At 37.1% G+C, this 57,671-nt stretch carries 58 protein-coding genes; 33 read left to right on the top strand and 25 right to left on the bottom strand.

Going from position 1 to position 57,671, the window contains the following annotated elements:
- The first annotated feature begins 136 nt into the window (after positions 1–136).
- Both nadE and AC4D4B_RS15095 read left to right on the top strand, forming a co-directional pair.
- The gene (nadE, locus tag AC4D4B_RS15100; RefSeq protein WP_491000416.1) at positions 137–955 is read left to right on the top strand and encodes an NAD(+) synthase; all 819 of its coding nucleotides are present in this window, start codon (positions 137–139) and stop codon (positions 953–955) included.
- A 329-nt stretch (positions 956–1,284) separates the two neighbouring features.
- Entirely contained in the window at positions 1,285–4,044 is a 2,760-nt protein-coding gene (locus AC4D4B_RS15095) for a GTPase domain-containing protein (protein ID WP_491000415.1), read from the top strand.
- A 56-nt stretch (positions 4,045–4,100) separates the two neighbouring features.
- Here the strand turns inward: AC4D4B_RS15095 and AC4D4B_RS15090 are convergent, their stop codons facing one another.
- Positions 4,101–5,174, bottom strand: coding sequence for an AI-2E family transporter (locus AC4D4B_RS15090; RefSeq protein ID WP_490996897.1), 1,074 nt, complete (start codon positions 5,172–5,174; stop codon positions 4,101–4,103).
- A gap of 156 nt (positions 5,175–5,330) precedes the next feature.
- Complete coding sequence (locus AC4D4B_RS15085) at positions 5,331–6,218, bottom strand: STAS domain-containing protein (protein WP_491000414.1); 888 nt, start codon at positions 6,216–6,218, stop codon at positions 5,331–5,333.
- Positions 6,219–6,465: 247 nt separating this feature from the next.
- Here AC4D4B_RS15085 and AC4D4B_RS15080 point away from each other — a divergent pair, with 247 nt between their 5' ends.
- The 3 genes from AC4D4B_RS15080 (at position 6,466) to AC4D4B_RS15070 (ending at position 8,731) form a co-directional block, all read left to right on the top strand.
- On the top strand, positions 6,466–7,284 hold the full coding sequence (locus AC4D4B_RS15080; protein WP_491000413.1) for a basic amino acid ABC transporter substrate-binding protein: 819 nt from the start codon (positions 6,466–6,468) through the stop codon (positions 7,282–7,284).
- Positions 7,285–7,355: 71 nt separating this feature from the next.
- Complete coding sequence (locus tag AC4D4B_RS15075) at positions 7,356–8,012, top strand: amino acid ABC transporter permease (protein WP_066108002.1); 657 nt, start codon at positions 7,356–7,358, stop codon at positions 8,010–8,012.
- The gene (locus tag AC4D4B_RS15070) at positions 8,009–8,731 is read left to right on the top strand and encodes an amino acid ABC transporter ATP-binding protein (RefSeq protein ID WP_490996894.1); all 723 of its coding nucleotides are present in this window, start codon (positions 8,009–8,011) and stop codon (positions 8,729–8,731) included. Before AC4D4B_RS15075 ends, AC4D4B_RS15070 begins: the two co-directional genes overlap by 4 nt.
- Before the next feature lie 34 nt (positions 8,732–8,765).
- Here the strand turns inward: AC4D4B_RS15070 and AC4D4B_RS15065 are convergent, their stop codons facing one another.
- Both AC4D4B_RS15065 and AC4D4B_RS15060 read right to left on the bottom strand, forming a co-directional pair.
- A complete protein-coding gene (locus AC4D4B_RS15065) occupies positions 8,766–8,933 on the bottom strand; it encodes a hypothetical protein (protein ID WP_175354307.1) in 168 nt (55 codons plus the stop codon).
- A 63-nt stretch (positions 8,934–8,996) separates the two neighbouring features.
- Positions 8,997–9,230 carry a hypothetical protein gene (locus tag AC4D4B_RS15060; RefSeq protein ID WP_490996893.1) on the bottom strand — a complete coding sequence of 78 codons (234 nt, stop codon included), beginning with the start codon at positions 9,228–9,230 and terminating at the stop codon, positions 8,997–8,999.
- Between the two features lie 279 nt (positions 9,231–9,509).
- On the opposite strand from AC4D4B_RS15060, the gene cls reads away from it, so the two are divergent.
- From cls to AC4D4B_RS15045, 3 genes are all read left to right on the top strand, one after another.
- Positions 9,510–10,964 carry a cardiolipin synthase gene (gene cls, locus AC4D4B_RS15055; RefSeq protein ID WP_066107992.1) on the top strand — a complete coding sequence of 485 codons (1,455 nt, stop codon included), beginning with the start codon at positions 9,510–9,512 and terminating at the stop codon, positions 10,962–10,964.
- A gap of 159 nt (positions 10,965–11,123) precedes the next feature.
- On the top strand, positions 11,124–13,886 hold the full coding sequence (locus AC4D4B_RS15050; RefSeq protein ID WP_490996892.1) for an ATP-binding protein: 2,763 nt from the start codon (positions 11,124–11,126) through the stop codon (positions 13,884–13,886).
- A gap of 21 nt (positions 13,887–13,907) precedes the next feature.
- Positions 13,908–14,750 (top strand): CheR family methyltransferase, encoded by an 843-nt coding sequence (locus tag AC4D4B_RS15045; RefSeq protein WP_257469175.1) that lies wholly within the window; start codon positions 13,908–13,910, stop codon positions 14,748–14,750.
- Positions 14,751–14,855: 105 nt separating this feature from the next.
- On the opposite strand, the gene AC4D4B_RS15040 is transcribed toward AC4D4B_RS15045, so the two are convergent.
- Both AC4D4B_RS15040 and AC4D4B_RS15035 read right to left on the bottom strand, forming a co-directional pair.
- A complete protein-coding gene (locus AC4D4B_RS15040) occupies positions 14,856–15,527 on the bottom strand; it encodes a DUF2642 domain-containing protein (RefSeq protein ID WP_490996891.1) in 672 nt (223 codons plus the stop codon).
- A gap of 361 nt (positions 15,528–15,888) precedes the next feature.
- The gene (locus tag AC4D4B_RS15035; RefSeq protein WP_491000412.1) at positions 15,889–17,244 is read right to left on the bottom strand and encodes an arsenic transporter; all 1,356 of its coding nucleotides are present in this window, start codon (positions 17,242–17,244) and stop codon (positions 15,889–15,891) included.
- A 483-nt stretch (positions 17,245–17,727) separates the two neighbouring features.
- Here AC4D4B_RS15035 and AC4D4B_RS15030 point away from each other — a divergent pair, with 483 nt between their 5' ends.
- Entirely contained in the window at positions 17,728–18,165 is a 438-nt protein-coding gene (locus tag AC4D4B_RS15030) for a GNAT family N-acetyltransferase (protein WP_490996889.1), read from the top strand.
- A 240-nt stretch (positions 18,166–18,405) separates the two neighbouring features.
- Positions 18,406–18,831 (top strand): MaoC family dehydratase, encoded by a 426-nt coding sequence (locus tag AC4D4B_RS15025; RefSeq protein WP_491000411.1) that lies wholly within the window; start codon positions 18,406–18,408, stop codon positions 18,829–18,831.
- A gap of 275 nt (positions 18,832–19,106) precedes the next feature.
- Here the strand turns inward: AC4D4B_RS15025 and AC4D4B_RS15020 are convergent, their stop codons facing one another.
- Both AC4D4B_RS15020 and AC4D4B_RS15015 read right to left on the bottom strand, forming a co-directional pair.
- Complete coding sequence (locus AC4D4B_RS15020) at positions 19,107–20,249, bottom strand: SpoIIE family protein phosphatase (RefSeq protein ID WP_490996887.1); 1,143 nt, start codon at positions 20,247–20,249, stop codon at positions 19,107–19,109.
- A 201-nt stretch (positions 20,250–20,450) separates the two neighbouring features.
- Positions 20,451–20,798 (bottom strand): DUF4064 domain-containing protein, encoded by a 348-nt coding sequence (locus AC4D4B_RS15015; RefSeq protein ID WP_491000410.1) that lies wholly within the window; start codon positions 20,796–20,798, stop codon positions 20,451–20,453.
- 184 nt (positions 20,799–20,982) lie between these two features.
- Between AC4D4B_RS15015 and AC4D4B_RS15010 the strand changes: the two genes are divergently transcribed.
- Genes AC4D4B_RS15010 through AC4D4B_RS15000 form a run of 3 tightly spaced genes read left to right on the top strand, consistent with a single transcriptional unit; the run spans position 20,983 to position 22,080 of the window.
- A complete protein-coding gene (locus tag AC4D4B_RS15010; RefSeq protein WP_066107980.1) occupies positions 20,983–21,231 on the top strand; it encodes a spore coat associated protein CotJA in 249 nt (82 codons plus the stop codon).
- The gene (locus AC4D4B_RS15005; RefSeq protein ID WP_491000409.1) at positions 21,228–21,491 is read left to right on the top strand and encodes a spore coat protein CotJB; all 264 of its coding nucleotides are present in this window, start codon (positions 21,228–21,230) and stop codon (positions 21,489–21,491) included. Before AC4D4B_RS15010 ends, AC4D4B_RS15005 begins: the two co-directional genes overlap by 4 nt.
- Before the next feature lie 19 nt (positions 21,492–21,510).
- Positions 21,511–22,080 carry a manganese catalase family protein gene (locus tag AC4D4B_RS15000; protein ID WP_066107973.1) on the top strand — a complete coding sequence of 190 codons (570 nt, stop codon included), beginning with the start codon at positions 21,511–21,513 and terminating at the stop codon, positions 22,078–22,080.
- A 449-nt stretch (positions 22,081–22,529) separates the two neighbouring features.
- On the opposite strand, the gene qoxD is transcribed toward AC4D4B_RS15000, so the two are convergent.
- The 5 genes from qoxD to AC4D4B_RS14975 all read right to left on the bottom strand — a co-directional run bounded on the left by qoxD (position 22,530) and on the right by AC4D4B_RS14975 (position 26,738).
- Entirely contained in the window at positions 22,530–22,817 is a 288-nt protein-coding gene (gene qoxD, locus AC4D4B_RS14995) for a cytochrome aa3 quinol oxidase subunit IV (protein WP_066108542.1), read from the bottom strand.
- A 4-nt stretch (positions 22,818–22,821) separates the two neighbouring features.
- Positions 22,822–23,418, bottom strand: a complete 597-nt coding sequence (qoxC, locus tag AC4D4B_RS14990) for a cytochrome aa3 quinol oxidase subunit III (protein ID WP_490996884.1) — start codon at positions 23,416–23,418, stop codon at positions 22,822–22,824.
- Entirely contained in the window at positions 23,415–25,358 is a 1,944-nt protein-coding gene (gene qoxB, locus AC4D4B_RS14985; RefSeq protein ID WP_490996883.1) for a cytochrome aa3 quinol oxidase subunit I, read from the bottom strand. Before qoxB ends, qoxC begins: the two co-directional genes overlap by 4 nt.
- Positions 25,359–25,379: 21 nt before the next feature.
- Positions 25,380–26,273 carry a cytochrome aa3 quinol oxidase subunit II gene (gene qoxA, locus AC4D4B_RS14980; RefSeq protein ID WP_490996882.1) on the bottom strand — a complete coding sequence of 298 codons (894 nt, stop codon included), beginning with the start codon at positions 26,271–26,273 and terminating at the stop codon, positions 25,380–25,382.
- Between the two features lie 321 nt (positions 26,274–26,594).
- A complete protein-coding gene (locus tag AC4D4B_RS14975; RefSeq protein WP_066107964.1) occupies positions 26,595–26,738 on the bottom strand; it encodes a BA3454 family stress response protein in 144 nt (47 codons plus the stop codon).
- Between the two features lie 258 nt (positions 26,739–26,996).
- Between AC4D4B_RS14975 and AC4D4B_RS14970 the strand changes: the two genes are divergently transcribed.
- Positions 26,997–27,671 carry an HAD family hydrolase gene (locus tag AC4D4B_RS14970; protein ID WP_491000408.1) on the top strand — a complete coding sequence of 225 codons (675 nt, stop codon included), beginning with the start codon at positions 26,997–26,999 and terminating at the stop codon, positions 27,669–27,671.
- Between the two features lie 92 nt (positions 27,672–27,763).
- Here AC4D4B_RS14970 and AC4D4B_RS14965 read toward each other — a convergent pair whose 3' ends face one another.
- A complete protein-coding gene (locus tag AC4D4B_RS14965) occupies positions 27,764–28,126 on the bottom strand; it encodes a VOC family protein (protein WP_491000407.1) in 363 nt (120 codons plus the stop codon).
- Positions 28,127–28,336: 210 nt separating this feature from the next.
- Positions 28,337–28,654 (bottom strand): DUF948 domain-containing protein, encoded by a 318-nt coding sequence (locus AC4D4B_RS14960; protein WP_490996880.1) that lies wholly within the window; start codon positions 28,652–28,654, stop codon positions 28,337–28,339.
- A 141-nt stretch (positions 28,655–28,795) separates the two neighbouring features.
- On the opposite strand from AC4D4B_RS14960, the gene AC4D4B_RS14955 reads away from it, so the two are divergent.
- The 4 genes from AC4D4B_RS14955 (at position 28,796) to AC4D4B_RS14940 (ending at position 32,410) form a co-directional block, all read left to right on the top strand.
- The gene (locus AC4D4B_RS14955; RefSeq protein WP_490996879.1) at positions 28,796–29,365 is read left to right on the top strand and encodes a general stress protein; all 570 of its coding nucleotides are present in this window, start codon (positions 28,796–28,798) and stop codon (positions 29,363–29,365) included.
- A gap of 561 nt (positions 29,366–29,926) precedes the next feature.
- Complete coding sequence (locus AC4D4B_RS14950) at positions 29,927–30,325, top strand: ferritin-like domain-containing protein (RefSeq protein ID WP_490996923.1); 399 nt, start codon at positions 29,927–29,929, stop codon at positions 30,323–30,325.
- 105 nt (positions 30,326–30,430) lie between these two features.
- Complete coding sequence (locus tag AC4D4B_RS14945) at positions 30,431–31,570, top strand: zinc-dependent alcohol dehydrogenase (protein ID WP_490996878.1); 1,140 nt, start codon at positions 30,431–30,433, stop codon at positions 31,568–31,570.
- A gap of 93 nt (positions 31,571–31,663) precedes the next feature.
- On the top strand, positions 31,664–32,410 hold the full coding sequence (locus tag AC4D4B_RS14940; protein WP_490996877.1) for a metallophosphoesterase family protein: 747 nt from the start codon (positions 31,664–31,666) through the stop codon (positions 32,408–32,410).
- A gap of 196 nt (positions 32,411–32,606) precedes the next feature.
- Here the strand turns inward: AC4D4B_RS14940 and AC4D4B_RS14935 are convergent, their stop codons facing one another.
- Positions 32,607–34,160 carry an ABC-F family ATP-binding cassette domain-containing protein gene (locus tag AC4D4B_RS14935; protein ID WP_139892669.1) on the bottom strand — a complete coding sequence of 518 codons (1,554 nt, stop codon included), beginning with the start codon at positions 34,158–34,160 and terminating at the stop codon, positions 32,607–32,609.
- A gap of 228 nt (positions 34,161–34,388) precedes the next feature.
- Between AC4D4B_RS14935 and AC4D4B_RS14930 the strand changes: the two genes are divergently transcribed.
- A complete protein-coding gene (locus AC4D4B_RS14930) occupies positions 34,389–34,895 on the top strand; it encodes a hypothetical protein (protein ID WP_490996875.1) in 507 nt (168 codons plus the stop codon).
- A gap of 83 nt (positions 34,896–34,978) precedes the next feature.
- On the opposite strand, the gene AC4D4B_RS14925 is transcribed toward AC4D4B_RS14930, so the two are convergent.
- Together AC4D4B_RS14925 and AC4D4B_RS14920 are read right to left on the bottom strand one after the other, a co-directional pair.
- Positions 34,979–35,164 carry a YfhD family protein gene (locus AC4D4B_RS14925; RefSeq protein WP_066107938.1) on the bottom strand — a complete coding sequence of 62 codons (186 nt, stop codon included), beginning with the start codon at positions 35,162–35,164 and terminating at the stop codon, positions 34,979–34,981.
- 86 nt (positions 35,165–35,250) lie between these two features.
- Positions 35,251–35,379 carry a YfhE family protein gene (locus tag AC4D4B_RS14920; RefSeq protein ID WP_066107935.1) on the bottom strand — a complete coding sequence of 43 codons (129 nt, stop codon included), beginning with the start codon at positions 35,377–35,379 and terminating at the stop codon, positions 35,251–35,253.
- 131 nt (positions 35,380–35,510) lie between these two features.
- Between AC4D4B_RS14920 and recX the strand changes: the two genes are divergently transcribed.
- Complete coding sequence (gene recX / locus AC4D4B_RS14915; protein ID WP_491000406.1) at positions 35,511–36,344, top strand: recombination regulator RecX; 834 nt, start codon at positions 35,511–35,513, stop codon at positions 36,342–36,344.
- Positions 36,345–36,357: 13 nt separating this feature from the next.
- Complete coding sequence (locus tag AC4D4B_RS14910) at positions 36,358–36,675, top strand: YfhH family protein (RefSeq protein ID WP_491000405.1); 318 nt, start codon at positions 36,358–36,360, stop codon at positions 36,673–36,675.
- Between the two features lie 44 nt (positions 36,676–36,719).
- Here AC4D4B_RS14910 and AC4D4B_RS14905 read toward each other — a convergent pair whose 3' ends face one another.
- Positions 36,720–36,881 (bottom strand): small, acid-soluble spore protein K, encoded by a 162-nt coding sequence (locus AC4D4B_RS14905; protein WP_302621346.1) that lies wholly within the window; start codon positions 36,879–36,881, stop codon positions 36,720–36,722.
- Between the two features lie 84 nt (positions 36,882–36,965).
- Entirely contained in the window at positions 36,966–37,946 is a 981-nt protein-coding gene (locus AC4D4B_RS14900; protein WP_490996872.1) for a metal-dependent hydrolase, read from the bottom strand.
- A gap of 185 nt (positions 37,947–38,131) precedes the next feature.
- On the opposite strand from AC4D4B_RS14900, the gene mutY reads away from it, so the two are divergent.
- Complete coding sequence (gene mutY / locus AC4D4B_RS14895) at positions 38,132–39,211, top strand: A/G-specific adenine glycosylase (protein ID WP_491000404.1); 1,080 nt, start codon at positions 38,132–38,134, stop codon at positions 39,209–39,211.
- Positions 39,212–39,281: 70 nt separating this feature from the next.
- Here the strand turns inward: mutY and AC4D4B_RS14890 are convergent, their stop codons facing one another.
- Positions 39,282–39,506, bottom strand: coding sequence for a hypothetical protein (locus tag AC4D4B_RS14890; protein WP_490996870.1), 225 nt, complete (start codon positions 39,504–39,506; stop codon positions 39,282–39,284).
- Positions 39,507–39,643: 137 nt separating this feature from the next.
- Between AC4D4B_RS14890 and AC4D4B_RS14885 the strand changes: the two genes are divergently transcribed.
- The 4 genes from AC4D4B_RS14885 (at position 39,644) to AC4D4B_RS14870 (ending at position 42,935) form a co-directional block, all read left to right on the top strand.
- On the top strand, positions 39,644–39,838 hold the full coding sequence (locus AC4D4B_RS14885; RefSeq protein WP_490996922.1) for a gamma-type small acid-soluble spore protein: 195 nt from the start codon (positions 39,644–39,646) through the stop codon (positions 39,836–39,838).
- 151 nt (positions 39,839–39,989) lie between these two features.
- Positions 39,990–40,244, top strand: a complete 255-nt coding sequence (locus tag AC4D4B_RS14880) for a YgaB family protein (RefSeq protein WP_066107909.1) — start codon at positions 39,990–39,992, stop codon at positions 40,242–40,244.
- Positions 40,245–40,599: 355 nt separating this feature from the next.
- Complete coding sequence (gene ntdP / locus AC4D4B_RS14875; RefSeq protein WP_490996869.1) at positions 40,600–41,130, top strand: nucleoside tri-diphosphate phosphatase; 531 nt, start codon at positions 40,600–40,602, stop codon at positions 41,128–41,130.
- Between the two features lie 56 nt (positions 41,131–41,186).
- The gene (locus AC4D4B_RS14870) at positions 41,187–42,935 is read left to right on the top strand and encodes an ABC transporter ATP-binding protein (RefSeq protein WP_491000403.1); all 1,749 of its coding nucleotides are present in this window, start codon (positions 41,187–41,189) and stop codon (positions 42,933–42,935) included.
- Positions 42,936–43,266: 331 nt separating this feature from the next.
- Here the strand turns inward: AC4D4B_RS14870 and AC4D4B_RS14865 are convergent, their stop codons facing one another.
- The 3 genes from AC4D4B_RS14865 to AC4D4B_RS14855 all read right to left on the bottom strand — a co-directional run bounded on the left by AC4D4B_RS14865 (position 43,267) and on the right by AC4D4B_RS14855 (position 50,861).
- Positions 43,267–44,349 carry an FUSC family protein gene (locus tag AC4D4B_RS14865; RefSeq protein ID WP_490996867.1) on the bottom strand — a complete coding sequence of 361 codons (1,083 nt, stop codon included), beginning with the start codon at positions 44,347–44,349 and terminating at the stop codon, positions 43,267–43,269.
- A 413-nt stretch (positions 44,350–44,762) separates the two neighbouring features.
- Entirely contained in the window at positions 44,763–49,241 is a 4,479-nt protein-coding gene (locus tag AC4D4B_RS14860) for a glutamate synthase-related protein (protein WP_491000402.1), read from the bottom strand.
- Positions 49,242–49,568: 327 nt separating this feature from the next.
- On the bottom strand, positions 49,569–50,861 hold the full coding sequence (locus tag AC4D4B_RS14855; protein ID WP_490996865.1) for a glutamate-1-semialdehyde 2,1-aminomutase: 1,293 nt from the start codon (positions 50,859–50,861) through the stop codon (positions 49,569–49,571).
- A gap of 164 nt (positions 50,862–51,025) precedes the next feature.
- Here AC4D4B_RS14855 and AC4D4B_RS14850 point away from each other — a divergent pair, with 164 nt between their 5' ends.
- The 6 genes from AC4D4B_RS14850 (at position 51,026) to perR (ending at position 55,866) form a co-directional block, all read left to right on the top strand.
- Positions 51,026–51,448, top strand: a complete 423-nt coding sequence (locus AC4D4B_RS14850; protein ID WP_490996864.1) for an ion channel — start codon at positions 51,026–51,028, stop codon at positions 51,446–51,448.
- Between the two features lie 61 nt (positions 51,449–51,509).
- Entirely contained in the window at positions 51,510–51,980 is a 471-nt protein-coding gene (gene bcp, locus AC4D4B_RS14845; RefSeq protein ID WP_490996863.1) for a thioredoxin-dependent thiol peroxidase, read from the top strand.
- Positions 51,981–52,099: 119 nt separating this feature from the next.
- Complete coding sequence (locus AC4D4B_RS14840) at positions 52,100–53,209, top strand: aminopeptidase (RefSeq protein ID WP_490996862.1); 1,110 nt, start codon at positions 52,100–52,102, stop codon at positions 53,207–53,209.
- Between the two features lie 576 nt (positions 53,210–53,785).
- A complete protein-coding gene (locus AC4D4B_RS14835; protein ID WP_491000401.1) occupies positions 53,786–54,742 on the top strand; it encodes a D-2-hydroxyacid dehydrogenase in 957 nt (318 codons plus the stop codon).
- Between the two features lies 1 nt (position 54,743).
- On the top strand, positions 54,744–55,295 hold the full coding sequence (locus AC4D4B_RS14830; protein WP_490996860.1) for a cob(I)yrinic acid a,c-diamide adenosyltransferase: 552 nt from the start codon (positions 54,744–54,746) through the stop codon (positions 55,293–55,295).
- Positions 55,296–55,422: 127 nt separating this feature from the next.
- On the top strand, positions 55,423–55,866 hold the full coding sequence (gene perR / locus AC4D4B_RS14825; RefSeq protein WP_066107879.1) for a peroxide-responsive transcriptional repressor PerR: 444 nt from the start codon (positions 55,423–55,425) through the stop codon (positions 55,864–55,866).
- A 57-nt stretch (positions 55,867–55,923) separates the two neighbouring features.
- Here the strand turns inward: perR and AC4D4B_RS14820 are convergent, their stop codons facing one another.
- The gene (locus AC4D4B_RS14820; RefSeq protein WP_066107876.1) at positions 55,924–56,280 is read right to left on the bottom strand and encodes a YgzB family protein; all 357 of its coding nucleotides are present in this window, start codon (positions 56,278–56,280) and stop codon (positions 55,924–55,926) included.
- 141 nt (positions 56,281–56,421) lie between these two features.
- Between AC4D4B_RS14820 and AC4D4B_RS14815 the strand changes: the two genes are divergently transcribed.
- A complete protein-coding gene (locus AC4D4B_RS14815; protein ID WP_490996859.1) occupies positions 56,422–57,303 on the top strand; it encodes a nucleotidyltransferase-like protein in 882 nt (293 codons plus the stop codon).
- The last annotated feature ends 368 nt before the right edge of the window (positions 57,304–57,671 follow it).

The following is a 57,671-nucleotide window of genomic DNA, read 5'->3' as shown; positions in this document are numbered from 1 at the left end:
ATAAAAAAACAATACTCTAAATTAAATGACCTATTTAAAAATTTATATATAAGAGTAAAATATATTTAATGATAAAAGGTTAGAAAGAGAACATTTAAGGAAAATAATAGTATAGGTGTTTGAAGGAGGAATGGGAATGAGCTTACAATCAGTTATTATTGAAGCATTACATGTTAAACCGGAAATAAACCCTAAAGAAGAAATCAAAGACAGAGTTGGGTTCCTAAAAAGTTACTTAAAGAAGAGCGGAGCAAAAGGATTTGTTCTAGGAATCAGTGGCGGTCAGGATTCTACATTGGCAGGACGTCTGGCTCAGATGGCTGTGGAAGAACTGCGTGAGGAAGGGTTTGCAGCTAAATTTATTGCTGTCAGACTTCCATATGGAGTACAGCAAGATGAAGAGGATGCTCAGCGTGCTCTGCAATTTATTAAACCAGATGAAAATATTACTTTTAATGTAAAGTCTACTGTCGATGTCATTACGGATCAATACAAAGAAGCAACTAATGAAACATTAACCGATTTTAATAAAGGGAATGTGAAAGCAAGGCTTCGTATGATTGCACAATATGCTATTGGTGGACAAAATGGACTTTTGGTAATAGGAACAGACCATGCTGCTGAGGCAGTGACAGGTTTTTATACAAAATATGGAGACGGCGGAGCTGATGTTCTTCCATTATCGGGATTGTCTAAGCGCCAGGGCAGAGAATTGCTGAAAGAATTGGGAGCTGAGGAAAGACTATATATGAAAGAGCCGACTGCCGATTTGCTGGATAATAAACCGCAGCAAGCTGATGAAACAGAACTTGGCTTAAAATATGATACGATTGACGATTATTTGGAAGGTCGGAAAGTCGATGCTGAAGCTGCATTGAAAATTGAAAAGCAATATTTAAAAACAGAACACAAACGTCAAATGCCTGCATCCATTCATGATAATTGGTGGAAATAACTAACCAAAAAGTAAGCCTGTGATTTTCATAATCATGGGCTTATTCTATTGTAAGGAGAAAATGAATCGTGATTAAGATAACGATATACTGGTATAATTAATTGAAGGAAAATAAAAAACACGAATTGTTTTAGTTAATTATCTGAGGGTATAGGATATAATCTAGTATTATATTTATTTCAAATATGACAAATGTTCCATTTTGCTATCATATTGTATTGAAGATGAAACTTTACCGAAACCATTTTGCAATCAAATTTTATTACACTATATAAGTTATAATGTATTCTATTGAACAAATTTGTGTGAGAGAACCAGGGAGGGGTCGTATGATGAATAATGAAAATAACTTGATTGAAAAGTCCTTATATAAAACCTTATTAACAAACGATAATGCGGCGAATCCGTTGCTTATAATAAGTGAAGAATTTTTGGCAGAACAACAAAAGGAATTGCCTGAGCTATCAACGCTTAGATTTGCTCAGGGAGAGCTTTATTTCCATTATAAAGACTATGAGACTTCCATTTTTAAATGGGAAAAGGTTAGCAATGATCTGGCGCCTTGGGCTATAAAGAATATGGCGGATGCTTACTTTGCAATGGCTATGTATAAAAACGCTGAAGAGCTTTATAAATCTATTGAATCAGACTCGATTATATTGAATACCGAAGTTGGGTTACAGTTATTTGCTCTATATACGAAATTGGATAAAACTGAACTGGCTGATAAAACGATTAAAAAGGTAGTTAAGTTGAATCCAGATGATTCTCAAGTGACAGAAATAGCACGTTCATTCTTTGAAGAGCAACGTGATTGGAATAGTGCAGTTGAACTTGCAGTAAATGAATCCATCCGTACGGAGTCATTGCTTTGGTATGATGTTCTGCAGTCCTATATTGATCAAGGTGTAACGAAAAATATGGAACCTGGCTATTTTTATCAGGTCTTACATAAGCTCTATTCCATTGACAGTGGTCAATTTGAACAACTTGCAGTATCTCTTTGGAACAGCTATAAGGGCGAACCGGCATATTTGCAATGGGTTCAGGGGTTTAATGATTTACTGCAGGATCTTGAACTTGTTCATCCCGAACCATGGTCAGATTTATCCTTCTTATTTAAAGAGGGTTACTTCGAATTAATTAATGGACATAAATTATTAAAAACATTAAAAGGCTTATTACCAAGTTTATTACGTAACTGGCTCCGCATTACAGATAGGAAGCATGCTCTTTTAGCTTCTTCTGCTATATTGGCATGGAATGATAATTTTCCTGGTATGATAGGCCAAGTTGATATTGATCATGCAGAGAGAGTGTTAATGCAGGCTGAAAATAACCGGAATGGCTTGGAGGATAGCGTTCGATTATTTGAGGAACTTGATCAATGGGCAAACCAAAATAATTTATCTGTAAGCGAAAGACAAAAATGGATTATTGATGAGTTATTAGATATAAATGTACAACATATTATGATTGCCGGAACTAGCGGTAGCGGTAAATCTGCCTTAATTCATTCTATCTTAGGAGAAGAGTTATTTGATAAACCAACTTCATCGGCTATCATGTTTAAAAATGCCGAAGAAGAAAGCATAATGGAAGTGACAGACTCTTCAATTAATCCACTAAATCTAGAGGAGCTTGAAGAGAAAGTTTCAAACAGAAACTTTGTTGATAACAAGCCAAGTATCATCGAATACCAGCTTCCGAGCCAATTTTTGGCCGACAATCAAATAGCAATCATCGATACTCCGGGATTCAGCATTGCAAATAATAAAATCCAGGAAGTACGCCGTTATTTGAATATGGCAGATGGTCTTTTACTTGTATTAGATGTAAATGATCCATTTACAAACAAAGAACGCGAAATTGTAATGGCCCTTCATGAACAAGCACCTGATCTGCCAATTCATTTCTTATTAAATAAAATGGATCTTGTTCACAATGATCAGGAGGCTATTCGTATAGTGGATGAAGCATGGTCCAGAATCAGTCCTTACCTGCCGAATGCAACAATCTTTGCTCATTCTGCTCATTATAGAAGCAACAGGCAGCTTTCAGATTTTGCTGAATTTATTAAAATGAATCTAACAAGTAAATATAAGGAAAGCGCACGTACTGCTAAGCTGCTTCACTTTGTACGTGAGACTATATCAAGCTTGCTCGACCAACGATTGGAAAGGGAAGAAAGCTTGATTGAATCCATTCAATGGAATGAGGACCTTTTAGCAAAACTAAATGGTGCGAAGAATCAGATGGAGGATTTGGAGAAAGAAAAAGCCGTATTGTTGCGTAAGACGTTTAAACAAAGGAAGGAAGCCATTCGCCTTGATGTGGAGGCAGCTGTACCTAAAATTCTTCGTGCCAGCAAAGATTTAATTACAGAGGACAGTGATTTCCGCAAGATTCATATAGATTTAAATGAGAAAATGAATGTACGGATACAGGAATACCTGGAGAATACCATTTTGCCTAAGTATTTTTATTCCTTAAAGGATTGGATTACCGAAGCGGAAGTAGAGTTAAAAGAGAGCCAGGCGTATTTAAAAGAAATGGCTGAAGGCTTCAATGCTATTTATCAGGAAGAACGAATGAAAATGGAATGTGATTTCAGAGTGCTGGATGATTGGCGCAGGGATGCAAACCGAATGACGAGCGGTGTACAAATGGAGACCATTAATATACTGCTTCGCCACACACCGCAACAATTATTATTGAAGAGTGCAGGCATGCTATTTGGCTCGATTGCGAATAAAAGTGTTATGTACAATAAATATACAACCTTGATTGAAACACAGGATTATACTGAGGTCGCTCAATTGATTGCAGATAAATTCCTGCTGCAATTTGATATGTTTGAAAAATCGATTACTCGAGATGTTTCAATGTTCTTTGCAGATCCGACAGAAGTAATGAATGGTGCAATGGCAGATACGACTGAGAAAATTGCTGAACATAATGGCGTGCTTGAGAAGATGCGTTCTCAGCCAGAATTGTATCGCGACCCATTAAAGCTATACGAATTGCGATTACGACAATACGAATGGATTTTGATTGGTCAAAAAGAAGTTCAAACTATTTCAAGGTAAAAAAAGGTGATTTTAGGATGGTGGTTAAGCCATTCTAAAATCACCTTTTTATATGTTTAAGAGCTTTCAGATGTTCGCAGTTTATAGAATTTGATGAAATTTTTGAGAACAACCTTTACTACTGAATAAGTAGGTATAGCTATGAGAATTCCTATAAAACCGTATAAAGAACCTGCTACAAGCAGCAATAATATAACCGTCAGCGGGTGGATGTCCAGGCGTTTTCCCATTACCTGAGGTGTAACGAGATGGCCCTCAAGCTGTTGGACAATAACTAATAGGATCAGAACTTTAAAGGCTGTAAATGGGCTGATTAATAGACCTGATATAATCGCAGGGATGGTTCCAAGGAACGGTCCAAGGAAAGGTACAACAGTCAGTAGAGTTGCAAAAATAGCTAAGATTAATGCGTTCTCAAGTCCAATAATTAGATATCCAATATACATCAGGATGCCATCGACAATTGCAACGGTAAATTGCCCGACGATATAAGTGGATAAGGTTTTATCAACATCCCTTAATATTCTGTTGCCCTCGTCCTCTACATTAGCAGGGATATGTTTTAATAAAAACGGTTTAAGTTTATGACCATCCTTAAGAAAATAAAAAACAATAAAGGGAACAATTAAAAGTACAGTAACTATGCTTGTAACCGTTGAAAAAATGGTTACAGCGTGATCAGATAATACTTTAGGAACACTTTCCGCATATTCTTTCCCGTATTGAGTGAGCTTGTCTACGGACAAATAAGTTGAAGCGGCATTCTCATTTATAATTTCCTTTGACTCGGATGTGATTGCTTCTAATCTTTCCGGTATTTTATCGATGAGTTCTTCGCTCTGAGAAACAATGACGGGCCCCAGGAAATGAAAAGCAGCGTAACCCATTCCGCCGATTAATGCATAGATGAGAAGTATACTGATCGTAATCGGCATATACTTACTCAAAAAATGAACGACCGGCCTCAATATATAATATAGGAGCCCAGCTATTAAAATCGGAAAAAAGATAGTTATAATCAGTTTTTGAAAAGGCCATATAAAGTAATCAATCTTCCCTAATAAATAGATAATGATTAGTATTAAAATAGTGCCGGTTGCATACTTATAAAAAGGTTTATTAAACCACATAGAGCACCCCCAAATGTTTAATCAACGTCTTCACATCTATACCCATAATTGGTTTACTTATACTCCAATGTAGAGTAAATAGATGGCGCCATATATCCTGAGAATACAAATAGCGATTATCATTAATAAATAAAGTGATAATCGCTGTTTAGTATTCTAATATATTAATTTCGTGTTCGAAAATGACGATTTACTGCTTTTAATTATAATTCCTAATTTATTAAATGCCTGAGCTACGCTGCTTTCTGTTTGGATACTTGAAAAATCGATTCCAAGCTGGATACTCGTTTGTGCCACCTCGGCACGGATGCCTGTCATGATTACCTCTACGCCAATTAATTTCAGTGCCTCTATCATTTGAAAAAGGCGGTGGGCGACTAAAGTATCAACGATAAATACACCAGATAAATCAATAATTAATGTGGAAATTTGATTGTCTGCACTTTGCTGAAGGGTACTTTCGTTTATAGCTCTGGCTCTGGTGGAATCAATATCACCCACTATCGGCAGTAATCCGATATTTTCAGTCAATTTAATCACAGGAGAACTTAACTCATTGATTAGGTTGGATTGTGAGTGGATTCGCTTTATCAATATGTTTGTATAGTTTTCTGTATAGCTATGTGTAAGTTGATCTATTGTAGAATTAAACTTTTCCTCCCAGAAAAAAATATCTTTAAAGGCAATATCCAAGCTGGTAATATCGATAAATTTTTGGGTGTACTTCCATATAACTCTTCTTAAAAGCCCGGCAGCATTAATAGAATTACTTAGAGGTGTACCGGATTCAAGGCGTACCTCTGCAATAGATAATGTGCGTTCTTTTATTATATAATCTCTCTCTTCTTCTGATTGAAACAAGCTGTTTGCTATTAAAAACAAATATTCTTTAAACTGCTTCTTTAATGCATTAATTGTATGGATAGATCCGTTAAGAGAATAATCTGCTTCAGTACTCTTCGGCATTAGTGAATACCAATCTTCAATTATTTCATCTGAATGAGTAATCAAATAATCATATAAGGCTTTTGATTTAGTTTCCATAATGACCTCTTTTCTTTACCATTCTATATTCAATATTTTGCGTGTATTATGAGAAAAACACAATTAATTAATTACTATTTTTAGAAGAAAAACATGGTTTATTTTAAAGGAATTTGTAGTTTTGACTTTTAGTGTAATAAAATACAAAAAAATCAAAATTAAATTGCGTATTCTTGTAAGCAACCTTATAATGTTATTCATAGACTTTTCTGAATATTTAAAATAGAAAACAAGAGGGGGCGTCATTTTGAAAAAGAAATCATTATTTATGTTTATTATGATAGCTATTATTACTGTCATTGCAGCTTGCGGTTCGAAAGAGGAAGAGAGTGCCGGCGGTGAAGGCGGTACAGATAAGACGTTGAGAGTCGTGACTGATGCGGCATATTCACCATTTGAATTCCAGAAGGAAGGTAAATTGGTTGGTTTTGACGTTGATATTGTGAATGCTGTGGCGAAGGAAGCCGGTTTTAAAGTGAATATTGAACATGTAGGATGGGATCCATTATTTGTCGAGATTAAAAACAAAAGGGCAGCGTTTGGGATGTCAGCGATCTCAATAAATGATGAACGGAAAAAAACATATGATTTCTCTGTTCCATATTTTTTATCAACCAATAAAATTCTTGTCCCGGAAGGCAGCGATATTAAATCTGCACAGGATTTAAAAGGGAAGAAAATTGCTGTTCAGGCTGGTACGACAGGTCAATTTGCGGTTGAAAAGGTAGTAGGCAAAAATAATAAAGACATCAAGAAGTTTGAAACAACTGTACTGGCGATTATGGATATGAAAAAAGGTGGTGCAAAAGCTGTTGTAGCTGATAATGGAGTTGTCGAGGAATACGCAAAAAATAATCCTAAGGATAAGTTTGTAGTAGTTAAAGACCCAAATGCATTTGACAATGAATACTATGGCTTAATGTTTCCGAAGGACAGTAAAGATAGAGCTACCGTGGATAAAGCTTTAAAAGCAATTATAGAAAATGGAACATATACTGAAATCTATAAAAAATGGTTTGGGATTGATCCAGATCTTGAAACGTTAAAAGCTCAGCAATCGAAATAATAAAGGTGTGAGAGAATTGCGTATCACAGGTGATGCTGTGCTGCGCAATCTTTGTCTAAGGGGGAACAGATGTGGACTTCAGGTGGGATATTATTGAAATTTATGCTCCATTGTTAATGAAAGGAACACTTTATACAATTGGACTCTCAATAGCTGGTATTTTAATAGGTTCGATTCTTGGGTTATTAATCGGTCTTGGTAGATTGACCAAAAGGAAATGGTTATCTATTCCCCTAAATTGCTATATTGCTTTTTTTCGTGGGACTCCAATATTTGTCCAACTCCTATTAGTTCACTTTGGTGTTGTACCAGCATTGACAGGAGAGACAAATGCCATACTCGCAACTATTCTTGCCCTCTCATTAAATTCAGCTGCATACATAGCTGAGATATTTCGAGGAGGCATTCAGTCGATTGATTCGGGACAAATGGAGGGAGCCAGGTCGCTTGGGATGTCTCATGGACAGGCTATGAGGTACGTTATTTTACCACAAGCATTTAAGCGCATTATTCCGCCTCTGGGTAATGAGTTTATTGTATTGATTAAGGAGTCATCTATAGCCGCTGTTATCGCAGCTCCAGAATTAACGTATTGGGGTAGAGCTATGGCGACTGAATATTATCGGGTGTGGGAGCCTTATTTAACATCCGCTGTGATTTATCTCATCCTTACGCTTTCTCTTAGCTTGTTATTAAATCGATTGGAAAGAAGGATGGAGACAAAATGATAGATGTTAGGAATTTGAAAAAAAACTTTGGATCCAATGAGGTATTAAAAGATATATCTATTAGGATTGAACCTCAGGAAGTTGTAGTAGTGATAGGTCCCTCTGGTTCAGGGAAATCCACCTTTCTTCGTTGTTTAAATTTACTGGAGCAAATAACGGACGGACATGTCATTATAAATGGAGTAGATCTTGCCGATAAAAAAATTGATATTAATAAGGTACGAACCAAAACAGGAATGGTATTTCAACATTTCAATTTGTTTCCTCATAAAACGGTACTGGAAAATCTAATGCTGGCACCTACCAAGGTGAAAAAGGTTCCTGATGAAGAAGCAAAAAAACATTGTTTGGAGCTCCTTCGAAAGGTAGGTCTATTAGATAAGGAAAATGCTTATCCAGATTCATTGTCAGGTGGTCAGAAACAAAGGGTCGCCATTGCACGTGCATTGGCAATGGAGCCGGAAATCATGTTATTCGATGAACCCACTTCAGCACTTGATCCGGAAATGGTTGGAGAGGTCCTTGAGGTTATGAAAGAGCTTGCGCGCGAAGGAATGACAATGGTGGTTGTTACACACGAAATGGGATTTGCGCGTGAGGTGGGAGATCGGGTTGTTTTTATGGATGATGGATATATCGTTGAAGAAAATGAACCGACCAGTTTATTTGAAAATCCGCAGCACAATCGAACAAAGCTGTTTTTGAGTAAAGTTTTATAATGAAAAAGGGACTGCAATAGCAGTCCCTGAGTCGTTATACACCTGTACGTTTGCGTTGGTTGTTTGGTTTCTTTGTCAGTTGGCTTTGCAATTCTTTTGTTTTTTTGACAGGTCCGTTTACATGGCTGCCGGCTTGATTTGATTGTTGCTTAGAAGCAAGTTTTTGTTTAATCGCTTCTTGAAGACTTACTTTTTTAGACATATTATAATGAACTCCTTAAATGGATTTCCTTTATAATATCCCCAATAAGCCATAACATCAAGATTAGAACTCATCCAACTTTCTACCCTTGGTTAATTTTTCGAATTCCTGCATCGATTCTGGTATTTCATCTTTATTACTTACATGATAAGGGTTTTGACTTTGGTTAAATCCGGGCTGCAAGCTGCCGGTGACAACTCCCATTTTAGTAGCTTTAGAATCATTTATGATGGATTCCTGTCTGCCATCTGGATTTGGTTCTGGGTTAACGTGGATTTGATCACTGTTTCTGGGCAATAGGAACATTCCCTTCTTTTTGTGTATTCATTCTATAAGTTCCCTAAACTTCTTTTATTCATACAATTTTATGGAGTAGTCAAGGTTGTTATTTAATGCCATTAACTGAATAATAACCTCAGATTATTGGCATATTATTGGATAAATACAGAAGCGAAAGGCAACCTTCAAAATTAGGTTGCCTTTTGATAATTGATATAGTTCAGTAGGTTTTTTAATACTTTATCGTTATAATATTTATATTAGGTTAGATAATGTTTCGGTTGGAGTTGTAGATGAATGGGAATAACTGATAGCTATGTATGGCAATTTTTAATAGCAATCAATTTGATATTTGCTATTACTATAACCTTTTTAGAAAGGCGTAATGTCAGCGCTTCATGGGCGTGGTTAATGGTTTTGAGCTTTTTTCCAATTGGAGGCTTTATTCTGTATATTGTTCTAGGGCAGAATTTAAGTAAAAGGAAAATATTCACATGGGATAAACGGGGCTATGATTACTTAGAGCAGCGTATCGCTGAACAAAAAGAGCACATGAAAAATATGGAAGAACCATTTAATACTTCTATTACACAGAGGTATAAGGATTTAATTTTAATGAATATGAAAACAGACCATGCTGTATATACCAATGATAATGAAGTTGAAATTTTCACAGATGGCAAGGAAAAATTCAATGCCTTATTTCAGGATATTGCTAGTGCTAAAAAACATATTCATGTTTTATATTACATTATCCAAAACGATACATATGGAAACAGGCTTCTGGATGCGTTGATTGAAAAGGCTAAAGAAGGTGTAGAGATACGGCTGATTTATGACGACGCCGGTTCCAGGAGAATCTCTAAAAAGCGAATAAAGAAATTAAGAGAAGCTGGCGGAAATGCAGAAGCGTTTTTTCCTGGGAAATTACCGCTTATTAATCTCAGAATCAACTTCCGAAACCATCGGAAGCTTGTCATCATTGACAGGAAAGTAGGATATCTTGGTGGATTCAATGTAGGTGAAGAGTATTTAGGACTTGATCCGAAGTTTGGTTATTGGAGAGATACCCATTTACGGATCATCGGAGACGCTGTGAATGATTTACAGTCTCGTTTTATGCTCGATTGGGCTCAGGCTTCAGGAGATAAAATGGAATGGACGGAAGATTACTTTAAATATAGCAAGCAACACAACGAAAAAGGGGTTGGGCTTCAAATTGTTACCTCTGGGCCTGATTCTGAGAGGGAACAAATTAAAAAAAGCTATATACGTATGATTTTGGATGCAAAAGAGTATATATATCTGCAGACGCCTTATTTTATACCGGATGACAGTTTGTTGGACGCCATCAGGATTGCATCCATGTCAGGGGTGGACGTCAGAGTAATGATACCAAATAAACCAGATCATTTATTTGTTTATTGGGCCACTTATTCATACGTTGGAGAATTATTAAAGGCTGGTGCAAAGGTGTTTTTATATGAGAATGGGTTCTTGCATGCGAAAACTATGGTGATAGATGATCGATTGGCAACTGTTGGAACAGCCAATATAGATGTACGCAGTTTTCGATTGAATTTTGAAGTGAATGCCATTATATATCATGCAGACACAGCTGTTCGCCTAAGGGATACATTTGCAGATGATTTAAAACAGAGCCATGAACTTACATCAGAAATTTATAATAATCGTTCCCTTTTAATTCGGTTTAAAGAGTCTTTATCCAGATTATTGTCTCCAGTTTTATGAATAGAAGTAAATATGTACTGTTTTTAAAGACACTAGGGCGAGTTAGTGTCTTTTTGTTATGGTAATGCAGTATAATATTGGTATGTTTTTTAAAACATTCTAATCATACTCCTTATTAATAGATAGTAGAGAGTTTGGAACAGGGGGAGGGGTACACACATGACATTTAAGCAAAAAAATTTAGTGGGTTTTGGCTCAATACTAGTGATTATAATTATATTGATGGTCATAATTGACGGTAGATTGAGCAGCTCTAGAGAAGATTTACTTGAAATAGTGGATGATCGCTACCAAAAGGTTAGTTATATTAATGATATTCAAAGAAATTTTGCAGAATCGGAGCGTACTCTTAATTTATTGGGACAGGATTCGCGTACTCCAAGTAAAGAAGAATTGAGCGCAGCCTCTGAAACAATAGATCAAAATCATATATATATCGAAGACCGTTTTAGAAAATTAGAAAGCATTGCTAATACGGAAAAAGGCGAGGCCTTGTTGGCGGAGTTCCGTGCATCATATGAGAACTATACAAAGCTAGAAACACAATTAATCACTGATATGCAAAAAGGGGTATCAAACTATGATGTCGTAAGGGCAGAAAAAGATAAAGCAAGTGATAATGTACTTGCTGTCATTGCAAATTTCGTTGATTTTCAAGAAAACCTTATGGATGACGCACTGGTGCGTGCCGACGGTAAATATGAACAAATGCAGACGATTATTATCAGTTCTCTAATTGTTACAATTGTTCTAACGTTATTTTTGGCTTATTGGGTAATCATGACCTCTTCACGGGAATTAAATAGAATTACAAAGGTGATCACTAATGTCGACCTAAGTGATACCACGACTATGCCGAGGATTGAAGTAAAAGTAGAGGATGAAATTGGCCGAATTGCATCTGCTTTTAATAGGATGTCAGCTTCATTGGAGACATTTAGTAGAAACGAAAAAGAATATACTCGGGAAATTGAGAATCAAAGCTGGGTGCAAACACAAGTTGCGGAAGTTGCGGAGATGTATCAGGGTATCTTTAAAGTTGGACAGCTTGCAGATGAATTCATTAATAAAATTACTCCAATCATGGGAGCAGAACTGGGTGCTTTTTATTTAAAAAGTGAAACTGAGGATGACCATTTTTATAAGGCTGCCTCTTATGGTGACGGAGGACGTGATGGATTTAGTTTTGGAGAAGGCGTAATCGGCCAGGCGGTTGCTAATAAAGAAGTTGTATTACTTGATGATGTTCCGGGAGATTATAAACTTATTACAACAGGGCTTGGAGAAATTAAACCGAAATCTATTGTCATTGCTCCAGTATTATACGAGAATAAAGTTATTGCTGTTTTGGAATTTGCAAGTATTAAAGGCTTTACTGATTTAGAATTAAAAACGATTAATCATATGCTTGATAATCTTGGTATGGCTATTAAGAGTGTACTGAGCCGGATGGAAGTGGAACAATTACTAAATGAATCACAGGCGATGACAGAAGAATTACAGGTTCAGGCAGAAGAATTACAAACACAATCTGAAGAACTTCAGATGCAATCAGAAGAATTACGTATGATTAATGAACAATTAGAAGAACGCAATCAGGAAGCAGAGCAGAAATCGAAGGAACTTGAGATTTCTAAAGAGGAGCTTGAGGTTAAAAATGAACAGCTCCTTCAAAGTTCAAAATACAAATCTGAGTTTCTTGCGAATATGTCTCATGAATTGAGAACGCCTCTGAATAGTATTTTAATATTATCTGAAATGCTGGCCGATAAAGAGCCTGGTGAATATACAGAGGATGAAAGAGAATTTGCAAAAGTGATCCATACATCAGGTAATGATTTAATGGCACTCATTAATGATATTTTGGATTTATCTAAAATTGAGGCTGGTAAGCTGGAAGTCTTCTTTAATGAAACCAATGTTTGTGAAGTTATTGAGAGCTTAGAACGAGTCTTTTCTCCTCAGGCAGAACAAAAAGGTCTGGAACTGGTTATTGGAAAAGAAGATGACCTGCCTTCCATTTTTTATACGGATGAACAAAGAATGCAACAAATACTAAAGAATTTATTATCCAACGCTGTGAAGTTTACGGAAAAAGGTTCGGTTACTATGAAGATGGAAAAAGTGAGAAATACTCGAGAGAAAGAACTTCTTGATGGTATTACGGAAACCGACTTCTGGATGAAAATTGTTGTAACCGATACAGGTCCTGGTATTGCAGATGATAAACAACAAATTATTTTTGAGGCCTTCCAGCAAGCAGATGGAGCAACAGCCCGTAAGTATGGCGGAACTGGATTAGGATTATCGATTTGCCGAGAATTTACAAAGTTACTTGGCGGATATGTAACTCTAGAAAGTGAAGAGGGCAAGGGAAGTACATTTACTGTGTACTTGCCGAATCTGCCGGATGGAATGACTAATAAGAACAGTAAAGTGAACGATGACATTATTCATTTGCCAATTGCCAATGATGTTATGGAGCAAATTGCTGTTCAAAAAGAAGTAATAGATCCTGAGGAAGAAGAATTATTAATTTTGGATGTCTTTAATGGGAAAAAGGTATTAATCACGGATGATGACCATCGTAATATATTTGCTCTACAAAAAGCCCTGGAAAGTAAAGGTGTTCAAATCATTGTTGCCCAAAATGGAATCGAATGTCTTGAAATCATTAAGGAGCAAGATGATTTAGATATGATTCTTATGGACATTATGATGCCTGAACTCGATGGTTATGATACGATGAGACATATACGTGCAAATCCTGAATTTACATCGATTCCTATCATTGCATTAACAGCTAAAGCAATGAAGGGAGATCGAGAAAAATGTTTGGAAGCTGGTGCAACAGACTATATCAGCAAACCAATCAATTTAGAACAGCTATATTCAGTGATGTCTGTTTGGTTAACGAAATAGGAAGAAGGGAGCTGCTTAGTGTTGGGGTATCCATCATCTATAGAAGAACGCGAGAATTTAGAAATTGATTTATTGCTAGAGGCAATCTACCGGATGACAGGGTACGATTTCCGTGGTTATATGCGTTCATCAATTGCTCGCCGCATAAAAAATCGACTTAATAAGGATCACCTGACAACTGTTTCCGAGCTTCTAGTACGAGTGATTCATGAAGAAGGGTATGTAAATAATCTTCTGAGTGACTTTTCGATTAATGTTACAGACATGTTTAGAGATCCAGATTTCTTTTATGCTTTTCGGAAGAAGATTGTTCCTAGATTGAAGGACCTCCCAGAAATACGGATATGGCATGCGGGATGTTCGACCGGTGAGGAAGTATATTCGATGGCAATCCTGTTGGAAGAAGAGGGATTGGCTGATAAAACAAAGATTTATGCGACGGATATGAATGAAAAAGTTATTGAAAAAGCTCGCCAAGGGGCATTTCCCTTAAAAAGAATGCAATCTTACACGAAGAATTATTTGCAGGCTGGTGGATTGGATGCTTTTTCTAAATATTATAAGACCGATATGCAATATGCGTATTTTCGCCCATCCTTATCAAGAAATATAGTTTTTGCCCAGCATAATTTAGTGACGGATGGATCATTTAATGAATTTCATGTGATTATTTGTAGAAATGTTATCATATACTTCACATTGGAATTGCAAGCAAAAGTATTCCAACTATTTGATGAAAGTCTAAGTCCTGGCGGCTTTTTGGGGCTTGGTAACAAAGAATCCCTAAAGATCATGGAGTTGGCTGATACGTATATGGAACTAGATATTAATCAGCGGCTTTATAGGAAAAAATTATATTCATAATAGGATTTATAAAAGGAAAAGGAGATCTTCAAACTGTTCTGACACAGGTTTTTTAGTGTCAGTTAGGGTTTAAGGTCTCCTTTTTATTTATAGTTAAGAGAGAGATTAAGAAAAATGGATTGATTTTATATGGTCTAGATTTAGGTATACCGCATCACCATTAGCCACTAATAATTCCAGTATGCCTTGATTGATATTTGATAATAATCCTATTTTTAAAGGATTGCCGCCACCGTCAAAAACGATTAGTTTGCCTACTTCCCTTTTTAATTGATCCCCGAGAGAACGGAGTAAAGGTAGATTAGAAGGATTAACAGGTAATTTCTCCGAGCTGAGGTTGAATGGTGTGATATTTTGATGATATGGTGACAGCCATTTTAAATGAGATAGAGATATGAACATTTGTTTGAAAACAGGAGAATAAAAGACAAAGTAATCATTCAATACATTCGTAATATATCCATGAAATGTTAAATTCCCAGTAACATAAATTTCAACAAAAGTGCCTTTTGCATAGGTCAACGTTTTACGATAAGAAATAGACTCCATATCATCCACAATAGATGAGTTTGTTGGTTGGGTAACATGCTCTTTAGGTTCTTTGTTTTTATTGAAGCTATGAATATGCAAAAGCGGGATATAGAAATATTGTTCCCCGTTGAACAAGACAATAATATCAGGCCCTATATCAGTTAATATTCCATTAAATAACGTATTACCCGACAAATGAACAGTGACCTGTTCCCCAATTAAATCCTGAATGGAAGCCAAAATCATTCCCCCCTTAATATAAAAAGCTGAGACGACTGTTCAGGCCCGACAAGCATAAGACGAATACTCGGAGGGAGACGCCCTTCCCTCCCGCAGAGTATTTGCTTATGACTCGAGGGACTAGGAGTCGAAGCTAGATTGGATAAAAAGCTGAAACGGCTTGCCCAGAAGCGAGGAGCATAAGACAGAAGGTGCGTAGGGGATGGTCCTCCCCCGCAGTAGCTTTGCTTATGTCCTGAGCTTCTAGCCGTTGAAGCTAGATTGAGTAAAAAAGCCGAAACTAATGAACAAAGACTAAGAACGCCACATCGTGTGGCAACATCTTTGTGACCAACCTCCTGTTGGCCTCCTGAGCAAGCTATTTTAATCAAATAAAAACCAATTGTATCCAATAATAGAGAAGAAGTAACGTTACAACTGTAGTAATTGGAATAACTAATAAGGAGAAGCTTAGATATTTTTTCCAACTGATTTCAATTTTGTTTTGTCTTAAAATATGCATCCAAATAAGGGAAGCGAGAGTTCCGATTGGCAGTAGAAGTGAGCCGATGTCACTCCCAATTATATTGGCAAGATAGACTGTTTTTAATGTAATCGGATCTAATTGCATTTCCGTTAATGTGATGGTTCCAATCATTAAAGCAGGATGATTATTAAAGAAATTGGACATGATCGTCACTAAGCCACCCATTATGAACGTTGCATTTAATAAACCTTGATTAACAATGGGCTGACATAGCTGAACGAGTAGTTCTGTTAACCCAGCATTGTGCAATCCATAGATTAGGATATACATAGAAAAGGCAAATAAGAAAATATGCCAAGGTGTCTTTTTTAAAATATCCATTGGATTTTTTCGTAAATAGTACCATCTCCATATTAATAAAAGTAAGGATCCCAATACGGCAATCAATTCAATGGGGATTGAAAAATAAGAGGCGACAAAGAGCAGGCAGCGCACAATAAAAACAAATAATAATACTTTTAACATGAATTGTGTTCGTTTTTTCTTTGTATCTACAGATATACCTGTTTTCAGTGGATGGAAGTTTTTTGTGAAAAATATAATTTCTATATCATATGACATGGGAGGTAATTTTATTGGTAATGTTTGCTTTATACAAAAGAACATTAAAATGGACATAAAGACTAATCCAAGAGAGGCAGGAACAAACATCATTGCCGTTTGTGTATAAAGAGACATATCGACAATCTGTAATGAGATTAAGTTTACTATGTTGCTGACTCCGATAGGAGTGCTGGCTGCAGTAGCAATGAATGCACCGCTTATTAGATAAGGAATGAACTGATGCGGTTTCAGACGTAAGTTTTTCAATAATAAAATCAATATAGGAGTTGTGATTAATATACTGCCATCATTATTGAATAACAATGTCATTAAAAAACATAATAGTTGAATATACCAATATAAACGGTATCCGGAGCCTTTGGCGATTTTGCCCAACCTGGCTGCTGCCCAATGAAAGAAACCAAAACTTTCTAAAATAACCGCCATTACAAGTGTAGATATAATGGTGATAGAAGCACCGCTTATTTTTTGAAGGATGTCCAAAATGTCATCAAATGAGACATAACCAAATAAAATAATGAGGATTGCTCCAATTGTTGCTGGTAATGATTCATTTACTCCTTTTGGTCTCCATAAAATCATAAACATAGTCATTGCGAATACCAGTATAGTCAATCCGATTTCAAAAGTCATAACTGCCCTCCTTTATACTGGTTACTCATAGTTTCCCTTCGATGGTAATCTTCTATATCCATATTCAAATGAATTATATTGGATAGAGTAATTTGTCCATTCTTAATGGAATATACCTTTGTCCATATATGATATTTGTACCTATAAGATACGTGCCTGTGTACCTTATGATTTTGAAAAAAGGCTGTTTTGGCATTTGAAAACGGTGTAATTCCTTTTTGTATGGATTAGTCCTGAACACCAGAAGATTTAATGATTTACCATAATGATAAGAGGATTAATGCTTTTTTTGTTGAATTCCTTATTGTAGAAAAGGGGAAGGTTGTCGGAAGAGTGATATTTAACTTGTGTTCAATAATCGGGATTTAACGGAGTAAGAATCTAAAATGAATTGAGATGATTTTGCAACTACGGCAAAGTTACATTAAATTTAATATATGCTATGTTTTTAAATGCATTTTAAAAAATAAGAGGTGAAATTTTATGAGTTGGAAACTTAAAAAATTTAATGAGTTAACAAATATTGAACTATATAATCTTTTAAAAGAAAGAACTTTAGTTTTTGTGGTGGAACAAAATTGTCCTTATCTTGAAGTTGATGGTAAAGATCCTTTTTCATATCATCTTTTTAAGGAAGACAATGGAGAAATTGTTGCATATTTAAGAATTGTTCCTGCAGGTGTTTCTTATCAAGAAGCTTCTATTGGAAGAGTCTTTGTAAAGAAAGAATACAGAGGACAAGGAATTGCAGGGGAACTTTTAAAGAAAGGACTAGATTTTATCCAAAACGAACTAAAAGAAACAAAGGTTAAAATTCAAGCCCAAGATTATTTAAGAAAATTCTATACTTCCTTTGGTTTTCAAGCTGTATCCGATACATATTTAGATGATAATATCCCTCACGTCGATATGATTTTATAAAGACAACACACTCGTCATTATAGGCTAGGGATTGAAGTTATATTAAGGTGTAGAAGAGATTGAAAAAGATTACACTTCAACAAACAGAGGTATTGATCCAAGAGGGATTAATGCCTTTTTGTGTTGAATTTCTTATTGAGGGGCTGGTTAGTGAATAACGGTTTGGCTATTATTTTATCTTATTGAAAATATGATGCTAATATAAAACAAGTAGAACAATTAATTAATAGAGGTGTATTAATGAAGTTAGGTGAGTTTGCAATTGGACAGGTGTTCGAAACTAAATCATTTAAATTATCTACAGAGGATATTATGAAATTTGCTGCAGAGTTTGACCCTCAATATATGCATTTGGATGAGGAAAAAGCAAATCAGGGAAGGTTTAATGGAATCATTGCTTCTGGTATACATACGTTAGCCATTTCATTTAAATTGTGGGTTGAACAAGGCATATGTGGTGATGATGTCATTGCTGGAACCCAGATGAATAATATAAAATTTATAAAGCCCGTTTATCCCAATGATGAATTACATACCATTGTTGAGGTTATTGACATGGAAGCGAAGAAAAATGAAACGGGAATTCTTACAGTATTGTTAACTACTTTCAATGATAAAAAAGAAAAAGTTTTTGAGGGTGAATTGTCCGTATTAATAAAACGATAAATGATATTGAAAGAAAATAACTATTTTTTAATAACTATATTCTCGTACTTATGATAGATTAAGGGTTGTTTTTAATACTTTGTGAATATATGTACTTTAACAAACTGGGGCTTTACTTAAATAACGAATACAGCCACCTACTTTCTAAAGGTAGCTGTATTCACAGCTCAGAAAAATAGTATTGCTGGCAACAATTCTTACGAAAAACAGCCAAAAAAAGATAAAGAACAGATTCCATTAGAATCTGTTCTTTATCTTTTTAGAAAAGTTGATTTTTATCCTCTTACAAGGATGACGCACATATCATCATGTTGATTTGCCTGTTTTTCCTCCGGAAGGATAACATTTAATGGAGCTGCTGCTTCTTTTTCTGACCAATGATACTTTCCTATTTCTCGCAAATGCGCTAAGGCTTTAGCTTCATCATTATCAATAGCTTCCGCCACTCCGTCAGTAAAAATTAATGCCTGAAAGCTATCAGTATAAGGAATAGTTATTTTATTTATATGCATTTCTTCGAAAAATCCGATAGCTGTATTTCGCTGTCCCATTTCGATTAAGTCTTTTCCATCGATATAAAGGTAGCCCGGTGGATGGCCGGCATTGACATATTCAATCGTTTTTGATTTCGTATCTACCAATAAATAAATACCTGTTAAGTAATAGGATGTTAATTTTGTTTTTTCCTCTAGTAAAGTCATACAGCGATTTAATTCGAGAATGACTTTTTCTGGATCAACCACATTCCGTACCGCTTCACGAAGGATAGAGGAGATATACATACATACTAATGATGCAGGTATGCCATGTCCCATCATATCAAACATAAATATGGCATAACGGTCCTGATCAATCTGCTGCCAATAATACATATCACCTGCGAGATTAGAGGATGGCTTATAGGACCTCGTTATTTTGATTTGATCATTTAAAATGGGTTCACTTAACAAGCTTCTCTGCACCTTTGTGGCAAGATCAAGCTCATAGCTTATTTTTTCATCCTGATTTTTATGCCAATCTTTCTCCTCTTTTAAGCGGAGAGCAGCACGTATACGAGCCAACAGCTCTACCTTATTAATCGGCTTCATTAGATAATCTGATCCGCCAGCATCCAGTGCTTCAGCGAGTTTATGGGTATCACCTAATGCGGTCACAAAGATAACGGGTATATCTTTATATTCCTCCGTTGCAGTGATTCGCCTGCAGGCTTCGATTCCATCTATCTCTGGCATCATGATATCTAAAAGAATTAAATTAAATGAGCTTCTTCCGTGATTTTTACTTAAATCTTCTTCTAAAATATGAATCATTTCATTTGCGGATTTAGCCAGCTTAATATTCCTGTATCCTGCCTTCTTTAAGATGGTCTCAATCACAAATAAATTCACCTTGTTATCATCTACCACAAGTATTGACATACTTTCTTTCACCCATCTTCTAAAATACTAAATCTTATATTAATAATGGTATGTCACTTTTACTGAAAATACAAATAGTTGAAACTAGGGGTAAATGGTTAGGTTATTACACTAGTAAAAATAATAAATTAAGGTCTGTAATAAAAGATTACATAGTAAAAAGGACTTATCATCAATGGATAGGATTCTATTCAAAAATAATTAAGTTACCGGAGTTAATTTATTGTTTTTTTTCAGTAGACCCATTAATCCTGCTATCAGCAAAAGTATTCCCGGAAGTATATAGAAAGCCGAAGTGCAGATAAATCCACCAATAGCTGCAAAAAGCATAAAGGAGCCTCCTAATATAGGCTTGCTTTTAACAACAACTGATCCAATGATCGCAAGAATAGAGAATAGAACAGCTAACCATCCAAGATTGATGATTGCACTTTCACCTGTTTCGTTGAGGACAGAATCTAAACCGCCAACAAATAATGCTATACCAGCTGCAAAAATTCCAAAAATGCCACCAAGTAAACCAAGGACAAATTCAGTAGTTCTGCTCATTTTGAATACCTCCTTTTTATTTCATTTATACCTGTTTACTAATATAATGAAATATTATTTCAAAGAATTAAATTGTTGATTATTTATGGATACTGAAAACTCCGTTAAACAATAAAACGTAATAAATCAGTTTGTATGCTCATAACTTGAAAGGAAAATGAATTTTAAAAAGGATGGTGTAGCTATGACTGAGCAAAATCGGCCTGAAAAATCGCATATGAAATCTTATACACCTTTTCACAGTCGATTTGATCCGTGCAGACCAATTGGTAAGAAGTATTACTCTACTCCTCCTAATTTATTTCTCGGATTTCAACCGCCTAACCTGCCTCAATTTTCACCAAAGGAGGCATTATTCAAGGGCACACTCTGGCCAGTATTTTATGACTTTTATGAAAACCCTTATGAACATAAGAGGAGGGATTCTCAGTGAAGCCCCAATTACCTGATGAATATTATCAGTTATTAGAGGAAATCCAGGCAATCGACTTTGCTTTAGTGGAGCTAACCCTTTACTTAGATACTCATCCAAATGATTTAGAAGCCATGCAGCAATTTAACGAACACTCTCATCAGAGCAGGCAGCTTAAACAGCAGTTCGAAAAGAAATTCGGCCCACTTCAACAATTTGGTAATAGTTATACAGATGCCAATTGGAGTTGGGGAACTACTCCGTGGCCTTGGCAAATATAAAAGATGAGGTGATTACAGAATGTGGTTTTATGAAAAGAAATTGCAATACCCTGTTAGAGTCAGTACCTGTAACCCGACTTTAGCCAAATATTTAATTGAACAGTATGGAGGGGCAGATGGAGAGTTAGCAGCCGCTCTTAGATACCTGAATCAACGATATACCATTCCTGATAAAGTGGTAGGCTTGCTAAATGACATAGGCACAGAAGAATTCGCGCATTTGGAAATGATTGCCACAATGATATATAAACTCACAAAAGATGCTACTCCAGAGCAGATGAGAGACGCTGGTTTGGCAGACCACTATGTTGATCATGATTCTGCTCTTTTTTACCATAATGCAGCAGGTGTACCATTTACAACTGCATACATTCAGACAAAGGGAGATCCTATCGCAGATTTATATGAAGATATTGCCGCTGAGGAAAAAGCAAGGGCTACCTACCAATGGATTATCAATATGTCAGATGATCCAGATTTAAATGATGGCTTACGATTTTTAAGAGAAAGAGAAATCGTTCATTCTCAGCGATTCCGTGAGGCAGTACAAATTATTACAGATGACAGGGAAAAGAAGAAGATATTTTAAACCATTTATCATTAATAAAAAAACCTGTGTTGGCTGAACAACACAGGTTTTTCTTTAGGCCAACAGGATGTTGGTCACAAAGACGTTCCACAAGACGTGGCGATTTTAGTCTTCGTTCATTAATCGAGCCGTTTCAGCTTTTTATTCAATCTAGCTTCAGGGCCTAGGAGTTCGGGACATAAGCATAGCCTCTGCGGGGGAGGAACGTCCCCTGCGAGCCTCTGTCTTATGCTCCTCACGGGCCAACAGAATGTTGGTCATGAAGACGTTGCCATAGGACGTGGCGATTTTAGTCTTCGTTCATTAATTGAGGCCCTTCAGCCTTTTAGTCAATCCAGCTTCGACTCCTAGTCCCTCGAGTCATAAGGATAGCCACTACGGGAGGGGAAAACATCCTCCCTGCGTGCCTCTCCTTATGCTTTTCGGGCCTGTACAGTCGTCTCAGCTTTTTAGTGGGCATGGCCCCAGATCATGGTTAGGATGGTTCCGAAGATGACTGCGTGTGCAACGAATAGAGCATAGATAATGTTTAGATAGATTGTTCTTTTTTCTTTAGATTCATTAACATGCATGAATAAAAAGAGTTGTACAGCTGTTTGAATAATGGCGGTTATGGATAGGATCACCATTCCGGCCGTAAAGGATATATCATAAAAGGCTACGGATAGCGCAATGATGGTTAGAATCAATGATATGACATAACCTAAAACATGTTTAAGTGGAAATAGTTGTTTTATCATCCTATATCAACTCCTTCAAATAAACGAAGCTAAAGATGAGAATCCAGATTACGTCAAGGAAATGCCAATATAGGGAAAAGATAAAAGATTTATTGGCTGTTTCTGCTGTAAATCCTTCTCGTATGACTTGAATGAGTATACATAATCCCCAGAATAACCCGAATGTTACGTGGGCTCCATGCGTACCGAGCAGCATGAATAAGCTTGATAAAAATCCGCTTGTTTGCATGGTTGCGCCTTCTTCGATATAGGTCATAAATTCAAAAATCTCTACACCTAGGAAGACAAGACCAAGCAGCATGGTAATAATAAAAAATGTAATCATCGGTTTTTTCAATTTAAGTCTCATACTATGAATAGCTAGCCCGCAAGTAAAGCTACTTGTTAAAAGGACAATCGTTTCAATAATGACGCCTTTAATTTCAAAAATCTCTTTTGCTGTAGGACCATCGCCCGTACCATTAAAGAGTGTATAATAGGTTGCGAATAACATAGAAAACAATGCAATCTCAGCTCCAAGGAATAACCAGAAACCAAAGATTCTTAACTGATTTTGTTCTGTACTGTATTCCAGTGGAAGGGAAGAATCTATCTTCATAGTTTTTCACCTCGCAGTACTTTTTCAGTTCCTTCTATTTCCTCTACTGAAATATAATAGCCAGGATCTCGTTCAAAGGATTTAGCAGCCATCGTGATAAATACACCAATCCCAAATATAATAGCTGGAATCCACCAACTGAATACTAAGCAAAAACCAGAGAGAAAGAAGAATATGCCCATAATCGCTGGTTTTCCTGTATTGCTTGGCATGTGGATAGGCTGTATTTCATCTTCGTAAAGCGGTTCATTATTAATTTTGGAATACCATAAAGGATCGGCATCCTTAACGTTTGGCATAACCGCGAAATTATAGAATGGTGCCGGACTTGGAATTGACCATTCCAATGTACGTGCATCCCATGGATCCGCATGTTTGTCACGAGGACTTTTGAATGCACTATAAATAATATTATAGATAATCAATCCAAAGCCGATTGCTAAGCCTATGGCTCCGATACTTGCTGTTAAATTCAGTGGACCATAGCCTGTAGCTTCGGAATAGGTATACATCCGACGCGCCATACCATCCAGACCTAAATAGAATAGAGGCAGGAATGTTACATTAAAGAATATCGCAATCAGCCAAAAACTAATTTTTCCGATTTTTTCATTTAAGCGGAAACCGAAAACTTTCGGGAACCAATAATAAGTACCTGCAATCATTCCAAAAACAGTTCCCGGAATTAATACATAATGGAAATGGGCAACTAGGAACATTGTATTATGGTACTGGTAATCCGCACTTGACATTGCGAGCATAACGCCCGTTACACCACCGATTGTAAAAATCGGTATAAAGGCCAGCGAGAATAGCATGGCTGTAGGGAATACAATTTTCCCTTTTCGTAGAGTAAACAGCCAGTTGAAAATCTTAATACCGGTTGGTACAGAAATAGCCATCGTAGCAATCGCAAATATACTATTAACCGTTGCATTGTGGCCCATTGTATAGAAGTGATGGGTCCATACAAGGAATGATAGCAATGAGATGGCAATCATACTATATACCATTGATTTATAGCCGTATAGGTTTTTACGTGCGAAAGTAGAAATGACATCGCTGAAAATACCGAAAGCAGGCAATATAACGATGTATACTTCAGGATGTCCCCAAATCCAAAAGTTGTTTGCCCAAAGCATATCCATACCGCCATTGGTGGTTGTGAAAAATTGTGTTCCGAAAAGTCGGTCAAACATCATTTGTGCAAGTGACACCGTAAATGTCGGGAATGCAAACAAAATAATGATACATGTGATTAATGCAGACCAAGTGAACATTGGCATTTTCCAAATAGACATACCCGGAGCTCTCATTTTGATAATGGTTACGATAAAATTAATGCCCGTCATCAATGTACCAAGACCGGATAATTGAAGAGCAATTGCATAATAATTGTGTCCGACAGTCGGACTGAATTCATTACTTGCCAAAGGGAAGTAGGCACTCCAACCTGCATCTGGAGATCCGCCAATAACAAACGATAGATTGTAAAGCATAGCTCCGACAAAGAATAACCAAAAGCTGATAGCGTTGAGTGCCGGAAAGGCAACGTCACGAGCTCCAATTTGTAAAGGAACAACGATATTCATGACTCCCAATACAAATGGCATAGCCATAAAAAGAATCATAATAACTCCGTGAGTAGAGAAAACTTCATTGTAATGCTGTGACTCCAGGAATGTCATATTTGGAGTTGCAAGCTGCAAACGCAGCATTAATGCGTCAACGCCACCGCGAAATAACATAAGGAACGCAGCAAGGATATACATGATCCCAATACGTTTGTGGTCTACTGTAGTTAACCATTCACGCCACAGCCATCCATATCTTTTGGTATAGGTCAGATAGATAATGATTGCCAACATGGCAACAACAATGCTAACCATAGCACCATAGATAAGCGGATCGCCTGTAACAAAGAATTCATCCCATTTCATGGTCTAATCCCCTTTCCTGATTTATTCATGATTATGTTCGTTCGTTTCTGTATCTGTTCCATCTGTAGCATCATCATTGCTTTCATGGAATGGCCATACAGGAGCCGGACTGAAATCAAGGTGTGTGGAAGAGTAGGTGGCTCTGCCCATTACTTCCATATCAAGCAGTTTGTTAAATTCCTTCTCAGTTAAAGGTTCGGCAGTTTTTTGGACCTCATCTACCCAGCTATCAAATTCTTTTGGAGACATGGCTAATGTTTCGAACTCCATTTGTGCAAAGCCTTCTCCACTAAAGTTGGCGTTTCTTCCAAAATAGGAACCTGGTTCGTCTGCAACGATTCGTAATGTAGTTACCATATCGCTCATTGCGTATTTTTGACCTGCCAGCTGGGGAACCCAAAAGCTAGTGATTGGTCCAAAAGAATATAAGCGAAATTCAATCTCCTGATCGGTTGGAATGTTGACATAATTGACTGTTTCGATTCCTTCCTCGGGATAGCTGAAATGCCATTTCCAGTTGGAAGAAGATGCATAAATCACCAAAGGTTCTTCGTCTTCATATCCAGCTGGTGTACTTTCCACCTTAAAAGTGGTGATGACCGTAACAACTGAAAGTACGACTACTATAACGATAGGAATGGCAGTCCATATAATTTCAAGCCACTTATTTCCTTTTTCATATGGTGGTACATAGTCTACTGGCTGTTTGGATGCTCGATATTTCACAATCATATAGATAAAAAGAGCATAAACAACCACTAAAATAACAGCCATCACGATCATTGAAAAAATAATCGTATCGGATTGAATTTTTGCTTGTGGACCTTTTGGATTCAGTACCATTAAAGGGTTACAACCTGCCAGTGCGAATAAAGCAGCAAAAGACATACCGAATAAAGTCCATTTCTTCTTCATGATAGTCTCCTTTCTTGAAAATTATTTATATTATATAAATAAAGTATTATACTATTATGATAAAATTTAAAATAATGAAAATTCAACTGATAACCCTCGTTTTTAATAAGTTTTTATATGAATTTTTGATATGAAATAAAAGTTATATAGAATATTATATTTTTTTGATATAGTGATGGGGAAGAGAGGGTTAAAAGGGAGGTTTTGGCCTTAGAGTGTTTAAGTGAATGCTGATTCCGATAAAGAATAAATGGGTAAATATAAAAAGAACAAAAAAATAAGCTACCAATCGGGAATCGGTAGCTCGGATAATTGAGTCAATTATTTAGTTTCCGGTGTCCATTGCTTACGGACTTGTTCATAGGCTAACTGTCTGATTTCTGATTCATCAGTGTCTCTTGGTGCAAGGACATTTGTTTGATAGTTTTTCCCCATGAAATCTATTAATACTGTAACATTTACCATATAAATCTACTCCTTTTGTTCGTTTAATCAATAGTTAATAGACGCATTAAATGCATCATTTTTGTTCATCTAAAATTGGTTTTCCAAGGTTTTAGAGTAAAAGTGAAGTGATGTTTTTCTAATGGACGGTATGTTGTTGAGAGGATGAATGTACTATTCCCGTTTTTTGAAAAATATAAACTTAGCAATTGGCAATTGGAATAAATTGAGAGGTTAAAGGAATTATATAATAAAATTGGCAATAATTCCATATGTTTTTTGTTTATAAATAAAAATAAAAATAAAAAAATTGGAGGGATTTTTTTGTCTGTATTGTTATTTGATCTCGATGGTACATTAGTTGAGACAACGAGATTAAGTATACCTATTATTCAAGCGGAAATCAAGAATTATCCACACCTAAAGGTCCCTAATCCTAAAAAGATTCAATCTGCGTTTGGTTTACCTCATAAAGAGTTTTGGGAGCTTTTAACACCTGATGCAAATGAACAAGAAATAAAGGTAATTTCTCATCGTTCAGAGAAAGAATTACTGGAAAGCTTAAAAACTGAAAATGTATTGCTTCCCTATGCCAGGGAAGTGTTAACTGAACTGAAAAGAAGAGGGCATATTTTATCAACAGCAAGTAATTGTTCAACTGCATATTTAAATGAAATACTAGAGTCACAACAAATTAAAGATTTATTTTATGAGCCTTTGTGTATTGAAAGGGTCGGTGGCCGTAAGAAAAAGGATATTTTGTTAGCGCACTTTCAACATTTAAATAAATCAGATGCTTTTATGATTGGAGATCGCTCGTCTGACATTGAAGCGGCAAAAGCACATCATGTACCAGCTATAGCTTGTCATTTTGGATATGCTGAGGATGGTGAACTGGAGGATGCGGATTACCATATTTATTGTTTGAAAGATTTATTAGAGATATTCAACTAAACATTTATAAGGCCAGTTTATTAAAAACCAATTCGCCGTATTCATTTGATACGAAAAGCTTAAGAGATTTTAAGCTTTTCGTATATTAAAACTCATAATTTTTGAATCATTTCAATCCTGTTCCCAAATGGATCTCTAAATTCAAATCGTTCAAAGCCTGGGATAGGTATACCCTTTATTAATTGAATATTTTGTTCATGTAACACCTGTTCCCAATATGATAAATCCTCGACTTGATAGGCTATATGGGCCTTTGTTTTTAATCGGTCAATTTCATCTTCCGTACCTATATGTACTTCCTGATCTCCGACCGATACCCAAAATCCGCCGCGTCCCTTTAGTGAATCAGGCTTTTCTTTTTCAACCAGACCGAGAATCCCACAATAAAAATGTTTCCCTTCTTTTTCATACCCTTTTGGAATGGTTATCTGAGCATGATGTAATCCCAAAATCATCAAATCGTCCCCCTTTAAAAATAAACTGTTCATCTTTCATTTTATATCTTCAATTACGAGCTTGGTAATTCGGAGTCATTATCGTGTTTGATAAGCTTTACTTCATGTTTTATAGTTCTTGCCTTCTTAATCTAAACATAATAAAAACGCACTGAAATTCATGGGTGAGAATTCAAATGCGTTTCATAGTTAATTTAATATGAGCTTTTTTCATTTATTCGAGATTAATTTTGCCACAGGTGTACTTTTCCATAATCTTTTTGCAGAAGGGAGAATACCTTTTGCCTGATTTATTGGATAATTAATAGCGCTTTTTTTATATTCAACATCACTCATGATTGCTTGTTGCTTTGCTGTTAAACGATCTGTTTCATGTTTAATGCTATCCGTTTGTTGTTGTATTCGTGTAACGGTAGCCTGTATCTCATTAATAGTTGGTGATGATTCTTTGAATGTTCGAAAAGCATATATACCGAGATATACGATTGATCCAACAATAATAGCTAAACTAATCCAAACGATGATCATGCGAAGTCCTCCTTTAAAATTCCTTATCATAACTATATCTTACCCATTATTGAGTGTTAAGTAACAAAGAAAAAAGGATTAATAAGTGCTTAAGCGGGTATTGAACCCATATATTAACTTTTAAGAGAGGGGATGAAGAGAATGGATAAAAAAGTAATTGGTGTTTATGATAATGGGCAGGATGCTGTACGGGAAGTGGAAAGATTACAGAAGCTAGGGTATCAAAAAGAAGATATTTCCGTAGTGGTGAAGGACAAAGAAAAGGCTGATAAAATCACATCTAAGACTCATACAAATGTTGACAGTGGTCTTGCAGCAGGGGCAACTACAGGTGGAATCTTGGGAGGATTAACAGGATTATTGGCAGGTATCGGTGCACTGATAATCCCAGGTATTGGGCCAATTGTTGCAGCAGGGCCGATTGCTACAACATTGGGAGGAATTGCAGCCGGCGCTGGAGCTGGCGGATTGACCGGTGCGCTGGTTGGATTGGGTATTCCTAAAGATAGAGCTGATCAATATGCTAATGATGTAGAAAAGGGAAAGATTCTTATATTAGTCGACTCCGAATCCCAAAAGAAATATGCAGCTCGTGATACGTATGAAAGATCAGATGATCCATTAGTGGAAGCACAGCGCGAAGTGAAAGTCACAATAAACCCTGCCACAGGTGGAGATCCCAATTTAAGAGGAAAAGATAGTTATAAATAATACATCTATAAGTTGAAGTCATCGATTCCTTGATGGCTTCTTTCTTTTTATGCATTGAAAAACGAACCAAGCATCTGCCTGATTCGTTTTAAGATAATTTTGAAATGTAAGTAACAACTTCTCATTTATTAGTATTCGTTTATGTGTGTGATGTAAATTGCCGCGGTTATCTATTCCACTTGGACGTTTTTACTTAGACGATATAAGCCCTACCTCTCTTATATCCTTACGGCTCCGAAGCCGTTCCAGTGTGAATAAGTGTTCCGAAAAACATAAATTGCAGAATGCCATATTTATTTACATATCTATGTGTAAGTCACTACTTTAAAATTATATCTTCTAAGTATATACTTTAGAATTTCATTTGTCAAATATGTTTTTTACAGAACGACGTCCGAAGATAACCACGATACTTGTTTAACCGCTATTTCTCATATACCCAAATAAAAATGATAAAAAACCTGTAGGTTATCTTACTTAGGTAGAAATTGTTCAAAGGAAACACGCATAGGATAGGTCATAAGGAAAAATGGGGAGGTTACATAATTGAGACAACAATTGATGAATGATTTAGTGAAACAAACCCAAAGGGCTATTAATGGAGAGTACAGTGCTATACAGTGTTATGAAAAATTAGCCCGACTAGCACCAACAGAAGATGAACGGCAGCAAATATTTGAAATCAGAGATGATGAGATTAAACATTTTAAACAACTGGTACTACTATATACAGGCATAACAGGGAGAGATCCAAAGCCAAAACAGACAGAACCTTGTGAGGATGATTATTTACGGGGGCTTGAAGCGGCTTTAAAAGATGAGCAGCGTACCGTGGATTTTTATCTTTCAGTTGCGGACGGAACCATTAATTTAGCGGCAAAGAAGTTGTTTAATCGTGCAGCTAAGGATGAACAACAGCATGCAGTATGGTTTCTTTATTATTTTATGAAGAATAAATGAAAAGGACTAAATTGGAATTAGAGCACATAATTGAAAATGTCCTGAATAAGAGTCCTCCTATTCGGGAATAAGGTAACTGTACTAAACTGAATGGGAGGATGAAATATGAAAGCAGTCACATACCAAGGGGCCAAAAAAATTGAGGTAAAAGAGGTTGAAGATCCGAAGCTTGAAAAAAATGATGATATAATCGTCAGAATCACTTCTACGGCCATCTGTGGATCAGATCTTCATATCTATCAAGGGAACATGCCGATTAGAGAAGGATATATAATTGGACATGAACCAATGGGAATCGTAGAAGAAGTCGGTCCTGAGGTGACAAAGGTCAAAAAAGGCGACCGGGTAGTTATCCCTTTCAATGTATCCTGCGGTCAATGTTATTACTGTCAGCATGAGATGGAAAGTCAATGTGATCATACCGAATCCAATCCACATCAGGATACAGGCGGATATTTTGGATATACAGAGCGATATGGGAATCATCCCGGCGGACAAGCAGAATATTTAAAGGTTCCATTTGCGAACTATATGCCGTTTGTCATACCGGAATCCTGTGAATTAGAGGATGAGTCATTATTATTTATGTCTGATGTTTTGCCTACAGCCCTTTGGAGCGTGGAGCATGCGGGAGTAAAACCGGATGATACCGTGGTTGTACTTGGCTGTGGACCAATTGGTTTAATGGCACAAAAATTTGCATACATGGCTGGTGCTAAAAGGGTTATAGCTGTTGATCACTTAGATTATCGATTAAAACAAGCTGAGAAAATGAATAAAGTAGAGACGATTAACCTTAATAATTATGATGATACAGGGAGCTATATAAAAGAAATCACACAGGGTGGAGCTGATGTGGTCATCGATTGTGTTGGTATGGATGGCAAAAAATCAGCTATTGAAAAAATTGAGCAAAAGTTAAAATTGCAGGGAGGAACGCTAAGTGCTATTCAAATTGCCACGAAGGCGATAAGGAAATTTGGTACTTTGCAGCTTACCGGTGTTTACGGATCTGTTTATAATATGTTCCCATTAGAGAAATTTTTCTCACGCAATATTACAATGAAGATGGGACAGGCTCCTGTTGTTCATTACATGCCTCGATTATATAAAATGATTGAAGAAGGAAAGCTCGACCCTACAGAAATTGTAACTCATAAATTACCACTTTTGGACGCAGCGAAAGGGTATTCGCTATTTAATGAGCATGAAGATAATTGTACGAAGGTTATATTGAAACCATAACTAAGATAAATGAAAGCATTCCTCCAGCAGTAGTAGGAATGCTTTTTTAATTAGGTTTTTAAGGTATAATTTTACATAAAAAAGGGGATTGGTATGAAATTTGGAGTGATTGCTGATATTCACGGGAATGAGCCTGCCTTAAAAGCGGTACTATCTAAGCTTGATAGAAGGAGGGACATTGAACATATCTATTGTCTGGGAGATATGATTGGAATCGGACCGAATACCAATGAAGTTTTGGATAGTCTATTTACAAGAAATGATGTATCCATGATTACGGGAAACCATGATGAAGCGGTTTTAGCACTTCTAAAAGGAGAGGAACACCCACAAAGTCACTTCCATGTAAAAGAGCATCATCAATGGATAGCAGAGAGGATGGATAAGCAATTCATCAGGAAGTTGGAAGGGCTGCCCAGGGCAATCAAGTTAACTGTCGAAGAGAATTCAATTTTGTTTATTCATTATCAGATTGAGCCAACGAAGCTACATGACCATATAAGCCAAGACCCTTTTAGCAGAATTGTTGAGCCAAGTCTTGAGAATATAAGTTCTTTATTTAAAGGAAGGGAAGAAAAGTTGATCTGTTTTGGTCATCATCATCCACTTCATTTCTTCAGAAGTAACCGTACTATCTTTCTAAATCCAGGTTCTTTAGGATGCAATTCAAAACCAACTGCCCCTTATTCAATCGTAGATATAGAGGGAGACAAGATGGTTATCTCTAACGAAGAAGCTGCCTATGATAATACAGAATATTTAGCTTCATATGAATGGCTGCAGGTCCCGGATCGTGATTTTATTCTTAAGATTTTTCATGGCAATCAATTAAATCAATAACTCTTAATTGCTGTATCTGAGATTATTAAACAACTCTAATTCCATATCGCAGGATATTGGTAAATTGGGATTCCTACTTATTCCTTGCCTATGCCACGGCTAAAGCAGGGTAAAGAGTATAAAGTAAATAAAAAACCCGTTAACCAGGATGTAATTGTCCAAAGTTAACGGGTATTTAAGGTATAGCATCGTTACATTAAAATACTTTAGTTGTCCAGGATTCACAGTTCCAAACATCTGTAGCTATGTCCTGATAGAAGTCAGGTTCATGGCTGATCAGCAGAATACTTCCCTTAAAGGCCTTTAATGCGCGTTTTAATTCTTCTTTAGCATCCACATCAAGGTGGTTGGTTGGTTCATCGAGAACAAGTAAATTGTTTTCACGATTAATCAGTTTACACAAACGAACCTTCGCTTTTTCTCCACCGCTCAGTACTTCAACTTTACTTTCAATATGCTTGGTAGTAAGGCCGCACTTCGCCAGAGCAGCACGGATTTCTGCCTGATTATAGGAAGGGAACTCCTGCCAAATTTCTTCGATACAGGTATTATTGGATGTTTGTTTTACTTCTTGTTCAAAATATCCCATATACAAATGTTCGCCAAGCTCAACCTGGCCAGAGATTGGTTTAATTTCGCCGAGAATACTTCTGAGCAAGGTCGTTTTTCCAATTCCATTGGCACCGACGAAGGCAATTTTTTGTCCACGCTCCATGCGTAAATTTAATGGTCTGGAAAGAGGCTCATTATAGCCAATGACAAGATCCTTTGTTTCGAATATCAGTTTACCGGATGTACGTGCTTCGCGGAAATGGAATTCTGGTTTCGGTTTTTCTTTCGCCAGTTCAATGATATCCATTTTTTCAAGCTTTTTCTGACGGGACATGGCCATGTTTCGAGTAGATACACGCGCTTTATTACGTGCAACGAAATCCTTGAGGCCTGCAATCTCTTGTTGCTGTCTTTTATAGGCGGCTTCAAGCTGTTGCTTTTTCACCTCGTACACTTTCATAAAATCATCATAGTTGCCGACATAACGAGTCAATTCCTGGTTCTCCATATGATATACAAGATTGATTACACTATTTAAGAATGGAATATCATGTGAAATTAAAATAAAGGCATTTTCGTAATTTTGAAGATAACGTTTGAGCCACTCGATATGCTGCTCGTCAAGATAGTTGGTCGGCTCATCTAAAAGTAATATATCAGGTTTTTCAAGTAATAATTTTGCGAGAAGGACTTTTGTACGCTGGCCGCCGCTTAAGTCCTGAACATCGCGTTCAAGCCCAATTTCATCGAGGCCTAATCCTCTTGCTATTTCCTCAACCTTTGCATCAATAACATAAAAGTCGTTGTTAGTGAGGACGTCCTGCAGCACACCTGATTCCTCAAGTAAGACTTCTAATTCCTCAGGGGAAGCTTCACCCATCTTAGCAAAGATTTCGTTCATTTCATTTTCCATATCAAAAAGATACTGAAATGCGGTTTTCAGTACATCGCGTATGGTCATCCCTTTTTCGAGAACAGCATGCTGGTCAAGGTAACCAGTACGAACTTTTTTAGACCATTCAACTTTCCCCTCATCAGGCTCCAGCTGTCCGGTTACAATGTTCATAAATGTAGACTTTCCTTCCCCATTTGCTCCGACAAGGCCAATATGTTCGCCTTTTAGTAAGCGGAAGGAAACTTTGTTAAAAATGGCTCGGTCACCAAAGCCATGGCTTAAATCTTTAACGGATAATATCATTTATCTATACTCCTGACTCTTAATTGTTTGTAATTAATGGGTCTATACGCATTTAATAGTACAATATTTCGGGATAAAAGCATAGATAATCAATTGATTAACAGTAATTGTAAATTTGGAGGGTTCATCCCTAGATGGGGCAGTATTTACGAATGCTCACATAAGTTGTATGATGTTTAATGCAACAATTAGAATAATTCGAAAATAATGAAAAGAGGGTAAGAGAGTATGAAAAAGGGATTGTGGTTATGCAGTATTATGGCCTTGATACTTGTTATCGTCATGGGTTGTTCATCCAAAGAAGAGACAAAAGAGGAAGGGAGCACTAAAGAATCAGCGGACATAAAAAGTGACTTATTAGATTTCTATCTTTCCATCGCGAATGTGATTAATGGAAGTGATCGTGATTTAAATGCCTATGAGGGAGCGGAGAATCCTTCCGTCTTAACACAGGAAGATAAACAAAAAGCTGCTGCTTCTGCAAATTCTGTTGTGGATGCTTTGGAAGATGTGGAAGTTCCTGATAGTTTAGAAAAATATAGCAAGGATTTAGAAAAGGCTATAAAAACTATTTCTGACTCATATAAAGAAAAAGGAATTCAATTGTCCGGTACAGCTGAACCCAAATTGGATCAAGCAAATGAACATTTTAATGCTGGAAGTGAAAAAGTTAACAATATTTTTAAAGCAGAGGATCTTATAGCACCCAATTTAGCTGCTGAAGTAAATGGTTAATATGTGCAATCATACCCATTCGATTGTTTAAAAATCGGATGGTTTTTAATTCGCTTGGGAAGAAAATTCCCAAGCGAATTAGTTTATTTCCTGGATTTAGCGCGTGCATCAGCTGCTTTTGATCTGGCTTGTGCAACGAGATCATCATGATCGGCTAATGCCTCAGAAAATTCTACATCTAATCCGTCAGATTTTATGGAAGGCGGAGTATTTCCACCAGTTGCCATCCTGCTTCTGCCGTGAAGTAAGTTATGGTTATATCTGCCCATTTTAGATTACCTCCCAAATGAAGAATATCTTCCTGATTAGATTGCAACAAAATCCAAGCCATTATTCTGGTAAATAAAAGGTTGGTTTATGGACGTATTCCTTTAGATCCTGTATACCCAGCCGCTCGGTCTGCTGCTTTAAATTCCCTTTTGTAACGGACTTCTTGAGTAGAGGTCAGGCGATTTTTCATTTGATCCCGCTTTTTCTTATCCATGAACATTCTCCTTTTCAAAGTAGTGTCATTCCTATAATTTCCATAATTAAATGTTTTAATTCATTTTCTAAAATCAAAGAAAGGACTAAGATAAGGATATATGCTACATTAAAAGAGGAGGCGAGCTAACGATGCCACTTATCTCAAAAATTGAACAACAAAAAAAGAATAAAAATCGTTTTAATATATACATAACAGAAGAAGGACAGCCTGAAAAATACGCATTTAGTGTGGATGATGACTTACTTGTCCGCATGCGGCTATCGAAGGGGATGGAAGTCGATGAATTATCCATTATGGAAATTCAGTACCGTGACCATATCCAAAAAGCGTTTCAGTCCGCTGTCAATTATCTATCTTATCGGATTCGTTCAGAACATGAGGTTATTTCCTATTTGAGTGAAAAGGAATGGGAACAAGCGGTTATTGATGAAGTCATGCATAAACTGCGTGAGTATAGATATGTTGATGATGAAGAATATGCGAAAGCATTTGTACGAACCCAAATGAATGTCAGTAAAAAAGGGCCTGATGTCATCCGGACAGAGCTGCTCAATAAGGGAATCTCAGAAAAGGATCAACAGACGGCATTAAGTCAGTATACGAAAGATTTGCAAAGAGAAAATGCTGAAGAATGGGCCAGTAAGACATTAAAAAAAAGTAAGGGTTCCATGAAAGAAGCAAAACAGAAAACAATCCAATTTCTCGTACGGAAGGGTTTTTCAATGAGCCTGGCCAAATTGGTGACTGAAGAGTTAGCGGTTGATGATAAGAATGCAGAATGGGAAAGTCTTGTAAAAACAGCGACTAAATTTCACAGAAAGTATGCTCACCTGGATGACTATTCGTATAGTCAAAAAATGAAAACAGCTCTATTTAGAAAAGGCTTTGATATGGACTTGATTACTCGTTTTGTAGAACTGGGCAAAGAGCGAATCGATAACGGAGATTTTGAAATGTACTGAGAGGGGTAAAGAAATGCAGGAGAAAAAATTCAGTGAGATGTCAGAGCATGAGCTTAGACAAACGATTGCAGATTTAAATGAAAAAGCAAGAAAGGCTGAGCAGCTCGGGATGGTTAATGAATTTGCCGTACATAAAAGGAGAGCCGTAATGGCAAAGGCTTATACATTAGATCCGTCTGATATTATAGTTGGTGAAATGTATGGTATAGATGGAGCGCCTGGAGAATATTTCAAGGTGGAGTATCTAAAAGGTGTGTTTGCCTGGGGGTATCGTCTTCATCAAAATGAAGAAGAAGGGCTTCCTATTTCCTTACTGATGAAATTAAAATAAAACGAGAAAAAAGAGCTTTCTGGGTGCAGAAAGCTCTTTTAATTTTATTCAGAATCTCGTTCTCCAGAGGCATGCATTCGCTCCTGTGGACGAGTATTTGTAGTGCCGTCTGCTCGTTTTGAAGCATACTCTGGTTTGGCACGGGGTTCCCCATTAAATTTATTATCATGCTCATAAGGAAAGCCTTTTGCTTTATTTCTCAAGATTCTCTCACCTTTCGTTCTGGGATGATGGATGCCTTATTAGTATTCTTATATGGCTCCCACCCATTCATGAGAAAGCCTTCCTGATTATCCAGTGATCATATTTAGTTTCTTTTGAAGCTTTTCTTCTGTAAAAACCCATCCAGTAAATGAGTTGATAATAGTTAAATCATCATCTAAATGAACGATAGCCACAAAAGGATATCGTCCTCTGCTCCGATAACGTAAATCAATGAATCGAACAATGTGCATTCCCTCCTGATAGTCCATTTCCCATCGGTATACCGGCGAGAAAGATACAAAGGCAGAAAGATTCACATCCTTTAAAGCAGCATCCAGTATTGGACTTTCCGGTAAAGGAATACGATCAAACGTATCGTAAAATTGTATTTCACGATTTTCAGCTACCCCAACATAATACTTATCAGACGTTGTAACAGCTACCTTCCAGCGGTGATAACGCATGGTTGGGGAAAGTGTAATTCGCCGAGCATCAGGGATTTGTAAACGAATCCGAGCCTTTAAGCTTCTGGATTCTGTAATCCGAGCAATATAATAACCGATAATAATTAGATACATGATTAAGAATGTAGGTCCTGGATCAAAGCCAAATGTCCATAAAATTAGACCAACAATATGAATTCCAAAGATAAAGGGATCAAATGTATTAATAATCCCGAGCGCAACCCATTTTGAGGACAGGGGGCTAATAGCCTGTGTTCCGTATGCATTAAATATATCTACAAATACATGCAAAAAAACAGCGAAAAAGGTCCATAACCATAGATGTAAGGTATTCGCTTCCGGAATGATAAGGGCAATAAGAGCCGTAATTAATATAGGCCAAAGAATTACAAATGGTATGGAATGTGTTCTTCCTCGATGATTGCGTATATATACTGCATTATTTTTCATTTTTAGGACTGTATCTATATCAGGTGCCTGGGAACCAAGGATTGTACCGATCATAACGGCCGTTGCTGTTCCTGTATGGGATGCGACCTGAGGATCCAATGTGGCTAACCCGCCAAGTGCTATACCCATTACCAGATGAGTACCGGTATCCATAATACATCCTCCTTTTCTACTGACTTATAAAGGAAACCACTATTTTTATCCAAAATTAATTACTTTTCATACCAGTCATGTTGTTTTAAAATGAAGGGAATCAAAAAATCATGGGTAAACCTATTCAGTATGATTACTTAATTTATTCCCTATTCCATTAATTTTTAACATAAACAGGAGGAAACGTGAAGACACTTGTCAGTTGCAATATAGAACAATTCAGGAAAGATCTTATAGATTGGTTTATTCAGGAACAAAGACAGCTCCCATGGCGAATAAATAAAGATCCCTATCGCGTCTGGGTTTCTGAAATTATGCTTCAGCAAACCCGAGTGGATACCGTTATTCCTTATTACGAACGTTTTATGGAATGGTTTCCGACTCTTGATGATTTTGCTGATGCTGATGAGGAAAAATATTTAAAAGCATGGGAAGGTCTTGGCTACTATTCTCGGGTTCGTAATTTGCATAGTGCAGTTAAAGAGGTAAAGGAAAACTACGGCGGAATCGTGCCAAACACTCCTGAAGAAATAAAAAAATTAAAAGGTGTCGGTCCATACACTGCCGGTGCGATATTAAGCATTGCTTATGGTGTTCCGGAGCCTGCAGTTGATGGAAATGTCATGAGAGTCATTTCCAGGATATTAGAAATATATGATGACATAGCGAAGCCTGCCACCCGCAAACTATTTGAGTCAGCTGTACGTGAATTAATTGATCCCGAACATACGTCAGAATTTAATCAGGCATTGATGGAGCTTGGCGCTCTTATATGTGTTCCTGGTAAACCTGCATGCTTATTATGTCCGGTAAGAGAGCACTGCTGGGCATTTGATAAGGGAATCCAGCAGGAGCTTCCGATAAAAACGAAAGCTAAAAAGACCAAAATTGTTCATTTATCGGCACTTGTGATAAACGATGAAAGTGGAAGAATCCTGATTAGGAAGCGGCCGGAGACAGGTCTTCTCGCAGGATTGTGGGAATTCCCAAGCTATGAAACAACAGGAGATGTGACAGAACTTAAAGAAATGGTTGCGGAACAGAATCAAGTTGAATTAAATCAATTAACTCCAATCGGTCATATTAATCATGTATTTTCGCATTTGATATGGGAAATCGATATCTATACAGCCACTGTGAAAAATCTGGAAAACTTTAAAAGTGATACGCATAAATTAGCATATGTGAAAGATCATGATTTTCAACAGTATGCATTACCTGTATCTCACCAAAAAATTTATGAAACATATGTATTTAATGGTTAAAAAAATAACCCGGCGTCAGTTAACTGCGAAGTAACACCTTCGGGTATAGCTGATGCCGGGTTTATTTTAATTAATCGTAGGAAACACGCGTTCCTTGTGTCCAGGTTGCTTCCTGTCTCTTCAAGCCGCCTCTTCTTTCAATTTCCTCGATAATTTCTCTTTGAATGGTATGTCCCTCTATATTTAAATAGGGCATAATCTGCTGAAATGAATGATGGTAAAATTCTAGTTCATCTTCCTTCCATTCACTTTTAGGAATCATGGATAACTCTGACATATCTCTTCCTACAAACATAATAAAGCCTCCTCTTTTCCTGTTTTAAATTTCTATATAGGATGCCGCTATAAGTGAAGCAAAAACAAGGAAAAAAATAGAAACACTCTTTTTGTATATGAAAACCTCTGTTGGATACATTAATAGGTGTGGAGGTGATATTAATGGCTAACAACAGTTCAAAAACAAATGCAAATCAAGTGAGACAACAAAACGCACAATCTGCAGGTCAAAGCCAAGGTCAATTTGGTTCTGAATTTGCAAGTGAAACTGATGTGCAATCTGTGAAACAAGCAAACGCGAAAGCAGAGAAAAACAAAGCTAAAAACTCCGGAAACTACGGACAACAATAACGTTAAAGCATTATTTAAAGCGCTTGCCCCTAGCGGGCGAGTGCTTTTTAATAGCTCGACAAAACCTCTCAGAAGGCTACAGAAAAAGTCAAAGGTATTTTCTGCTTATTAGAGAAATGTATTCTTATACTGATTTTGGGTGGTGTAGAGCATGAAGAGTTTTGAAGAGTTAGTTAATGAACAAATGGTCATTATGGATAAGCTTTTACATATGCAAACTGAACTTGACCGTTATATGGAACTAGAGGAGGAACTAAGGAATCGAAAGAACGATGAAGATTTATTATGTGTCCAGGATGATATAAGTGAGATGAAAAGAGAATTGGATACAATCCAAACGATATTTATGCAATTAACAGAAAAAGTGATTGAAAGCTATCAGTCGAAATCTGCCCCGAAACTATAAAATATAAATACAATCCATCATTATTTAGGGCATCTATATAGGTGTTCTTTTATTTTTATTCTTCCACTTTTATTTCCTTCATTCCTTATGACTCATGTTTGTAAACGATTAATTTTGGTTATAGGATTAATATTTCAGCCTAAAAAAGAGCTGGTTAGTGGCGATTTGTTTAACAATTTATAGCTTATCCGCTTTTCATGGTGGCTCTTTGTTTTAAAATTGTAAGTGAATCGTTATAATAATAGAAGAATACGGAAAAAGTATCTTAATTTAACGGTTAATATATTGTCAATTTGAACACAGAGACGGTATATAAGTGCCCTGCCCTATAGGGAGAGAAAGTAGGTAATACAACGTGCGAGTACCGAGAGAAGGAGAAGAGATCCAAATACACAGTTACAAACATAATGGACATATACACCGGGTTTGGCAAGAGACGACCATATTAAAGGGTACCCAGTTTATTGTAATTGGTTGCAATGATCGGACTCTTGTGACTGAATCTGATGGTAGGACATGGCTTACAAGAGAGCCAGCTATTACCTACTTTCACTCACAGTATTGGTTTAATATCATCGGGATGCTTCGAGATGATGGTATTTACTACTATTGTAATTTAAGTTCTCCATTTGTATTTGATGGGGAAGCGGTTAAATATATCGATTATGATCTTGATATAAAGGTTTATCCGGATATGACCTATAACCTGTTAGATGAAGATGAATATGAAGAGCATAAACTTCAAATGGGTTATCCGAATGTCATTGACCATATTCTCAGGAGAAATGTGGAAAAGCTGATCAGTATGATTCGAGCGAAAAAAGGGCCGTTTTCTCAGGAGTTCGTTCATAATTGGTATAAACGATATTTAACAATTAAAAGTTGAGAAGAAGCCTGTCTCTTTTATGGACAGGTTTTTATGCTTGATGGGAGAGACATTTGATGAATAGTATAAAAAGATATATGAGGTTTGTAAGGCCTTATAAGTGGCAAATCATTGTGACAATCCTAATCGGGATTGTTAAATTTGCGATTCCTTTACTGACTCCTGCCATGTTGGCATATGTGATTGATGATATAATCGGTGCCAATGCGTTGCAAAAGGGAGAGCAATTAAGGAAGCTCTATATGTTAATGGCAATCATGTTTTTCATTTTTATAGTAGTTCGACCTCCAGTAGAATATTATCGTCAATATTTTGCTCAATGGACAGCAAGTAAAATCTTGTTTGATATTCGTGATAAAATGTTCAGCCATATACAAAAATTAAGCTTTAAATATTACTCTAATGCGAAAGCAGGAGAAATTATCTCCAGAGTGATTAATGATGTTGAAGAAACTAAGAATTTTGTTATAACCGGCCTTATGAATGTTTGGTTGGATTTAGTTACAATTTTAATAGCAGTAGGAATTATGCTTACCTTTGATGTGAAATTGACCATTGTATCGTTACTTCTGTTACCGCTCTATTCATTCTCCATTAAATATTTCTTTGGTAAATTAAGAGAATTAACACGAGACAGATCACAGGCACTTGCTCAAGTACAGGGCTATTTGCATGAACGTGTACAAGGGATGGCAGTAATTAAGAGCTTTGCGATTGAAGATCATGAACAAAAGCAATTTAATAAAGTGAATGGTAACTTCCTGAAAAAAGCGTTAACTCACACAAGCTGGAACGCTAAATCATTTGCTGCTGTCAATACAATTACGGATATTGCTCCTCTAGTCGTCATCCTGTTTGCCGGATACCAGGTCATTAATGGGAATATGACATTAGGAACTATGGTTGCCTTTGTCGGCTATATCGATTTATTGTATGGACCTTTGCGTAGATTGATGAACTCATCCACCACTTTAACGCAATCACTGGCGTCAATGGACCGTGTATTTGAATTTTTGGATGTTCCTTATGATATTGAGGACAAGCCCGATGCTCGTCCATGTAAGGATGTACAGGGTACCATTACGTTCGATCATGTATCATTCTCTTATGGGGAAGATGAGACTCAGGCACTAAAGGATATTAATCTTGAAGTGAAAAGGGGAGAAACAATCGCGCTTGTCGGGATGAGTGGAGGAGGTAAATCTACTCTGGTCAGCTTGATACCCCGATTTTATGATGTAACACAAGGGCGTATACTACTGGATGGAGTGGATATCCGTGATGTACAGGTACGCTCACTTCGAGACAATATTGGAATGGTAATGCAAGACAGTATTTTATTTAGTGAATCGGTTCGTGAAAATATTTTGTTGGGTAGGCCAGGTGCAACAGATAAAGAAATCTATGAAGCTGCCAAAGCGGCAAATGCTCATGATTTTATCTGCAAATTACCAAGTGGTTACGAGACAAAAGTAGGCGAGAGGGGCGTTAAATTATCAGGGGGCCAAAAGCAGCGTATTTCTATTGCACGTGTGTTTTTGAAAAATCCATCTATTATTGTGTTGGATGAAGCAACCTCTGCTCTTGATTTGGAAAGTGAGCACCTTATTCAGGAAGCACTTGAAAAGCTCTCCCGGGACCGTACTACTTTTATAGTCGCTCATAGATTATCTACCATTACACATGCTGATCGTATCGTTATGGTTGAACATGGCCGTATTATAGAAGTGGGAACACATCAGGAATTAATGGCTAAACAAGGAGCTTATTATAGACTCTTTCAGGTTCAACAGTTGGATGCATAATGGCTCGTTGGAAATTGATCGCTTGCGAGCTAACGAAATTGGATAAAAATATATTTACAGGTACACAGGAGGTTTCTTCAAATGGGAGGAACCTCCTTTTTGAATTTCATGTAAGGTGCTGTCATCAAGAATGCAAGAACAAATAAGCTTTTATGAGAGAAGTGATTAGTGGATAGATGAAAAGTGATCCAGTAAGGTTTTATAGAAGGAGAGGAAATGGGAGAAATGAAGGATGTAGTTGAAATAAAGATTGACAAGCAGGTTTTTACTTAATAAGAAAGGGCATCCTAAAGCCTTTTTACTGGCTTTAGAATACCCTTTAAACGATTGTTTATAATTGATCATCATCATTTATCTTGATCGATTTGTTCTCTGATTTGTGATAAGAGTGAAAACTGTTAACAAGCATTTCTAGATGCTCTAAGTAGTCACCATATTCAAGCATAGATGAAATTAGTGTAACCATATGGTAGTGGACGGGAGAATCCTCGTCTGTATTTAATCGAAAACCTTTAACAATATCAATCAGCAATTGTTTGTTATAAGTGTCCGTAGATTCCTCAAGCATTAGTCCCGGCTTTACTTTACCTATAAATTTCAGATGAATATGTTCATGTTTCCTCAACAACAAATCCAGTTGATGATGAACCTGGATTTGAAAATCCTCAGGCATTTGATGGAATTCGTTTTCAAAGCGATGTAATCTTTTTAAGATATCCAGTGATCGTTTGTTTGTTGCTATCATATAACGGTAGATTACGAGTTTACGGGACTTGGCAACCGTATTTTTCCTGAAAGTTTCCCGCTCTTCTTTATATAGAGCGTACAAGCTATCGGCCTTTGTGACATTCTCTTTTATACGTTTAATATCTTTTTTCATCATAGTATGTTCAGTTGAACTTCTAGAACCGATTCTAATCCATTGTAGAATATCGTCTGTCGTTGTGCTAATTCGTTTATAAAGCTTTGTCTCATACTTTGGAGGAAGAAAGACAAGATTAACAATAAATGCTGATAGAATACCGATTAAAATGGCAGCAACTCTCCAAAATGCGAATTCTGTAAAATTGCCGTCTTGTTGCTCCATAATCAGGATTAAAGTTACGAGCGAAATTGTTAGTTGATTTTCATTTTTCAGCTGTAAGTTGATTACAATTGTTATAATGGCTGCCAAACCAATTAATAAGGGATCGTTACCAAATAATAATACAAACGATATCGCAATTAGAAATCCGATTATATTCGCTTGTATTTGATCAATTAAAGTCCTGTACGAACGGTATATGGTAGGCTGAACGGCAAATACAGCCGAAATCCCGGCTAATACGGGAGCCGGTACATTAAATGCTGTCGCAACATAGATGGCTATCACAATGGCTATTCCCGTTTTAAAGACTCGGGCACCAACCTTCATAAATAATACCTCTTCCTTTTATTCATAGTTGTTTACGAATATTTATCTATTTTTATCTCGAACATGACTGTACTATACAGGGTTTCGTCTTCATGTTCAAGATATACAGGCAAAATACTTCTTTTGTTTACTTTCCCCTTTAGACTAAAAGGCATGCATTGAATACAATTTTTTCAAGATTCATCAGGTATACGCCATATGGCGAGAAGGGGATTCATAGATTTTTTAATGAAAGGTTTTATGTGTTCATAAAGTATAAAAGGGATTGAGAACGGCGCAACAGAAAGTTAAGAAAATAAAAAGAGGCCGCCGCTTTAATAAAGCGAAACGGCCTCTTGAGGGTTCGGAAAATAATGTATCATCCTAATATAAATTGATATATGGTCCATAACTGACCACCAGTCGGCTCAGCTTTACTCCGTTGAAACTGATGGATCAGCTTGGGTTTTGACTGGGACGATTTGGAGGAAGTGCTGGCTTGGGTTGCCTAGCAATTGGGCCAGTTCGTCCGCTTCTGCCTGTTGACCATTTTCTTTAAGAATAGATGTATAGCGTGTAAGTAGTTCTGTTACATCGTTTATACCTGTTTCATTTAATTTTTCAACAGAGACGAGGGCTCCTTTTGCAATTCTGCGTTGGATCGCATCTTTTGTAAGGCCTCGTTCAGGCAAATGACGTTGATAAATGACACCACCTGTCATTCCTGCGCAAATCCATGGACCTGGGTCTCCAAGGACAAGTCCTCGACCGTTTGTCATATATTCGAAGGCAAAGCCTTTAATATTTGAATAAACGCCAATGTTTCCGTGTTCTTGTTCAGGGATATCTCGTTTTAAAGAACCTCCGACAATCATGTCAGCACCAGACAGTCGGATACCTGCACGCGCATCAGCATCACCCTGGGCAATTAATAGACCTTTTTGTGCTCCGTATCCAAAGCCTTTTCCGACGGAACCATTATAGAATTTATCATCCTTGCCGATTCCTTTAAGAATTGCAATTGTTCCTCCAAACGAGGTTTTGCCGGTGCCATCCTGTGAACCGCCATCAACAGTAATTGTAATGCCTTCTGTATTGTATGCACCAAGCCCATTTCCAGGTATGGAACCTTTATAAGTTAGATTAACAGGATCCATTTTGACATAGGAACCATCTAATCTGCCTCTTACCCGGTGGCAGGAAACACGGCTTCCAAGTACACGCTGAATAGAATTGATATTTTTAAATTGTCTGGATTGAAGCAGATCATTTACACTTGCATCCAGATATTCTGCACCAACTGCAGCCATTTGGACGATTAATTCGTCCTTTGTAGCAGCGGCTTCGAGATGTGTAATCTGGCCAAGCTCAATTGTTTTAAGTAAGTATTTTAAATCCAGCATTTCTTTTCCTTTTGTTTGTACTAATAAATCGGAACGCCCGACAGCTTCCTGAAGATTTGTGATTCCAAGTTCAGCCGCAAGTGTTTTTAATTCATTGCCAAAAGCACTGAATAGGTTGATGATCCCCTGGACGGCTAAATCAAATTGTCTTGGAACAAATCTCCTTAAGCCATGTTCCTTTGCTTCCACTTCAGAATCAATTTGAGTAGCAATCCCTACGTGGCATGTATCCAGGTGGCAGCCTCGACATGTTGTACAGCCAATAGCAATCATAGAGAGGGTTCCAAAGCCTACACGGTTTGCTCCAAGAAGCATGACCTTCAATACATCCTTTGCACTTTTGAGGCCACCGTCAGCCCAAAGCTCAACATCCTGTCTTAGACCGGCTTCAAGCAAGGCATTATGAGCAGCTTTAACGCCAATTTCCACTGGTAATCCAACGTTTTGAAGCGCATGGATACGAGCGGCTCCAGTACCGCCATCAAATCCACTTAGCGTGATAATATCAGCTCCAGCTTTTGCTATCCCGACAGCAATTGTCCCGATATTTGGAACAACAGGTACTTTTACAGCCACCCTTGCCTGATCATTGGCTGTTTTTAATTCATGGATCATTTGAGATAAATCTTCAATAGAATAAATATCATGGTTGTTTGAAGGTGATATTAAATCGGATCCAATCGTTGCATTACGTGCTTCGGCAATTTTTGATGTTACTTTGGATCCAGGAAGATGACCGCCTTCACCCGGTTTAGCGCCTTGTCCGATTTTGATTTCAAGTAAATTAGAGGAATTCAGCAATTCCGCATTTACACCAAAACGACCGGAGGCAATTTGCTGACCGCGAGTTCGCGGGTATTTACCAAGCATATCTTTAATTTCTCCGCCTTCACCATTCATGCTAATCATATTAAGGCGATCGGCACCTTCTGCATATGCGCGAAAGGCTGTTTCATTTTGTGAGCCGAACGACATTGATGCAATTACAAATGGTAGACTGTGATCGCCAACACCAATATTCACTGTTTCTGGATCAACTTTTTGTTCGGTTTTCTTGAAATCTGTTAAATGGCGAATAGTTGTGGGATTTTGTTCTTCCTGTTCAGAGATTTTTTCTCCAAAGGCCTGATAATCACCAGTTGAAGCCACCTCACCAATTGCTTTCCAGATTCGCGGGAATAGATGAAAGGTCTTCCCAACACGTTCTTTTTCATTGGCAAAATCAATAGCACGCTGTTTTGCATCTTCCTTCAATTTATCAAAATTATAGATTAATTGATTGGATCCAAAGAAGTTCACGATTTGAAGGATGTCTGCTATTTCTTCCTGTAGTCCAATCGAAGAGAATAGTCGTCCATATCCGCGAAGTTCATGAATTCCAAGTGTTGAAATGACCTTTTCTAATCCTTTAGATAAAGAGTTATATAAATTAATTACTGGTTTCGACTGCTCATCTGATACGGTACGGAACATATAATATGGATTAATCAAATTAGCTCCTAATCCGTAAATCACCACAATGTCATGCAAGTTACGAATGGCAGCAGAGCGAACTAAAATGGAACAGTCTCTTCGTTTTTCTGCTTTTACTAATGCTCTATCGACTGCTGCGACTACAAGGGCAGGATCCAACCATAAATGCTCAGCGTGATGGGCTAGTTCATCATCTAGGCAAAGTAATCCACAGCCGTCAGTAACAAAGGTAAGAGCCTCTTTACTGATACGATCCAGAGCTTCCTTAATCGTTTCACCCTCCGTGAATGTCATGGATATCGTTTTCAATTCTTCTGTATCCATAAATAATTGGTGAATTTGTTCATAAGAAGGTTGTTTTGCAAACTGTGCACAAGTCTGTCCAGCTTTTCCTTCAGCTAATAGAGGCGTTAATAGCTCAATCACTGTGTTTACAGATTTTTCATCTGTAAACAGAGAAGGGCGTTTACCGATAATGGTACGGGTCGAAAAATGTTCCATCTCTCGGTCGCGATCTATTGCAGGATTTGTAACAACTGCAACACTTTCCTTAATAAAGTCTGCAATATTCTTACGCTCAGGATTGAGTGCTGCCAGTGGAGCATCGTGACCAAGTGAACGGATTGGTTCTGCACCTTTTTCAGCCATTTGTTCAATTAGTTGAATATGGTCACGTTCCCATCCGAAAGCTTTATATTGCCCGTTTTGGATTTTGTCCTCTTCCTGTGCAAAAGTATGCTCTTTTACATCAGGAGGATTTAAGCGATTACGAGATTCTGTAAAGTTAAGTCTCTTGTTAAATCTTTTGAATACTTCTTCTTGATAAGTGATATATTCATATAGTTCTATTGAATCGCCATTCCACTTTAATCCGACCTTTTCTCCTGGACCAATTGGTTTAGGATTGGCTACATATTCTGTTGGTGAAATAACACCTGGTTCAGAGCCAAACAAATAAGAGGTTGAAGTTTCCATCATCCATAAAGGACGTAGACCAAGTGCATCTACAGAGAAAGCAGCTTCATTGCCGTGGCGGGAAATGATTCCTGCCGGACCTTGAGCGAAATGGCCCCAGCTTTCACGCAAATACGTATATAGATCCTGAAGGTGATTGGGATATTCCTTTATTTCATTAATGATTGGAGGGAAGACAATATCAAGTGCTTCAAATAGAGAATATCCCTCACGGTAGATGAATGTTTCCAATGTACGGCTTAAATCCTGGGAGTCACTGCCGCCGTTTACTAATGGAACACCGACCATTTGCGCTTCATCGCGTAATTTGGCGATTGTATTGATTTCACCATTATGTCCAAGGACGCTAAATGGTTGTACGCGAAAAAAGCTGGATAGTGTATTAGTACAATAGCGGTTATGTCCAAGTGTCATCGTAGATGCGACGAGTGGACTTGCAAGGTCTGGATAATACTTAGGTAGAATATCGCCAGCTCCCATCACTTTGTAGATGGCATGATATTGGCTAAGCGAAGATACGTGGATGTGATCATTTTTTTCAATTGAAATTGTTAGATCAAATAACAGAGATGAAAGGTCAGTTTGATTTAAATCCTCTTTTGCTATAAAAGCAACTTGAAGAAATACAGGGTTTTCCTGTAATGCTATTGGTCCCAATGCATCGGTGGAATAAGCTTCATCAGATACATAAATTTCTTTTAAGTCTTTTTCGTTTGCCAGTTTGATTATTTCCTCAATAGTTTGTTGTTTCTCAGCCTCACGTTTAATAAAAAAGTGGCCCACTACAAAATGGTTATGGTCTGCAAGGTCTGTATCAGCACCAGAGTTCTTTAGCTTCTCTTTCCATAATTGACGGGGGATATCTATGTGAATGCCGACACCATCGCCTTCACCGTTAATAAAACCGGCCCGATGGTTCATGGTAACCAGGGCATCAATACACGCAAAAATATTATCACGGGTAGGTATTTTCTTCTTTTCGATACATGCAATAATTCCGCAAGCATCATGTTCCGATTCGTGGTAATTCATAAACGTACTAGGATTCCATCTTTTGTTCATACGTTGGGCAACTATAAGCTTGCGCCTATTCGATGCCGGTTCACCTCCTGCTTTAAACTTGTGGTTTTTTAGGTTACTTTGGAAAAACGAACGAGGAAGGAAATACAGTTTTGAGGGTAATAAATAATCAATACTAGTATGATTTATATTATCATTAGAATTTTCAGAAATCAATTAAATATGCATTTAAGTTTTTTTGGCAAATAAACATTATCTGGTTATTAAAATCAAAATATCTTAATGTAAACGCTTTCAACAACGTTAAAACATCAATTCTACCGTGATTAGTAGAATTGATGTTATGCATAATTATTCAACGATTTGTATTTATAATGATTTGAAGGCGTGATTTACAGCTTTAATGGTAGTTTCTATGTCTTCTTCTGTATGGGCTGTCGTTAAGAACCAGGCTTCATATTTTGATGGGGCCAAGTTAATCCCTTGTTCAAGCATAAGCTTAAAGAATCGACCGAACACTTCGCCATTCGTAGCTTCAGCTTGAGCATAGTTACTGACATCTTCCTTAGCATTAGTAAAATAAACCGTTAATGCACCTTTTAATCGATTTACTTTAATAGAAACATGATGGTTCTCTGCTGCCTGAAGGATACCTTGTTCCAGCATCGCGCCAAGATAATCTAGTCGTTCATATACTCCCTCTTCCTTTAATACTTCAAGGCAAGCAATACCAGCAAGCATGGAAGCGGGATTCCCGGCCATCGTTCCTGCCTGATAGGCTGGACCGAGGGGTGCGACTGTTTCCATAATCTCTTTTTTGCCACCGTAAGCACCAATCGGTAAGCCGCCGCCGATGATTTTTCCGAGCGCTGTCATATCAGGCTCAACACCAAGAAGGTTTTGTGCACCACCGTACATAAAACGGAAGGCTGTAATTACTTCATCATAGATAACAAGTGCTCCTGCTGCATGAGTAATGTCATTAATTGCTTCCAGAAAACCAGGGTTTGGTTCAACAATCCCGAAATTACCGACAATTGGTTCAACTAAAACGGCCGCAATTTCATTTCCCCATTTATTGATTGCTTCCTTATAGGCATCTATATCATTGAATGGCACAGTAATGACTTCCTGAGCAATACTTTTTGGTACACCGGCAGAATCGGGAGTTCCAAGTGTGGATGGGCCTGATCCTGCAGCGACTAAAACAAGATCGGAATGTCCGTGATAACAGCCAGCGAACTTAATTATTTTATCCCGTCCTGTATACGCTCTTGCTACGCGAATCGTGGTCATAACTGATTCAGTTCCGGAATTTGTAAACCGTACTTTGTCCATGGAAGGGATGGCATCCTTAAGCATCTTGGCAAATTTAACTTCAAAAGGAGTAGGTGTTCCATAAAGAACGCCGTTTTCAGCTGCTTTTGTAATTGCTTTAGTAATATGCGGATGGGCATGCCCGGTAATAATAGGTCCATAAGCGGCTAGATAATCAATATATCGATTGCCGTCAACATCCCAAAAATACGCGCCTTTTGCTCTTTCCATTGCTACTGGAGATCCTCCTCCAACGGCTTTGTATGATCTGGATGGTGAATTGACACCGCCGACGATGTGCTGCATAGCTTCAGCATGCAAACTTTCAGATTGAGCGTGGTTCATTTTATTTCTCCTCCTTCGTATGTAACTGCTTCATTTTAGCACTGGAATTCTTTGTTTGTACAACATGGTCACCTTAGCAATAGATTCGTGTACAAGCAATCATAGGTATGCCTGTATGAGCGTATATATTACAAATGCGGTTGTAATAAAAAGGGGTGTTACCTTTGTTTTATATTATCCTTGCTGCGGTTGTTATCACGTTGCTAATGAGTTTAAAAGGATTATTGATGCCAACAGACCCAACCCGGGCTGAACGGATATCACTCGATTATCTTTATTGGATCATCACGGTGTACTTCACTTTTTTAATAGGTTTCGGAATCCTATACGTATTGGTCGAAATAAAATTTGGACCGGTTATTCATTTGAATGGTTTACCCGTTGAGGGAGGTTTGTTTCCGAAGCTTGCCTCTTCCTTCTATTTCAGTACAATGACTCTTCTCTCAGTAGGGTATGGAGATATGGTTCCTATAGGATTTGGGAGATGGATTGCTTCAATGGAAGCTTTAATTGGATATGCATTACCAGCAGCCTTTGTCGTAAGGACTGCAATAGACCTTGAACATGCAAAAACAACCCGAAATTAGGTATAGTAATAATAGAACGAGCTGTTCTTAACTATTTTTATCTAACAGGGGAGTGAGCTTTATGAGTAGTATAGTTGGTGAGAAGGCGCAGGATTTTAAGCTTCAGGCAAGTAATGGCAAAGAGGTTACATTAGCTGATTTTAAGGGGAAAAATGTAGTTCTCTATTTTTATCCTAAAGATATGACACCGGGATGCACGACTGAAGCGTGTGACTTCAAAGAAAATCACACCTCATTTGCAGAATTGGAGACAATTATTGTTGGCGTTAGTCCAGATCCGGTTGAAAAGCATGAAAAATTTAAAACGAAGTATGACCTTCCTTTTATTTTGTTGTCAGATCCAGATCACACATTGTCAAAAGCGTATGGAGTATGGGTATTAAAAAAGAATTTTGGAAATGAGTATATGGGTACGGAACGTTCTACATTCGTTATTAACAAAGAGGGTATAGTAGTAAAAGAGTGGCGTAAGGTGAGAGTGAAAGGGCATGTAGAAGATGCCTTGGCATTTATTAAAAATGAATTATCATAATTTAGATCGTGAGCAGGCATAAAATAATGCCTGCTTTCTTTATAAATAAACAGCTCTTGGAAGGAAATATATGTATATTGATAGTAGGTGTTTAATAAAGAGATCAGGGGAGATGACGTATGAAGGATCCACGAATTAAAAAATTGGCAAGACAACTGCTAACCCATTCTGTCCGGTTGGAGACGGGGCAAAAAGTGTTGATAGAAGGTCACTACATTACGAAACCGCTGTTGATTGAACTTGTTAATCAAACGTATGAGCTAGGAGCATACCCATTTGTCCAAATGCTCGATGATGAGATTCAAAAATATATGGCAAAAGGGTATAGCCGGGAACAGTTGGAAATCATGGCTAATTGGGATTTGAAAAAATTTGAAGACATGGATGCTGTCATCATTGTGATTGGAGAAGAGAATGATGCGGAATTTGCTGAGATTCCATCAGAGAAATTTCAGCTGAGTGGAGAAGTAATGAAGCCAGTCGTTGATTACTATATTAATAATTGCCGTTGGGTATTATTGAACTATCCGACTAAATCACTTGCTCAAAAAGCAGGGATGAGCACAAGTCAATTTGAAGATTTCCTGCTTGATGTATGTACAATTGATTATGCTAAAATGCAGAAGGCAATGGAGCCGTTGAAATCTCTAATGGAGCAAACAGACCAGGTCAGAATCATATCACCGGGAACAGATCTTTCCTTTTCAATTAAAGGAATTCCGGCAGTGATGTGTTTCGGAGAAAGAAATATACCAGATGGAGAAGTGTATACAGCCCCCGTTAAAAACAGTGTAAACGGAACGATTACCTATAATACACCTTGTCCTTATCAAGGGACTACCTTCAGAGATGTCAGTTTGACGTTTAAAGATGGGAAAATAATTGATGCAAGAGCGGATCAAGCAGATAAAATCAATAAAATATTTGATATTGATGAAGGTGCCCGTTATATTGGAGAATTTGCCTTAGGCGTAAATCCGTTAATAACAAAACCAATGGGAGATATTTTATTCGACGAGAAAATCTGTGGAAGCCTGCATTTCACACCGGGATTAGCCTATAAAGCAGCCGACAATGGAAATATATCTTCTATTCACTGGGATATGGTGCTTATCCAGCGAACTGAATTTGGCGGAGGCGAAATCTATTTTGATGGTCAATTGATTCGAAAGGATGGATTATTTGTACTACCGGAGTTAAAAGGATTAAATCCTGAATCACTTTTATAATGATTGTTTTTAAAATCTATGGCAAAAGACCAAGCATAACAAGCTGTTTTGAATAAGATAGAATCAGGGAATACCTCCTCATACAACTATTTGAAGGACAGCCGGAACTGGCTGTCCGTTTTTTTATTTAGTTTCTGCTTTTATGTGAGCTAGCTTAAAACGCTCGAGAGATAAGTGAGCCATTACGGGAGGAAAGAACGCCTCCCTGCATGCCTCCTCTTATGCTTGTCGGAGCTGAACAGTCGTCTCAGCACTTTAGTTAATCCAGCTTCAATGGCTAGAAGCTCAGAACATAAACAAAGCTACTGCGGAGGCCAACAGGATGTTGGTCACAAAGACGTTGCCACAGGACGTGGCGAATTTAGCCTTTGTTCCTTAATGCAGTCGTCTCAGCTTTTTATGTAATCCAGCTTCGACTGCTAGAAGCTCAGAACATAAGCAAAGCTACTGCGGGGGAGGACCATCCCCTACGTACCTTTGTCTTATGCTCCTCACTTCTGAGCAAGCCGTTTCAGCTTTTTATACTGGTAAAAGATGTTATCATATTAGTGATGTGTGGATGAAGGGGGTATTTGGATGAAGGTTGTTTCTGCAATTTATCCTCCGGGGGAGATTAGGAAACGTTTGATTGAGTCATACAAGGAGCATGAGTTTCATTTTTGTAAAGGTATCAAAAATGCAGGTTCGGTTATTAAGGATATGGATGTGCTCATAACATATGGAGAAGATGTGGATGAGGAAACAATCGACCAGGCAATACGGTTGAAATGGATCAGTGTAATGTCAGCTGGGATTGAAAGATTGCCTTTTGAAAAAATTAGAGAAAGAAATATCCTGGTTACAAATGCGAGAGGGATTCATGCGATACCGATGGCAGAGTACGTCATGGGGATGATGCTTTCATATATGAAGCAATTCTCGATTATGGCAGAGAATAAAGATAAACGTATATGGGATAAGAGATTATCTTTTGGTGAGCTGAATGGGAAAAATCTTCTTATTTTGGGTACTGGCGCAATTGGGGGAGAGATAGCTAGATTAGGAAAAGCCTTTCGAATGAAAACGATTGGGATGAATCGCAGCGGGATTTCCACCAGTTCATATTTTGATGATATTATTACAATGTCTCAAATTGAGGAAACTCTCCCGAAAGCAGATTTTATTATATCAGTATTACCCAGTACATCAGAAACTAAGGGCCTCATAAAATACAAACATTTTGAAATGATGAAAAATAAGGCTATGTTTATCAATATAGGCCGTGGAGACTTAATGAAAGAAGACACGATACATGAGGTGTTGGAAAATCAAGTTATAGGCCATATGGTGCTTGATGTTTTTCCGAATGAACCGTTAAATGAAGATAATAAGCTCTGGTTATATCCTAATTTGACTATCACACCGCATATTTCTAGCGTTTCAAAAAAGTACTTGCCACGTGCATTTGATATATTTGAGCAGAATTTTCAGCGGTTTGTTAATCATAAAGATGATAACTATGTGAATAAAATTGATGTAGGAAAGGGGTATTAGAATGAAAATTTATACAAAAACCGGAGATAAGGGTCAAACCTCTCTTGTTTATGGTACACGTGTATCCAAAACTGACCAACGTGTAGAGGCGTATGGAACATGTGATGAAGGGAATTCTATGATTGGACTTGGGATAAGCTATTTAAATGATGTAGAGTTCTCAGGGAAAGATAAGTTATTAGAGGAATTCCATAAAATACAAACTGATTTATTTCACGTTGGTGCAGAACTAGCTACTCCATACGGCAAAAAAGTTGGATGGGTTATAAAAGAAGAGTCGATTAATGAAATGGAAGCCTATATTGATGAACTTAATGAGGAATTACCTCCATTTAAGAATTTTATACTTCCAGGTGGACACCCAGCTGGAGCAGCTTTTCATGTGGCCAGAACAGTGATACGTAGAGCTGAACGAAATTCAGTTGCTCTCGGAGAAGAGGTAAATCCTTTAGTTATAAAATATTTGAATAGATTATCCGATCTGTTGTTTATTGTTGCCAGATATGTAAATTATAAATTAGGAAAAATGGAACCAACTTTACATAATTCTTGAGACAAGTTTCCAACACCTTGGATATAATATATCTGAATGAGGTGTTGGAAATATTGACAACTCAACCAATCATCAAGTAAACTTATTGTAACAATTATAAAGTGAGAATAATATAAAAAAGGAGTGCATGACGGTGTCTCAACCACAACTTAAAGAAGCGTTAGATACTTTGAAACAAACTGGTGTCCGCATGACTCCGCAACGTCATGCCATACTCGAGTATATAATAACTGCCCATGCGCATCCAACAGCTGATGATATATATAAGGCGTTGGAAGGCAAGTTTCCTAATATGAGCGTAGCGACAGTATATAATAATTTACGTGTGTTTAAAGAGGTTGGCTTAGTAAAAGAGTTGACGTACGGAGACTCATCCAGTCGATTTGATTTTGTGTCATCAGATCACTATCATATAATTTGTGAAAAGTGCGGAAAAATAGTTGATTTTCATTATCCAGGTCTTGATGAAGTGGAACATCTTGCGTCGCATGTTGCAGGATTTAAAGTAACACATCACCGAATGGAGATTTATGGTGATTGTCCGGAATGTTCTGCTAAAGAAGTTCATTAAACCAGATAGGGAAGTTAAATAAAAAGAAAAAGCTGGACGTTCGCCAGCTTTTTCTTTTTATTTATTTTTTAACTTTTTCTTATTGTAATCCTCGTTAAATTCTTTGCCTTCCAAGTCTTTATCAAGTGTTAATGGTTCTTTACAGTACATACACATATCCACTCTGCCTAATATTTTTGTGTATTTATTACAATTTGGACAAACAACTTGAACAGCTTTTGTGGAGAGCATACCTATCCAGAAATAGACGGCCATGCTTGCGAAAATAGCTAATAGTCCGAGTACCATAAAAATAGTCATAACCAGTGGTGAGTTTCTAAAGAAAATACCTCCGTACATTATGATAAAGCCTATAAAAATTAAGCTGAGTGCAAATGTTCGTATTTTATTTATCTTACTTGAATACTTTGCCACCGTTTTTCCCCCTTTTATCTTCTATAATATACCATAATATCCAAATGATTTAATAACAATAGATATTAAAATAGTGGCAGGAGTCTGTCGAATATTGTTGAATAGATAAGGAGAGCGAATTAAATTGTGGAGGAATGGAACATGGAGGACATCCTAAGACCCGTTTATCAAGAAAGAGCCAGCAACCCGGATACAAAAGGAGTTTTATTAATTGAGAAGAACTCCCCTGAGAGTTCAATTACAGATACATTTGATTACATTTTATTAATCATTACGGATAGTAAGGATAAACAACCAGTCTTTATTAAACATTATGCTTACGAAAATAAAAAAGCTGCACTCCACATCGTAACAGATGATAAGTTAAACGAGTGGAGGTTATTAGGATCCAATAAAAAAATTATTGATTGGATATACAATGGGAAAATTGTTTTTGACCGTAATGATTATCTTGCCTCATTAAAAAGAGAATTAAATGAATTCCCTTTCTATGGAAGGAAAGTAAAAAAAGGTATAGAGTTTGCGCGTTTAATTAGAAGTTATATGGAAGGTAAAGAATTGTTTGATCAAGGGAACTCTCTAGATGCGTATAATCAAATAATCCATGCACTCCACCACCTTGCAAGATTAGAAATCATCGAAAAAGGATTTCACCCTGAAGTAACTGTATGGAATCAGGTGAAGCAAATTGGTCCAGATATTTATAAATTATATGAAGAGCTGGTTTTTAGCGAAGAAAGTCTTAATCAAAGACTAGAGCTTCTTTTCCTTGTTAGTGACTTTTTTATTCATACAAGAACAGAATCAGGGTCTGGGCATATATTAGAAATTATAGGTGAAAGAGGAGAAGAGTACTGGTCTTTTGATGAGCTGTATGCACATCAAGAGTTATGCTATTACGGAGAGGACTTAAGGATATTAGTAGAGTACTTGATTGATCGTGGTTATATTGATGTTGTATTGGAAAACACTAAGGGAGCAAAGCTTTTTCATAGGTATTATAAAATTCATAAAGAAATTTAAAAAATTATATTGACCAAATGATTTTAGGGTGGTATATTAATAAACGTCGCCGCTGAGGTAAACAAAACGAAGCGAGACGGCAAAGAAAAAATGAAAAAAGTTGTTGACTTACGAGTTTAACAATGATAAGATAACAAAGTCGCTCTTTTACAAATGAGCTTTAAATGTTAGTAAATTACATTAAAAGAAATGCTTGACAACGAAAAGTTATCTTGATATAATGTAAAAGTCGCTAACACGACAGATTGTTCTTTGAAAACTAAACAAAACGAAACGCCAAGCAAGTCTAAAAAGAGATTTTTAAAATCTCGTCAATTTGCTTTAAAATTTAGCTAGATCAAACATCTTTCGGAGAGTTTGATCCTGGC

The sequence above is a fragment of the Pradoshia sp. Z6_59 genome (assembly GCF_058267515.1).
This window is presented reverse-complemented; position numbering and strand designations above follow the sequence as displayed.

Excerpts from the sequence above, each read along its gene's own strand:
- nadE (WP_491000416.1), top strand. The coding sequence starts at position 137 with ATGAGCTTACAATCAGTTATTATTGAAGCATTACATGTTAAACCGGAA.
- AC4D4B_RS15095 (WP_491000415.1), top strand. The coding sequence starts at position 1,285 with ATGATGAATAATGAAAATAACTTGATTGAAAAGTCCTTATATAAAACC.
- AC4D4B_RS15090 (WP_490996897.1), bottom strand. The coding sequence starts at position 5,174 with ATGTGGTTTAATAAACCTTTTTATAAGTATGCAACCGGCACTATTTTA.
- AC4D4B_RS15085 (WP_491000414.1), bottom strand. The coding sequence starts at position 6,218 with ATGGAAACTAAATCAAAAGCCTTATATGATTATTTGATTACTCATTCA.
- AC4D4B_RS15070 (WP_490996894.1), top strand. The coding sequence starts at position 8,009 with ATGATAGATGTTAGGAATTTGAAAAAAAACTTTGGATCCAATGAGGTA.
- AC4D4B_RS15065 (WP_175354307.1), bottom strand. The coding sequence starts at position 8,933 with ATGTCTAAAAAAGTAAGTCTTCAAGAAGCGATTAAACAAAAACTTGCT.
- cls (WP_066107992.1), top strand. The coding sequence starts at position 9,510 with ATGGGAATAACTGATAGCTATGTATGGCAATTTTTAATAGCAATCAAT.
- AC4D4B_RS15050 (WP_490996892.1), top strand. The coding sequence starts at position 11,124 with ATGACATTTAAGCAAAAAAATTTAGTGGGTTTTGGCTCAATACTAGTG.
- AC4D4B_RS15040 (WP_490996891.1), bottom strand. The coding sequence starts at position 15,527 with ATGATTTTGGCTTCCATTCAGGATTTAATTGGGGAACAGGTCACTGTT.
- AC4D4B_RS15035 (WP_491000412.1), bottom strand. The coding sequence starts at position 17,244 with ATGACTTTTGAAATCGGATTGACTATACTGGTATTCGCAATGACTATG.
- AC4D4B_RS15030 (WP_490996889.1), top strand. The coding sequence starts at position 17,728 with ATGAGTTGGAAACTTAAAAAATTTAATGAGTTAACAAATATTGAACTA.
- AC4D4B_RS15025 (WP_491000411.1), top strand. The coding sequence starts at position 18,406 with ATGAAGTTAGGTGAGTTTGCAATTGGACAGGTGTTCGAAACTAAATCA.
- AC4D4B_RS15020 (WP_490996887.1), bottom strand. The coding sequence starts at position 20,249 with ATGTCAATACTTGTGGTAGATGATAACAAGGTGAATTTATTTGTGATT.
- AC4D4B_RS15015 (WP_491000410.1), bottom strand. The coding sequence starts at position 20,798 with ATGAGCAGAACTACTGAATTTGTCCTTGGTTTACTTGGTGGCATTTTT.
- AC4D4B_RS15010 (WP_066107980.1), top strand. The coding sequence starts at position 20,983 with ATGACTGAGCAAAATCGGCCTGAAAAATCGCATATGAAATCTTATACA.
- AC4D4B_RS15000 (WP_066107973.1), top strand. The coding sequence starts at position 21,511 with ATGTGGTTTTATGAAAAGAAATTGCAATACCCTGTTAGAGTCAGTACC.
- qoxC (WP_490996884.1), bottom strand. The coding sequence starts at position 23,418 with ATGAAGATAGATTCTTCCCTTCCACTGGAATACAGTACAGAACAAAAT.
- qoxB (WP_490996883.1), bottom strand. The coding sequence starts at position 25,358 with ATGAAATGGGATGAATTCTTTGTTACAGGCGATCCGCTTATCTATGGT.
- qoxA (WP_490996882.1), bottom strand. The coding sequence starts at position 26,273 with ATGAAGAAGAAATGGACTTTATTCGGTATGTCTTTTGCTGCTTTATTC.
- AC4D4B_RS14975 (WP_066107964.1), bottom strand. The coding sequence starts at position 26,738 with ATGGTAAATGTTACAGTATTAATAGATTTCATGGGGAAAAACTATCAA.
- AC4D4B_RS14965 (WP_491000407.1), bottom strand. The coding sequence starts at position 28,126 with ATGATTTTGGGATTACATCATGCTCAGATAACCATTCCAAAAGGGTAT.
- AC4D4B_RS14960 (WP_490996880.1), bottom strand. The coding sequence starts at position 28,654 with ATGATCATCGTTTGGATTAGTTTAGCTATTATTGTTGGATCAATCGTA.
- AC4D4B_RS14955 (WP_490996879.1), top strand. The coding sequence starts at position 28,796 with ATGGATAAAAAAGTAATTGGTGTTTATGATAATGGGCAGGATGCTGTA.
- AC4D4B_RS14950 (WP_490996923.1), top strand. The coding sequence starts at position 29,927 with ATGAATGATTTAGTGAAACAAACCCAAAGGGCTATTAATGGAGAGTAC.
- AC4D4B_RS14945 (WP_490996878.1), top strand. The coding sequence starts at position 30,431 with ATGAAAGCAGTCACATACCAAGGGGCCAAAAAAATTGAGGTAAAAGAG.
- AC4D4B_RS14940 (WP_490996877.1), top strand. The coding sequence starts at position 31,664 with ATGAAATTTGGAGTGATTGCTGATATTCACGGGAATGAGCCTGCCTTA.
- AC4D4B_RS14935 (WP_139892669.1), bottom strand. The coding sequence starts at position 34,160 with ATGATATTATCCGTTAAAGATTTAAGCCATGGCTTTGGTGACCGAGCC.
- AC4D4B_RS14930 (WP_490996875.1), top strand. The coding sequence starts at position 34,389 with ATGAAAAAGGGATTGTGGTTATGCAGTATTATGGCCTTGATACTTGTT.
- AC4D4B_RS14925 (WP_066107938.1), bottom strand. The coding sequence starts at position 35,164 with ATGGGCAGATATAACCATAACTTACTTCACGGCAGAAGCAGGATGGCA.
- AC4D4B_RS14920 (WP_066107935.1), bottom strand. The coding sequence starts at position 35,379 with ATGGATAAGAAAAAGCGGGATCAAATGAAAAATCGCCTGACCTCTACT.
- recX (WP_491000406.1), top strand. The coding sequence starts at position 35,511 with ATGCCACTTATCTCAAAAATTGAACAACAAAAAAAGAATAAAAATCGT.
- AC4D4B_RS14910 (WP_491000405.1), top strand. The coding sequence starts at position 36,358 with ATGCAGGAGAAAAAATTCAGTGAGATGTCAGAGCATGAGCTTAGACAA.
- AC4D4B_RS14900 (WP_490996872.1), bottom strand. The coding sequence starts at position 37,946 with ATGGATACCGGTACTCATCTGGTAATGGGTATAGCACTTGGCGGGTTA.
- AC4D4B_RS14890 (WP_490996870.1), bottom strand. The coding sequence starts at position 39,506 with ATGTTTGTAGGAAGAGATATGTCAGAGTTATCCATGATTCCTAAAAGT.
- AC4D4B_RS14880 (WP_066107909.1), top strand. The coding sequence starts at position 39,990 with ATGAAGAGTTTTGAAGAGTTAGTTAATGAACAAATGGTCATTATGGAT.
- AC4D4B_RS14870 (WP_491000403.1), top strand. The coding sequence starts at position 41,187 with ATGAATAGTATAAAAAGATATATGAGGTTTGTAAGGCCTTATAAGTGG.
- AC4D4B_RS14865 (WP_490996867.1), bottom strand. The coding sequence starts at position 44,349 with ATGAAGGTTGGTGCCCGAGTCTTTAAAACGGGAATAGCCATTGTGATA.
- AC4D4B_RS14860 (WP_491000402.1), bottom strand. The coding sequence starts at position 49,241 with ATGAACAAAAGATGGAATCCTAGTACGTTTATGAATTACCACGAATCG.
- AC4D4B_RS14855 (WP_490996865.1), bottom strand. The coding sequence starts at position 50,861 with ATGAACCACGCTCAATCTGAAAGTTTGCATGCTGAAGCTATGCAGCAC.
- bcp (WP_490996863.1), top strand. The coding sequence starts at position 51,510 with ATGAGTAGTATAGTTGGTGAGAAGGCGCAGGATTTTAAGCTTCAGGCA.
- AC4D4B_RS14840 (WP_490996862.1), top strand. The coding sequence starts at position 52,100 with ATGAAGGATCCACGAATTAAAAAATTGGCAAGACAACTGCTAACCCAT.
- AC4D4B_RS14835 (WP_491000401.1), top strand. The coding sequence starts at position 53,786 with ATGAAGGTTGTTTCTGCAATTTATCCTCCGGGGGAGATTAGGAAACGT.
- AC4D4B_RS14830 (WP_490996860.1), top strand. The coding sequence starts at position 54,744 with ATGAAAATTTATACAAAAACCGGAGATAAGGGTCAAACCTCTCTTGTT.
- perR (WP_066107879.1), top strand. The coding sequence starts at position 55,423 with ATGACGGTGTCTCAACCACAACTTAAAGAAGCGTTAGATACTTTGAAA.
- AC4D4B_RS14815 (WP_490996859.1), top strand. The coding sequence starts at position 56,422 with ATGGAGGACATCCTAAGACCCGTTTATCAAGAAAGAGCCAGCAACCCG.